The sequence below is a fragment of the Xanthomonas sp. NCPPB 3174 genome (assembly GCF_056725205.1).
The window spans coordinates 3,451,953-3,508,390 of sequence record NZ_CM161517.1; the positions used below are offsets into that span (position 1 = coordinate 3,451,953).

Annotated in this window: 51 protein-coding genes (2 of these 51 cut by a window edge); 32 read left to right on the top strand and 19 right to left on the bottom strand. The window is 70.7% G+C overall.

Translation table 11 applies throughout. From position 1 onward, the window contains the following. The 5 genes from AC1PK7_RS14945 to AC1PK7_RS14965 all read left to right on the top strand — a co-directional run. A protein-coding gene (locus AC1PK7_RS14945) for an alkaline phosphatase family protein (RefSeq protein ID WP_481098640.1) crosses the window boundary here: on the top strand, positions 1-954 show its 3' portion. Its footprint begins 753 nt before the window's first position; 954 of the gene's 1,707 nt are visible here — the last part of the coding sequence; the start codon falls outside the window, past its left edge; its stop codon occupies positions 952-954. After that, complete coding sequence (locus tag AC1PK7_RS14950) at positions 951-1,526, top strand: WG repeat-containing protein (protein ID WP_481098641.1); 576 nt, start codon at positions 951-953, stop codon at positions 1,524-1,526. Before AC1PK7_RS14945 ends, AC1PK7_RS14950 begins: the two co-directional genes overlap by 4 nt. 407 nt (positions 1,527-1,933) lie before the next feature. Beyond that, the gene (gene tilS, locus AC1PK7_RS14955; protein ID WP_481100903.1) at positions 1,934-3,277 is read left to right on the top strand and encodes a tRNA lysidine(34) synthetase TilS; all 1,344 of its coding nucleotides are present in this window, start codon (positions 1,934-1,936) and stop codon (positions 3,275-3,277) included. 31 nt (positions 3,278-3,308) lie between these two features. Further along, positions 3,309-3,572, top strand: a complete 264-nt coding sequence (locus AC1PK7_RS14960) for an exodeoxyribonuclease VII small subunit (RefSeq protein ID WP_010344458.1) — start codon at positions 3,309-3,311, stop codon at positions 3,570-3,572. Beyond that, positions 3,562-4,443 (top strand): polyprenyl synthetase family protein, encoded by an 882-nt coding sequence (locus AC1PK7_RS14965; RefSeq protein ID WP_481098642.1) that lies wholly within the window; start codon positions 3,562-3,564, stop codon positions 4,441-4,443. The genes AC1PK7_RS14960 and AC1PK7_RS14965 overlap by 11 nt, the downstream gene beginning before the upstream one ends. Positions 4,444-4,643: 200 nt before the next feature. Here the strand turns inward: AC1PK7_RS14965 and AC1PK7_RS14970 are convergent, their stop codons facing one another. Next, positions 4,644-6,200, bottom strand: coding sequence for a GH39 family glycosyl hydrolase (locus tag AC1PK7_RS14970; protein WP_481098643.1), 1,557 nt, complete (start codon positions 6,198-6,200; stop codon positions 4,644-4,646). Positions 6,201-6,457: 257 nt separating this feature from the next. On the opposite strand from AC1PK7_RS14970, the gene AC1PK7_RS14975 reads away from it, so the two are divergent. Then, the gene (locus AC1PK7_RS14975) at positions 6,458-7,552 is read left to right on the top strand and encodes a M35 family metalloendopeptidase (protein WP_209248285.1); all 1,095 of its coding nucleotides are present in this window, start codon (positions 6,458-6,460) and stop codon (positions 7,550-7,552) included. 89 nt (positions 7,553-7,641) lie between these two features. Here AC1PK7_RS14975 and AC1PK7_RS14980 read toward each other — a convergent pair whose 3' ends face one another. From AC1PK7_RS14980 to pmbA, 4 genes are all read right to left on the bottom strand, one after another. Next, positions 7,642-8,775 (bottom strand): DUF1501 domain-containing protein, encoded by a 1,134-nt coding sequence (locus tag AC1PK7_RS14980; RefSeq protein ID WP_481098644.1) that lies wholly within the window; start codon positions 8,773-8,775, stop codon positions 7,642-7,644. A gap of 37 nt (positions 8,776-8,812) precedes the next feature. Next, the gene (locus tag AC1PK7_RS14985) at positions 8,813-10,240 is read right to left on the bottom strand and encodes a DUF1800 domain-containing protein (RefSeq protein ID WP_481098645.1); all 1,428 of its coding nucleotides are present in this window, start codon (positions 10,238-10,240) and stop codon (positions 8,813-8,815) included. 169 nt (positions 10,241-10,409) lie between these two features. Further along, on the bottom strand, positions 10,410-10,787 hold the full coding sequence (locus tag AC1PK7_RS14990; protein ID WP_010344465.1) for a DUF4870 domain-containing protein: 378 nt from the start codon (positions 10,785-10,787) through the stop codon (positions 10,410-10,412). A gap of 313 nt (positions 10,788-11,100) precedes the next feature. Continuing rightward, complete coding sequence (gene pmbA / locus AC1PK7_RS14995; RefSeq protein ID WP_481098646.1) at positions 11,101-12,465, bottom strand: metalloprotease PmbA; 1,365 nt, start codon at positions 12,463-12,465, stop codon at positions 11,101-11,103. A gap of 95 nt (positions 12,466-12,560) precedes the next feature. Between pmbA and yjgA the strand changes: the two genes are divergently transcribed. Further along, the gene (gene yjgA, locus AC1PK7_RS15000; protein ID WP_481098647.1) at positions 12,561-13,157 is read left to right on the top strand and encodes a ribosome biogenesis factor YjgA; all 597 of its coding nucleotides are present in this window, start codon (positions 12,561-12,563) and stop codon (positions 13,155-13,157) included. A gap of 156 nt (positions 13,158-13,313) precedes the next feature. On the opposite strand, the gene tldD is transcribed toward yjgA, so the two are convergent. From tldD to AC1PK7_RS15020, 4 genes are all read right to left on the bottom strand, one after another. Beyond that, the gene (gene tldD, locus AC1PK7_RS15005) at positions 13,314-14,756 is read right to left on the bottom strand and encodes a metalloprotease TldD (RefSeq protein ID WP_481098648.1); all 1,443 of its coding nucleotides are present in this window, start codon (positions 14,754-14,756) and stop codon (positions 13,314-13,316) included. Positions 14,757-14,939: 183 nt separating this feature from the next. Then, the gene (locus tag AC1PK7_RS15010) at positions 14,940-18,833 is read right to left on the bottom strand and encodes a YhdP family protein (protein WP_481098649.1); all 3,894 of its coding nucleotides are present in this window, start codon (positions 18,831-18,833) and stop codon (positions 14,940-14,942) included. 124 nt (positions 18,834-18,957) lie between these two features. After that, positions 18,958-20,448: a ribonuclease G gene (gene rng, locus AC1PK7_RS15015; RefSeq protein WP_010340444.1), complete on the bottom strand. Its 1,491-nt coding sequence runs from the start codon at positions 20,446-20,448 to the stop codon at positions 18,958-18,960. Continuing rightward, positions 20,448-21,014, bottom strand: a complete 567-nt coding sequence (locus tag AC1PK7_RS15020; protein ID WP_481098650.1) for a Maf family nucleotide pyrophosphatase — start codon at positions 21,012-21,014, stop codon at positions 20,448-20,450. Before AC1PK7_RS15020 ends, rng begins: the two co-directional genes overlap by 1 nt. A 132-nt stretch (positions 21,015-21,146) precedes the next feature. Here AC1PK7_RS15020 and AC1PK7_RS15025 point away from each other — a divergent pair, with 132 nt between their 5' ends. From AC1PK7_RS15025 to AC1PK7_RS15035, 3 genes are all read left to right on the top strand, one after another. Then, positions 21,147-21,884, top strand: a complete 738-nt coding sequence (locus tag AC1PK7_RS15025; protein ID WP_481098651.1) for an SIMPL domain-containing protein — start codon at positions 21,147-21,149, stop codon at positions 21,882-21,884. Between the two features lie 237 nt (positions 21,885-22,121). Continuing rightward, positions 22,122-22,793, top strand: a complete 672-nt coding sequence (locus AC1PK7_RS15030) for an energy transducer TonB (RefSeq protein WP_481098652.1) — start codon at positions 22,122-22,124, stop codon at positions 22,791-22,793. Positions 22,794-22,954: 161 nt separating this feature from the next. Then, positions 22,955-25,717: a TonB-dependent receptor gene (locus AC1PK7_RS15035; protein WP_481098653.1), complete on the top strand. Its 2,763-nt coding sequence runs from the start codon at positions 22,955-22,957 to the stop codon at positions 25,715-25,717. Positions 25,718-25,853: 136 nt separating this feature from the next. On the opposite strand, the gene rlmH is transcribed toward AC1PK7_RS15035, so the two are convergent. From rlmH to AC1PK7_RS15075, 8 genes are all read right to left on the bottom strand, one after another. Further along, positions 25,854-26,324, bottom strand: coding sequence for a 23S rRNA (pseudouridine(1915)-N(3))-methyltransferase RlmH (gene rlmH, locus AC1PK7_RS15040; RefSeq protein ID WP_010340439.1), 471 nt, complete (start codon positions 26,322-26,324; stop codon positions 25,854-25,856). A gap of 22 nt (positions 26,325-26,346) precedes the next feature. Further along, a complete protein-coding gene (locus AC1PK7_RS15045; RefSeq protein WP_481098654.1) occupies positions 26,347-27,504 on the bottom strand; it encodes a J domain-containing protein in 1,158 nt (385 codons plus the stop codon). Beyond that, entirely contained in the window at positions 27,497-27,916 is a 420-nt protein-coding gene (rsfS, locus tag AC1PK7_RS15050; RefSeq protein WP_010340437.1) for a ribosome silencing factor, read from the bottom strand. The genes AC1PK7_RS15045 and rsfS overlap by 8 nt, the downstream gene beginning before the upstream one ends. A 56-nt stretch (positions 27,917-27,972) precedes the next feature. Then, complete coding sequence (gene nadD / locus AC1PK7_RS15055) at positions 27,973-28,743, bottom strand: nicotinate-nucleotide adenylyltransferase (protein ID WP_481098655.1); 771 nt, start codon at positions 28,741-28,743, stop codon at positions 27,973-27,975. Next, the gene (holA, locus tag AC1PK7_RS15060) at positions 28,740-29,774 is read right to left on the bottom strand and encodes a DNA polymerase III subunit delta (RefSeq protein WP_481098656.1); all 1,035 of its coding nucleotides are present in this window, start codon (positions 29,772-29,774) and stop codon (positions 28,740-28,742) included. The genes nadD and holA overlap by 4 nt, the downstream gene beginning before the upstream one ends. A 101-nt stretch (positions 29,775-29,875) precedes the next feature. Further along, positions 29,876-30,490, bottom strand: a complete 615-nt coding sequence (locus AC1PK7_RS15065) for an LPS-assembly lipoprotein LptE (RefSeq protein ID WP_209031920.1) — start codon at positions 30,488-30,490, stop codon at positions 29,876-29,878. Positions 30,491-30,617: 127 nt separating this feature from the next. Continuing rightward, positions 30,618-33,260 carry a leucine--tRNA ligase gene (gene leuS / locus AC1PK7_RS15070; protein ID WP_481098657.1) on the bottom strand — a complete coding sequence of 881 codons (2,643 nt, stop codon included), beginning with the start codon at positions 33,258-33,260 and terminating at the stop codon, positions 30,618-30,620. Between the two features lie 222 nt (positions 33,261-33,482). Then, a complete protein-coding gene (locus AC1PK7_RS15075) occupies positions 33,483-34,106 on the bottom strand; it encodes a DUF998 domain-containing protein (protein WP_371184448.1) in 624 nt (207 codons plus the stop codon). Between the two features lie 154 nt (positions 34,107-34,260). On the opposite strand from AC1PK7_RS15075, the gene trxA reads away from it, so the two are divergent. Together trxA and AC1PK7_RS15085 are read left to right on the top strand one after the other, a co-directional pair. After that, complete coding sequence (gene trxA / locus AC1PK7_RS15080) at positions 34,261-35,121, top strand: thioredoxin (RefSeq protein ID WP_481098658.1); 861 nt, start codon at positions 34,261-34,263, stop codon at positions 35,119-35,121. Between the two features lie 155 nt (positions 35,122-35,276). Further along, a complete protein-coding gene (locus AC1PK7_RS15085) occupies positions 35,277-35,726 on the top strand; it encodes a DUF4442 domain-containing protein (RefSeq protein ID WP_481098659.1) in 450 nt (149 codons plus the stop codon). Between the two features lie 33 nt (positions 35,727-35,759). On the opposite strand, the gene AC1PK7_RS15090 is transcribed toward AC1PK7_RS15085, so the two are convergent. Beyond that, positions 35,760-37,091: a hypothetical protein gene (locus tag AC1PK7_RS15090; protein ID WP_481098660.1), complete on the bottom strand. Its 1,332-nt coding sequence runs from the start codon at positions 37,089-37,091 to the stop codon at positions 35,760-35,762. A gap of 87 nt (positions 37,092-37,178) precedes the next feature. Here AC1PK7_RS15090 and AC1PK7_RS15095 point away from each other — a divergent pair, with 87 nt between their 5' ends. From AC1PK7_RS15095 to AC1PK7_RS15105, 3 genes are all read left to right on the top strand, one after another. Then, entirely contained in the window at positions 37,179-37,856 is a 678-nt protein-coding gene (locus AC1PK7_RS15095; RefSeq protein ID WP_019800973.1) for a DUF502 domain-containing protein, read from the top strand. Between the two features lie 5 nt (positions 37,857-37,861). Beyond that, positions 37,862-38,635 (top strand): queuosine precursor transporter, encoded by a 774-nt coding sequence (locus AC1PK7_RS15100; RefSeq protein WP_481098661.1) that lies wholly within the window; start codon positions 37,862-37,864, stop codon positions 38,633-38,635. 199 nt (positions 38,636-38,834) lie between these two features. Continuing rightward, entirely contained in the window at positions 38,835-40,709 is a 1,875-nt protein-coding gene (locus AC1PK7_RS15105) for a DUF885 domain-containing protein (protein WP_209248204.1), read from the top strand. Positions 40,710-41,102: 393 nt separating this feature from the next. Here the strand turns inward: AC1PK7_RS15105 and mmuM are convergent, their stop codons facing one another. Next, positions 41,103-42,041 carry a homocysteine S-methyltransferase gene (mmuM, locus tag AC1PK7_RS15110; RefSeq protein ID WP_481098662.1) on the bottom strand — a complete coding sequence of 313 codons (939 nt, stop codon included), beginning with the start codon at positions 42,039-42,041 and terminating at the stop codon, positions 41,103-41,105. A gap of 174 nt (positions 42,042-42,215) precedes the next feature. Here mmuM and gloA2 point away from each other — a divergent pair, with 174 nt between their 5' ends. The 17 genes from gloA2 to AC1PK7_RS15195 all read left to right on the top strand — a co-directional run. Further along, positions 42,216-42,617, top strand: coding sequence for an SMU1112c/YaeR family gloxylase I-like metalloprotein (gloA2, locus tag AC1PK7_RS15115; RefSeq protein ID WP_481098663.1), 402 nt, complete (start codon positions 42,216-42,218; stop codon positions 42,615-42,617). Between the two features lie 126 nt (positions 42,618-42,743). Next, entirely contained in the window at positions 42,744-43,196 is a 453-nt protein-coding gene (locus AC1PK7_RS15120; protein WP_481098664.1) for a DUF2147 domain-containing protein, read from the top strand. A gap of 215 nt (positions 43,197-43,411) precedes the next feature. After that, positions 43,412-45,472, top strand: a complete 2,061-nt coding sequence (gene metG / locus AC1PK7_RS15125; protein ID WP_481098665.1) for a methionine--tRNA ligase — start codon at positions 43,412-43,414, stop codon at positions 45,470-45,472. Positions 45,473-45,556: 84 nt separating this feature from the next. Continuing rightward, positions 45,557-46,159: an HAD family hydrolase gene (locus AC1PK7_RS15130; RefSeq protein WP_481098666.1), complete on the top strand. Its 603-nt coding sequence runs from the start codon at positions 45,557-45,559 to the stop codon at positions 46,157-46,159. Between the two features lie 4 nt (positions 46,160-46,163). Next, a complete protein-coding gene (locus AC1PK7_RS15135) occupies positions 46,164-46,754 on the top strand; it encodes a hypothetical protein (protein ID WP_481098667.1) in 591 nt (196 codons plus the stop codon). Positions 46,755-46,862: 108 nt separating this feature from the next. After that, positions 46,863-47,273 carry an Rnf electron transport complex subunit RnfB gene (gene rnfB / locus AC1PK7_RS15140; protein WP_420007507.1) on the top strand — a complete coding sequence of 137 codons (411 nt, stop codon included), beginning with the start codon at positions 46,863-46,865 and terminating at the stop codon, positions 47,271-47,273. A 90-nt stretch (positions 47,274-47,363) separates the two neighbouring features. Further along, positions 47,364-48,152, top strand: a complete 789-nt coding sequence (locus AC1PK7_RS15145) for a hypothetical protein (RefSeq protein ID WP_481098668.1) — start codon at positions 47,364-47,366, stop codon at positions 48,150-48,152. Positions 48,153-48,240: 88 nt separating this feature from the next. After that, a complete protein-coding gene (locus AC1PK7_RS15150; RefSeq protein WP_019801199.1) occupies positions 48,241-48,612 on the top strand; it encodes a hypothetical protein in 372 nt (123 codons plus the stop codon). Between the two features lie 58 nt (positions 48,613-48,670). After that, positions 48,671-49,228, top strand: a complete 558-nt coding sequence (locus tag AC1PK7_RS15155) for a sigma-70 family RNA polymerase sigma factor (protein WP_481098669.1) — start codon at positions 48,671-48,673, stop codon at positions 49,226-49,228. Next, the gene (locus AC1PK7_RS15160) at positions 49,225-50,013 is read left to right on the top strand and encodes an anti-sigma factor (protein WP_481098670.1); all 789 of its coding nucleotides are present in this window, start codon (positions 49,225-49,227) and stop codon (positions 50,011-50,013) included. Before AC1PK7_RS15155 ends, AC1PK7_RS15160 begins: the two co-directional genes overlap by 4 nt. A gap of 639 nt (positions 50,014-50,652) precedes the next feature. Continuing rightward, positions 50,653-51,630, top strand: a complete 978-nt coding sequence (locus AC1PK7_RS15165; protein ID WP_481098671.1) for an acyl-CoA desaturase — start codon at positions 50,653-50,655, stop codon at positions 51,628-51,630. After that, a complete protein-coding gene (locus AC1PK7_RS15170; protein ID WP_481098672.1) occupies positions 51,627-52,880 on the top strand; it encodes an NAD(P)/FAD-dependent oxidoreductase in 1,254 nt (417 codons plus the stop codon). The genes AC1PK7_RS15165 and AC1PK7_RS15170 overlap by 4 nt, the downstream gene beginning before the upstream one ends. Beyond that, positions 52,877-53,746: a DUF1365 domain-containing protein gene (locus AC1PK7_RS15175; RefSeq protein WP_481098673.1), complete on the top strand. Its 870-nt coding sequence runs from the start codon at positions 52,877-52,879 to the stop codon at positions 53,744-53,746. The genes AC1PK7_RS15170 and AC1PK7_RS15175 overlap by 4 nt, the downstream gene beginning before the upstream one ends. Next, complete coding sequence (locus tag AC1PK7_RS15180; protein ID WP_481098674.1) at positions 53,743-55,056, top strand: class I SAM-dependent methyltransferase; 1,314 nt, start codon at positions 53,743-53,745, stop codon at positions 55,054-55,056. The genes AC1PK7_RS15175 and AC1PK7_RS15180 overlap by 4 nt, the downstream gene beginning before the upstream one ends. After that, complete coding sequence (locus AC1PK7_RS15185) at positions 55,053-55,598, top strand: DUF2878 domain-containing protein (protein WP_481098675.1); 546 nt, start codon at positions 55,053-55,055, stop codon at positions 55,596-55,598. Before AC1PK7_RS15180 ends, AC1PK7_RS15185 begins: the two co-directional genes overlap by 4 nt. Beyond that, positions 55,595-56,377 (top strand): DUF1295 domain-containing protein, encoded by a 783-nt coding sequence (locus AC1PK7_RS15190; RefSeq protein WP_481098676.1) that lies wholly within the window; start codon positions 55,595-55,597, stop codon positions 56,375-56,377. Before AC1PK7_RS15185 ends, AC1PK7_RS15190 begins: the two co-directional genes overlap by 4 nt. Before the next feature lie 22 nt (positions 56,378-56,399). Beyond that, positions 56,400-56,438 carry the start of an SAM-dependent methyltransferase gene (locus AC1PK7_RS15195; protein WP_481098677.1) on the top strand. It continues 1,038 nt past the right edge of the window, so only the first 39 of its 1,077 coding nucleotides appear in the window; its start codon is at positions 56,400-56,402; its stop codon lies off the right edge, out of view.

The window sequence follows — 56,438 nt, forward strand, 5'->3', positions numbered from 1 at the left end:
GACCCAGAGTACGACGACAAGGTCGGCCTGCGCCTGGACGGCCGCGACCTGGTCGGCGAATGGCGCCAGCGCCACCCGCAGGGAGCCTACGTGTGGACCCGCGGGCAACTGGAAGCGGCGCAGAACGCGCCGGCGCTGCTCGGCCTGTTCGAGCCGGACCACATGCAGTTCGACCACGACCGCGACCGCAGCGCCAATGGCGACCCGAGCCTGGCCGAGATGACCAAGGCCGCGATCCGCACCCTGTCGCAGGACAAGAACGGCTACGTGCTGATGGTCGAAGGCGGCCGCATCGACCACGCGCATCACGCCGGCAACGCCTACCGCGCGCTTGACGAGACCATCGCCCTGTCGCAGGCGGTGCAGGCCGCGGCGGAGGCGACCTCGGCCGAGGACACGCTGATCATCGTCACCGCCGACCACTCGCACACGCTGAACTTCGTCGGCTACCCGCAGCGCGGCAACCCGATCCTGGGCAAGGTGCGCGGCACCAGCGGCGAGGACGCCAACACCGGCGACCTGGCGCTGGACGGCAACGGCCAGCCCTACGCCACGCTCAGCTACGCCAACGGCCCCGGCTACACCGGCGCAAGCAACCAGCAGCCGGCCGGGGTCAAGACCTTCCCGCATGCGCCGAGCAATTTCGAGCCGGCCAACGGCCGTCCCGACCTGACCCACGTCGACACCGAAAGCCCGGATTTCATGCAGGAAGCGCTGGTGCCGACCAAGGCCGAGACCCACGGCGGCGACGACGTCGGCATCTGGGCGCGCGGCCCCGGCAGCAACGCCTTCCGCGGCAGCCTGGAAGAGAACGTGATCTACCACGTCATCGTGCAGGCCACCCCGACCCTGCGCGCGCGGCTGTGCCAGGCCGGCACCTGCAACGGCGACGGGGTGCCGGTGGAACTGCCCAAGCCGGCGGCGTTCATGACCAGCGCCGCGACCGCGCAGTGAGCCGCCTCCTGCCCCGGCCGTGGCGCCGTGGCCGCGTGCGTGCGGCAGCGGCGTTGCTCGCGCTGTCGGCAGCCGTCGCTGTTGCGCCGGCGCCGGCACAGGCGCAGCCCGACGACGCCTGCCGGCTCGCCGATCCGACGACCGACCGCGACGTCGTGCCGGGCTGCAAGCTCGGCGCCGACGGACGCCTGGCGCTGACGCCGCAGGCGCTGCGGCGCCTGCACTTCGATCGCGACGGCCTGGCGCTGCTGAGCGTCGGCGCACGCTTCTACTACGTGCGCGCCGATGGCCGCAGCCTGCCGGTGATCACCTGGGACAACGGCCCGGACGGCTTCGCCGAGGGCCTGACCCGCGGCATTTTTCATGGCCGGATCGGCTTCTACGACCAACAACTGCGCGAGGTGATCGCGCCGGTCCACTACTTCGCCTGGCCGTTCGAGCACGGCGTCGCCGCGGTCTGCGATGGCTGCCGCGCCGGCACGCCCGACGCCGATGGGCACACGCCGATGCAGGGCGGCCGCTGGTACTTCATCGATCGCCACAACCGCGAAGTGCCGGCGCCCAAGCACTGAGCCGATGATCGTGTGCGGCATGGCCGCGTTGTCGCAGAAGCGCCGACATGGCTGGTCCTCTGCAACGCTCCTCTTACTGCATCTCCCGCGATGTCGCGGGAAGCGCATCCTCCGCGAAGTGAGACATCCGCGCATCGGGACTGAAGTCCCTCCCACAGGGGCCAACGCACGTTGCGCGGCTTCAAGCGCCGTCACGTGCTGGCGGCCGACATCGAGCGGGCAACGGACTGACCAAGCACCCGGGACAGCCCAGGGTACCGACACCTGCTCTTGTGGGAGGGACTTCAGTCCCGACGCATTGAACTGAAAGGTGTGGGGACTGAAGTCCCTCCCACAACGCTGCCAAGCGCAAAGACGTCGCCATGCCACGCTTCGCGCTGACCTGTGCTTGCGTCTACAGTGACGCGATGCCGCCGCATGCTTCTCCACCGCCGCTGTCCGCACTCGCCGCCGCACTGCCCGATCCGGCGCCGGCGCCGCTGCTGCTCGGCCTCAGCGGCGGGCTGGATTCGACCGTGCTGCTGCACCTGCTCGCGCAACGACCGTCCTACCGTGACGCCGGCCTGCGTGCATTGCACGTACACCACGGCCTGCATGCCGATGCCGATGCCTGGGCCGCGCATTGCGCAACTGTGTGCAACGCGCTGGCGGTGCCGCTGCAGGTGGTGCGGGTGCAGGTGCCGCGCGACAACGGCGATGGCCTGGAAGCGGCAGCGCGGCAAGCACGGCGCCACGCCTTCGCGCAGGCGCTGCAGCCCGGCGAGTGGCTGGCGCTGGCGCAACACCGCGACGACCAGGCCGAGACCTTCCTGCTGCGTGCGCTGCGCGCCTCCGGCCCGGATGGCCTGGCAGCGATGCAGGCGCTGTCCGATTTCGCCGGCAGCCGCCTGTGGCGGCCGCTGCTGGCGCAGCCGCGCAGTACGCTGCATGCCTATGCACAGCAGCACGGCCTGCAGTGGATCGACGATCCCAGCAATGCCGACCCCGGCTTCGACCGCAATTTCCTGCGCCTGCAGGTGCTGCCGCTGCTACGCCAGCGATGGCCGCATGCCGACGCCGCCCTCGCCCGCAGCGCGCGGCTATGTGCCGACGCCAGTGCGCTGCTGGAGGCGGACGACCGCACGGCGCTCGATGCGCTGCAGGACAGCCCAGGCGCCCCACTGCCGCTCGCCCCGCTGCGCGCCCTGCCCGCGGCGCGACGCGCACGCGTGCTGCGCCACTGGGTCACGCAAGCCGGGCTGCCGCCGTTGCCGGCGGCCGGCCTGGCCGCGATCGACCACGACCTGCTGCAGCCGCGCGCCGATGCCGCGGCGCAGTTCGCCTGGCATGGCGCCTGCGTGCGCAGTTGGCGCGACATGCTGTACGCCGAGCGCGACCTCGCGCCCTGGCCGGCCGACTGGCAGGCACACTGGGACGGCCGCACTCCGCTGCCATTGCCCGATGGCCGCCGCCTGCACCTGCGCGCCGAGACCGCACTGGCCTTCGACACGCCGCTGCTGGTGCGCGCGCGCCGCGGCGGCGAACGCCTGCGCCTGCCCGGACGCACGCAGTCGCAGTCGCTCAAGCACCTGCTGCAGACGCAGGCGCTGCCGCCGTGGCGGCGCATGCGTCTGCCGCTGCTGTTCGATACCACGCAACTGCTGGCCGCCGGACCGGACCTGCTGGCCGCGCCACTGCATGACTGGCTGCAGACGCACGCCGCACGCCTGGACCTGGATCCGCTGCCGGCGCCGGCACGCGCCTCGCATTGACCCTGCTGCCGCCGCCGCGCACACTTTCGCCATGCCCAAGAAGCCCCAAGACGATGCCTCCCCGGTCGCCCGCTTCGAGCAGTCGCTCGAAGAACTTGAAGTGCTGGTGGAGAAGATGGAAGCCGGCGACCTGAGCCTGGAACAGTCGCTCAGCGCCTACGAGCGCGGCGTGGGCCTGTACCGGCAATGCCAGCAGGCGCTGGAGCAGGCCGAATTGCGCGTGCGCCTGCTCAGCGATCCCGAGCAGCCCGACAGCGCCGAACCCTTCGACTCCGTGCCGCCCCATGGCGGCTGAGGCGGCGTTCGCACGCTGGCGCGAGCGGGTGGAAGCCGGGCTGCAGGCGCAGTTGCCGGCGGCCACGCTGGCGCCGCAGCGCCTGCACGCGGCGATGCGCCACGCCACCCTCGGCGGCGGCAAGCGCATGCGCCCGCTGCTGGTCTACGCCAGCGGCGCGCTGTTCGGGGCCGATGCCGCGCGCCTGGACGCGCCGGCGCTGGCGGTGGAACTGATCCACGCCTATTCGCTGGTGCACGACGACCTGCCGGCGATGGACGACGACGCCCTGCGCCGCGGCCAGCCGACCGTGCACATCGCCTTCGACGAAGCCACCGCGATCCTCGCCGGCGACGCGCTGCAGAGCCTGGCGTTCGCGCTGCTGGCCAATGCCGAGGACGCGGCGCCGACGCTGCGCGTGCAGTGGCTGCAGACCCTGGCCGAGGCCGCCGGCGCGGCCGGCATGTGTGGCGGCCAGGCGCTGGACATCGACGCCACCGGCCGCGTGCAGGCCTTGGCCGACCTGCAACGCATGCATGCGCTGAAGACCGGCGCGCTGATCCGCGCCAGCGTGCGCCTGGGCGCACTCGGCGGCGGCGCCGACACCGCCGCGCTTGCGCAGTTGGATACCTTCGCCACCGCGCTGGGCCTAGCCTTCCAGGTGCGCGACGACATCCTCGATGTCGAAGCCAGCTCCGAACAGCTCGGCAAGACCGCCGGCAAGGACGCGGCGCAGGCCAAATCCACCTACCCGGCCCTGCTGGGCATGGACGGCGCCAAGGCCAAGCTGGCCGAACTGGCGCAGGCGATGCGCGACAGCCTGCACGGCTACGGCGACGCCGCCGATGCGCTGGCGGCACTGGCGCGGCTCGCGGTCGATCGCGCGCACTAGCGCACTGCGCCCGCACGCGCGCCGGCGTGCGACACGCGTCTCGCGCAAGCCGCACGGACACACACACGACGCCAGCAGTCTGCTGTGGCGACGGAGCGCAGCGTACGCCCACGCCACGAATGCGTGGCTGCAAGCGCGACCGAGGCTGCTCCCGCGCGAATCGGCGCGAGCACCGTGCCCACGACAAGCAGGGCACGCGCTCAGCGCGGACGCAGCTCCAGCAGCACCACGTCATTGGCCCGCATCGGCACGTCGAGCTGCGCGCGGCCATCGCGGCGCACCCGCAACTGTCGCAGCGCCGGCGCATCGGCGGTCAACGCCTGCAAGCGGCCTAGCTGCGTCGTGCTCAGCGTCGTCGGCGCGCCCATGCGCAGGTAGGCGCTGTAGGCATCGTTGGCGTCGAAACCGGTGCGACGGATCGCCACGCGGTAGGCGCCCGGCGCCAGCCCGCGCAATTGCAGGCGCAGCGGCGGCACCGGCGCGGCCGGCAGCACCTGGGTGAAATAGGGGCGATTGCTCTTGTCCTGGTGCGGCGCGACGAACTCCCAGGCCAGCACTTTCAGCACGCCGTCGTCGTAGGTCGCGTAGCTCTGCGGGTCGGCATTGCGCAATTGGCGTTCGCCCAGCGCGTTGAGATACCGATAGGCGAAGTACGCCGGCTTGCGCAGGCCCTGCGGATTGAGCAGGCCGAACCCGCCCTGGAACGGCGCGGTCGGTGGCCCCGGTTCCTCGAACAGATCGCTGTAGGTCCAGTAGCTCATGCCCTGCAACTGTCCTTCCACCGCGCGCAGCTTGCTCAGGATGTAGGCCGCGCTCAGGTAGCTGTCGTGCACCGGGTCGCGCGGCGTGTAGCTGCTGCTCCATTCGGTGAAGTACAACGGCAACCCGGGCATCGCCGAGTGCTGGATCTGCGCACGCACGCGGCGCACGTCGCCGCTGATCGCATCCGGCGCAGGCGACAGTTTGGTGTCGCTCTGGCCCTGCTCGTCCAGGAAGCCGCCGTCCACGCCATAGGTGTGGGTGGTGATGAAGTCCACCGGCGTGCCCGTCGCATGCGCCTGGGCGATGAAGGCCGGCACCCACTCCGCGCCCGCGGTGGCCGGACCGCCCACCCGCAACTGCGGATCGATGCGCTTGAGCGTGCGCACAGTCGCCGCGTACAGCGCGAAATAGGCGGATTGATCGGCGCCTTCCCAGAAGCCGGCGAGATTCGGCTCATTCCAGACCTCGAAATACCAGCGGCGCACTTCGTCCTCGCCGTAGCGCTGGCGCAGGTGGTGCACGAAGGCGTCCACCAGCGTGGTCCACCGGTCCAGCCGCGGGTGCGAGGTGTTGCCCTTCCAATAGAAGATGTGTTGGTCGGAGGTCTTCATCGCCTCCGGAGTGAACCCCAGTTCGACGAACGGGCGGATGCCCATGCCGAGCAGGCGGTCGTACAGACGATCGATGCCGCTCCAGTCGTAACGCGGTTGTCCGTCGACCTCGCGGTAGGTGCCCAGCACATCATGGAAGATCGCGTGGAAGCGCACGTAGCGGAACCCCAGTTCGTCATGCGCGGTGCGCAGTTGCGCCAGGCTGTCCTCGCGCCGCAGCGTGCCCGGATAGTCCGCGCCGACCGACAGATCGTAGAAGCGATCGCGCGGCGTGGTCGGCCCCTGCACGTCCAGCACGATCGCGCGCGGCGTGACCGGCGCGGCGAAGGCCACGCACGCCCACGCTGCCACCACAACGGCCGAGAGCAGGCGCAGACATCGCATGGCGGTTCCCCTGCATGAGGTGGACGCCGACTCTAGCATCGCCGCGACGATGCGTTCATCGACGCTCAGACGACGCGTCGTCGCGATGCATCGGATGTGGCGCCGCGTGCCTCGGTGACGCCGATATTGAGACCTGGCGCGCGCTTCGCTGGACGAAATCGAAGACAAACGCGCGTCGGGCGCGCACGCGCGCGGCACCGGGCTAGTTTGCTTCGGCCCCTGTCATGGGGCGCCCACCTTCGACGGAGAGAGACTGCATGAAACACGCATCCCGGATCTCGGCAGCGATCGGCTTCAGCCTGGTCGGCATCATCTCGGCAGCCACCGCGCAATCGCAACTCACGCGCACGCCCGCACCGCTGCAGGTCGAACTGACCCCGGTCGCCGACGCCGACGGCCAGCAGCGCGGCCAGATGGCGGTGACCGTCCGCAACACCGGCGCGCAAGTCGCGCGCGTGCCCAAGTGGGAACTGCCGCTGGGCGATCTCGACAACGCGCTGTTCCAGGTCCAGCGCGACGGCAAGCCGGTGGATTACGTCGGGCGCCTGGTCAAGCGCGCCGCGCCGCGCGCCGAAGACATGGTGGTGCTGCAGCCGGGCGAAACGCGTCAGGCGCAGATCGATCTCGGCCAGGCCTACGACCTGACCCGCAGCGGCACCTACAGCATCCGCCTTGACGCGCCGCTGCAGGGCGCCGCGTTCGCCGATGGCGCGCGCATGCTGCGCGCCGACGGCGAGCCGCAGACCCTGTCCAGCGCGCCGCTGACGGTGTGGCTGGACGGCGGCCGCGGCCGCGCGGTGCGCAACGACCTGATGGTCGGCCCGCAGGCGGTGGTCAACGGCATCAACTACGCCTCGTGCAGCACCAGCCAGATCAGCACCATCGGCAGCGCGGTGAGCGCGGCGCGCACCTACTCGCAGAACGCCAAGACCTACCTCAACGGCGGCAGCACCGGCGCGCGCTACACCACCTGGTTCGGCGCCTACAACGCCAGCCGCTACAGCACCGCCACCTCCAACTTCGTCAACATCGATTCGGCGATCGACCAGAACAACGGGCAGATCACCATCAACTGCGGCTGCAGCGACAGCTCCTACGCCTACGTCTATCCGGATCAGCCGTACCAGATCTACGTGTGCAACGCGTTCTGGAGCGCGCCGGTGACCGGCACCGACTCCAAGGCCGGCACCCTGATCCACGAAATGAGCCACTTCAGCGTGGTCGCCGGCACCCAGGACTACGCCTACGGCCAGAGCGCGGCCAAGAGCCTGGCCACCAGCAACCCGGCGCGCGCGGTGAAGAACGCCGACAGCCACGAGTACTTCGCCGAGAACAATCCGTCGCAGAACTGAGTCCGCTGCGCCGGTGAGTGCCCGGGCGCCGACCCACCGTCGGCGCCCGGTGCGCGTGCGGCCCGTGCCGCACGCCTTGGTCGGGTGTTCTAGGCCACCAATCCTTCCAACCTGGGCAATCCGGCGCTACCGGGAAACACCTGGGTGTCCAGCGCGCGCTCGGACACGCCCAGATGCGCAGCGAGCACGTGCCGGAACAGGCTGCGCAGGTCGCTGGTGGCACGCAGATCGCGCCCCTCGTTCAAGGCCCGCGGCGACAGGCCGGGCCAGTCTCCGGCGATGCGCCCGCCACGCACCGCGCCGCCAGCCAGGAAGGCCACGCCGCCGGTGCCATGGTCGGTCCCGCCGGTGCCGTTGACCGCCGCGGTGCGGCCGAACTCGGTCACCACCGCGACCACGCTGCGCGACCAGCAGGCCTGCGCGCCATCGTGGAATGCGCGCAGCCCCGCATCCAGTTCGCCCAGCTTGCGCTGCAGCACCGCGGCCTGGTTTCCGTGGGTGTCCCAACCGGCGTCCTCGACGAAGCCGATCCGCGGCCCGTCGGGCTTGGCCATGAAGCTGGCCGCCGCGCTCATCGCCTGCGGCAGTTGCCCGCCCTTCACGCTGTCCACCTGCATGCCCTGCTCGCGCAGCGCGTGCGCGAAATCGCCCGCCAGCTGCGGATCGGCGGCATACAGCGGCTGCAGGCGCTGCAGCAGGATCGGATTGACCGCGCTCGGCAGCGGCGGCGACCAACTGGTGACCGCGCCCGGGCCACGCATGATCAGCGGCGTCACCGCGCTCACCGATACCGCCTCGGCGCCGTGCAGGGCAAGCGCGCAGCGGTTGAGCCAGCCGCTGGAGGCGCCGCTGGGCCGCGCGGTGCCATTCTCCAGGCAATCCTGCGCCTCGAAGTGCGAGCGCTCGCGGTACGGCGGCGCCACCGCCACCACCGGCAGCCATTGCTTGCGCGCGTACAGTTCGTGCGCGAACGCCAGCGACGGGTGCAGCGCGAAGCTGCCGTCCAGGGCCAGGGTCTGCTGCGGCGCCAGTGCGCCGCGCAGGCGGGCGTAGTCGGGATCGGCGGTCGGCACCAGCGCGTGCAGCCCGTCCAGCGCGCCGCGCAGCAGCACCACCAGCAGGCGCGTATCGGCGCCCGGCGCGGCCAGGCTGCTGCCCGACCACAGGCTCAACACGGTGGCCGCACCGCTGGCGGCAAGGAAACGGCGGCGTGTCAGTTGCATCGGGGCTTCTCCCATCGCGGATCGGACCGCGCGCCGCTCAGGCGCGCCATTGGAAGGCCGGGCTGGCCAGCAGCACCGCCACGCCTTCGCGCGGCGATTCGGCACGCCGCACCGCGGTCAGCGTGTCCGCATCCGGACCATCGCCGAACGCGGTCGCGGCCAGCGTCAGCGGATCGCCCGGAGCCATCCCGGCCAGCGCCTCGGCGGCCTGCACGCGCTTCCACAGCGCGTCGGCGCCGCTCCATTCCGCCGCGACGTCGGCATAGCCGGCCGGCGAGCGCGGGGTAAACGGCGGCTGCCCCATCCGCGCCAGCAGGGTCAGCACGGTCTTCTGCTGCGGCGGCGCCTCGGGCCAGACACCTCCGGCGCGCAGTGCCGACACCACGAAATCCTGCGGCGGCTTGAACTTGCGCGCCTGCGCGTCCCAGGCCTCTGGGCTGTCGATCAGGGCGCGGTAGACGTGGCGCAGGTCGCCATCGTTGCGCCGCCACGCGTCGGCCATGCGCTGCACCAATGTCGGCGGCGGATCGTCGCGGACGAAGTGCCGGGCCAGCTTGAACGAGACGTGCTGCGCGGTGGCCGGGTGTCGCGCCAGCGCGGTGAGGATCGCCTCGCCCTGCGCCACGCCGTCCTCGGCATAGCGCCGGCCCAGTACCAGACGGCTGCCGGCGGCATGCGCCGGCGCGCGGAACACGAAGGCGCGCTCGGGCGCGCCCTGCTCGACATCGCGTGGTGCCGGCACGCCCCAGCCGGTGATCGCACGCGCCAGTTCGGTGACGTCGGCCTGGGTATAGCCGCCGTCCACGCCGACGGTATGCAGTTCCAGGATCTCGCGCGCCAGGTTCTCGTTGAGCCCCAGGCGGCGCGCCGGGCGTTCGGGATCCATGCGCATAGCCCGGCGCTGCGCGCGTTGCGCCAGCAGCGAGTCGGGGCCGACCGAATTGGCGTTGTCCAGGTAGCGCAGCATCGCCGGGTGCCGCTCCACCGCCAGCAGGAGGTCGGCGAAGCGGCCCATGCAGTGCGGGCGGATCGCCTCGCGCTCCATCGGCGCCGCGTACAGCGCAGCCGCACGCTTGTCGACCGAGACCGCGAAATGATTGGACCAGAACTGCACCAGGCGCTCGGCGAATCCGGCCGGGGTGGACACCGCGACCCGGTAGCGCGCCGCCAGTTCCTGCGCCTGTACCTGCCGGTACAGCCCGCGCGCGGCCTGCTGCGCCTGCCGGGCGGCCTGCTGCGGATCGCCGGCCGCCTGCTGCCGCGCCTGGCGGCGTTCGCGCTGGTAATCGGCCTCGCGGCGCAGGTAGGCCAGGCTGTCGGGCAAGCCCTGCAACTCCGCCGCCAGCGGGGGCGCCTGCAGCTGCGCGGCCAGCCAGTCGCGCGGCTCGCCCATGGCCGCCAGTTCCCCCGGACGGGCGCCCAGGCCGAAGCGGTTGGCGGCGCTCAAGCTCTCGCGGCGGATCATGCGGCGCTCCGGTGATGGCGACAGACTTGCAAACGCACCGCGCGGGCCGCGGTTGACCGGCCGGCGGCGGCGCGCCCGGCCGCCCTGCGCTCTCCCGCCGGAGCGCAGGGCGGGCACAAAAAAGGCCCGGCGCAACGGCCGGGCCTTCGGAGATGCCTCGCAGGTGCGCTTACTTGATCAGGCGCAGCGCGAACGGGTAGCGGTAGGCGACGCCTTCGTTGGCCTTGATGCCGGCCAGGATGCAGAGCACCAGGTTCACCACCCACACCACCGGCGCGAGCAAGCCGCCGATGATGATCACGCTGAGCACCATGCAGATCACGTAGGCGATGGCGATGGTGATCTGGAAATTCAGCGCTTCCTTGGCCTGATCGTTGAGGAAGGACTTGGCCGGGTTGTCCTTGTTCACCAGCCAGATGATCAGCGGCACGATGAACCCGAGGAGGATCCCCGACAGATGGGTGATCAGCGCGACCGTGCGGTCTTCCTGGGGGCCTGCCGAGGCCGGCGGCGGCGGCGGGGCGGTGACGTTGTCGAATTCGCTCATCGGTATTCCGTTCCTTTGGTGGTGAGGGGACAAGACGTTTGGCGCGTCACTCTCGGCGGCCCGCGCAGCGCTGTCAAGCGAGGCCGGCACAGCGGGACGCGCGCCGCGCCGGGCGCCGCGCCGGTCCGTCGGCCCATACGGCAGCGGATCGCGCTCGCCCCATCACAGCGTCGGGGCGATCGGGCCAGCGCATCGCCATGAGTCACAGGTGCAGTGCCGCCAGCGCCTGCAGCACCAACGCATGGTGCGCGATGCCCACGCCCCGGGCGTGCGACGTTGCCGACGCCACCTTTCGCGGCGCGTGTTGCGGCCCTCAGTCGTTGCCGGCCACCGTCATCCGGCCGACCAGCACCGCCCCGATGTGCACGTGCGAGCGCACGTCGATATCGGCGCCGACCGCCTCGATGTCCTGGAACATCTGCCGCAGGTTGCCGGCGATGGTGATCTCGTCCACCGGATAGGCGATTTCGCCGTTCTCGATCCAGAACCCGCCGGCACCGCGCGAGTAATCGCCGGTCACCGGGTTGACGCCGTTGCCCATCAGGTCGGTGACCAGCAGGCCGCGCGGCAGGCCCTTGAGGATGGCCCGCAGATCCTCGGCGTTGGCCGCCACCTGCAGGTTGTGCACGCCGCCGGCATTGGCGGTGGTCTGCAGGCCCAGCTTGCGTGCCGAATAGCTGCCCAGCACGTAGCGCTGCAGCACGCCGTCGCGCACCAGCGGCGCGTCGCGGGTGGCCACGCCCTCGCCGTCGAAGGCGGCCGAGCGCAGGCCGCGGCGCAGGTGCGGCCGTTCGTCGATCGCGAACCACTCGGGGAACAGGCGGGTGCCGGCGCTGTCGAGCAGGAAGCTGGCGCGACGGTAGAGCGCACCGCCGGACACGGCGCCGAGCAGATGCCCGATCAACGAGCGCGCCATCTCCGGCGCGAACAGCACCGGCACCTCGCCGGTCGGCAGCGAGCGCGGCTGCAGCCGCGCCACGGTGCGCTCGGCGGCGCGGCGGCCGATCGCCGACGCGCGCTCTAGGTTCTCGCGCGCCAGCGCGCTGCTGTACCAGCCATCGCGCTGCATGCCGTCGCCCTGCCCGGCGATCAGCGTGCAGGCGAGCGAATGATGGGTGCTGCGCTCGCAGCCGATGAAGCCATGCGAATTGGCGTACACCGACAGGCTCTCGCTGGTGCCGGCCGAGGCGCCGTCGGAATTGCTGATGCGCGCGTCGGCGTCGCGGCCGGCGGCCTCGCAGGCCAACGCCAGATCGATCGCCTCCTCGGCCTGCAGCGGCCACGGATGCCAACGGTCGTAATCCGGCTGCTCGCGCGCCATCAGTGCCGCCTCGGCCAGGCCGGCGGCCACGTCGTCCTCTGTGTAGCGGGCGATCGCGCAGGCCTGGGCGACGGTGGCCTCCAGGCTGGACTCGTGCAGGTCGGCGGTGCTGGCGCTGCCCTTGCGCTGGCCGAAATAGACGGTGACGCCGATGCCGCGGTCGCGGGTGGATTCCACCGTCTCTACCGCGCCCAGGCGCACGTTGACGTCCAGCCCGCGGTCTTCGCTGCAGCTGACCTCGGCCTGGCTGGCGCCGAGCGCGCGGGCGCGCGCCAGCAGCCGCTCGGCGATGTCGGACAGGCGCTCCAGGCGCTGCTGGCTGTCGTCGCGGTGCAAATCGGGGGTGATCGCGTTCAATGCTTTATCCTTGTTGTGCGAATCCCTTCGCCCCTGTCCGGCCGTCCTGGCCGGATGTGTTGATTTGATTTCCAGCCCGATCGAGTAGTACGAGCATGCGCGGACGCGACGAAGACACCGGTGAATTCCGCGGCGAAAGCCGCAGCCAGCAACGCCGCGAGGCGCTGGAAGTGCTGAGCCTGGGCGAGAAGCTGGTGGCGCTGACCCCGGCGCAACTGGCCAAGCTGCCGGTGCCCGAGTCGCTGCTGCCGCACATCGCCGAGACCAAGCGCATCACCTCGCACATCGCGCACAAGCGGCAACTGGCGTTCCTGGCCAAGCAGATGCGGCGCGAGGACGAAGCGGTGCTGGAGGCGATCCGCGAAGCCATGGACGTCAACAGCGACAGCGCGCGCCGCGAAGTGGCGGCCATGCATCGGGTCGAGGACTGGCGCGAACGGCTGCTCGCCGAAGGCGACACCGCGCTGGCCGAACTGCTGGCCGAACACCCCGACGCCGACCGCCAGCGGCTGCGCCAACTGGTCCGCAACGCCAAGGACGAACGGCTGAAGAACAAGCCGCCGCATGCCTATCGCGAGTTGTTCCGCGAGCTGCGCGAGATGATCCTGGGTGCCGCGTCGGGAATGGGGAATGGAGAATCGGGAATCGAAGAAGCGGACAACGACGCGGCGTTCGACGACACGCGCGACTGAGGTGCGGCAACGTCGACTGCCGCGCACGACAGCCGACGCGCTCCCAGCCCAGCGATCGCGGCGCGCGATGAACCTACCCGCCAGGCCGGCAACGCCGCAGCACACCGCGGCTCTGGCTTTGCCGATTCCCGATTCCCGAATCCCCACTCCCGGCCCCTAAGCCGTCCCGCCCACAGTCAGCCCGTCGATCAGCAGCGACGGCTGGCCCACGCCCACCGGCACGCTCTGCCCGTCCTTGCCGCAGACGCCGACGCCTTCGTCCAGCGCCAGGTCGTGGCCGATCATGCGCACCTTCTGCATGGTCTCCGGGCCGTTGCCGATCAGGGTGGCGCCCTTCACCGGCGCGGTGACCTTGCCGTCCTCGATCAGGTAGGCCTCGGTGGCCGAGAACACGTACTTGCCGCTGGTGATGTCGACCTGGCCGCCGCCGAAGTTGACCGCGTACAGGCCCTTCTTCACCGAACGGATCATCTCCTCGGGATCGTGCTGGCCGGCGCGCATGTAGGTGTTGGTCATGCGCGGCATCGGCAGGTGCGCGAACGATTCGCGGCGGCCGTTGCCGGTCGGCGCCACGCCCATCAGCCGCGCGTTGAGCGTGTCCTGCATGTAGCCGACCAGCACGCCGTCCTCGATCAGGGTGGTGCAGTGGGTCGCGGTGCCCTCGTCGTCGACGTTGAGCGAACCGCGGCGACCGTCCAGGGTGCCGTCGTCGACGATGGTGACGCCGGGCGAGGCCACGCGCTGGCCGATGCGGCCGGCGTAGACGCTGGTGCCCTTGCGGTTGAAGTCGCCTTCCAGGCCATGGCCGACCGCCTCGTGCAGCAGCACGCCGGGCCAGCCCGGGCCCAGCACCACCTGCATCACCCCGGCCGGCGCCGGCACCGCCTCCAGGTTCACCAGCGCCTGGCGCAAGGCCTCGCGGGCGAAGGCTTCCGGACGGCCATCGGCGAACAGCGTGGTGTAGTCGTAGCGGCCACCGCCGCCGGCATAGCCGGATTCGCGGCGGCCCTGCTGTTCCACGATCACCTGCACGTTCAGCCGCACCAGCGGGCGCACGTCGGCGGCGAGCACGCCGTCGCTGCGCGCCACCAGCACCGTGTCCACGCCGCCGGACAGGCTCACCATCACCTGCTGCACGCGCGGGTCGGCGGCGCGCAGGTACTGGTCGAGCCGCCGCAGCAGCTCCACCTTGTGCGCGTTGTCCATCGCGTCCACCGGATCCAGCGCCGGATACAGCGCGCGGCCGCCGCCGCGCTGCAGCGCGTGCGCCGGCTGCGCGCCGCCGCCGCGGGAGATGGCCCGCGCCGACTGCGCCGCGGCCAGCAGCGCGTCGCGGTGGATGTCGTCGGAATAGGCGAAGCCGGTCTTCTCGCCGGAGATCGCGCGCACGCCCACGCCCTGCTCGATGGAGTGGGCGCCGTCCTTGACGATGCCGTCCTCCACGCTCCAGCTCTCGCGCCGCGAATGCTGGAAATACAGGTCGCCGAAGTCGATGCCGGGGCCGAGCAGCGTGCCGAAGGCGCGCTCCAGGCTGGTGGCATCCAGGCCGGCGGGAAGCAACAGGCGGGTTTCGGCGAGGCTCAGGGCGTGATCGTTCATGAGCTCAACATGGGGGAGGAAGGCGCGCAGCGCAAGCGGCGGGCAGCACCGAACGGGAATGGACAGCGCGCTGTGGGTCTCTGTCATCACCACGTCCCTTGCGTAGGAGCGGCTTCAGCCGCGAGGGGCCTTACCGGTAACGCCCCATCGCGGCTGAAGCCGCTCCTACGGACGGCGCGCGATCTAGGGCGTACCCGACGGCGCCGGCGGCCGCGCCGATTCGCGCTCGATCACGTCCACCTTGGGGTCCTTCCACGGCCCGGTGACCCGGTAGGTGCGCGCGCCGATGTTACCCAGCGGCTTGCCCAGCACCGCGTTGGCGGCGGCGCCGACCGCCGCGCCGACCGGTCCGCCGGCCACCGCGCCGACCACGGTCAGCAGGTTGCCGGACTTGGGATTGACGTCGATGGTCTGGTCGAACTGCTGCGCGCGCAGGTCGGCCTCGCCCCGCACCTTGATCTCCGCGGCCGGACCATCGATGACCAGGTTGTCGCTGCGCGCCATGCCGTCGCCGAAGCGGATCTGGCCGTCGATGCGGTTGAAGGCGAAGCCCTTGGAGAAGAAGTCGCGGAAATCGAACATCAGCCGCCGCGGCAACTGCGCCACGCTGAGCAGGCCGAGCACGCGCCCGGCGCCCGGGTTCAGTTCCAGCAACTGCCCATTGCGCGCGGCCACGTCGAGCTGGCCCTGCACCGTGGCCAGTTGCAGGCCGGACGGCGTGCCCGGCCAGGCGGCGCTGAGCGTCAACTGGCCTTCGCCGCCGCGCACCTGCCCGCCGAAATCCAGGTTCTGCATCAACTCGCCCAGGTCGCGGCTGTCGACGTTGGCGTTGAGCCGGGTGCGAGCGGTGGCGCCCTTGCCACGCCAGTCGCCGCTGATGTCGATCTTCTGCTTGTCCGAGCGCAGGTGCAGCTGGTCCACCTGCATGCCGTCGGCGAGCTTGCGCGTACGCAGCGAGGCCGCGCCGAGCGTCATCGCGCCGAAGCGCAGGTCGTCCACGTCCAGCGCCAGCGCCGGGATGGAGCCCGGGTCCAGGCTGTCGGCGAACGGGCCGGCCGGGACCGGGCCGGCGCTGCCGGCCACGCCGCTGTCGGCGGGCGTGGCGACCACCGCGGTCGGCGTGCCGTCCGCCGCCGGCAACGCGGCCGTGGCCGAGCGCCAGTGCACCCGCGCCAGGCGCCCGCCGAGCACGCCGCCGTCCTTGGTCGGCACGCTGAGGTCGCCGGCCAGGGCCGGGCCATCCAGGTGCACGTCGATGCTGTCGGCCTGCGGCAGCAGGCGCAGGCGGGTGCTGTCGAACACCCCGCCCAGCAACAGCAGATGGTCGGCGAGGATGTCGATGCGGCGCAGCGGCATCGGGTCTTCGCCGCCGTTGGCCGCGGCGGCGTTCGGGTCGGGGCGGCTGACCACGCCGATCCAGTCGATGGCGTTCAGCGCCGCGGTGCGCCCGCTCACCACCAGGCCGCTGGCCGGCGGTTCGTCGGCGACGTGATCGCTGCCCATCACCACGCGCACGCCAGTCTTGCCGCCCTGGCTGCGCGCGGCCAGCGCCATCAGCTTGCCGAAGGCCACCTCGATGCGGCCGCTGCCGACCGGCAGCGGCACGTTGACCGAGGTCGCCAGCGGCGTCGCCGGCGCCTTGTCCATCGGCGCCGGCATCAACAGCTCGGTGCCGACCAGGTCCGAGCGCAGTTGCAGCCGCGTCGGCGGCTGCGCGCCGCCGTCGGGCGTCTTGGGCAGGCCGACGCCGATGTTCCAGCGCGAGCGGCCCTGCACGTAGGGCTTGAGCCAGGCCATTTCCGGCACCCGGTCGAGCAACTCGTTGGCGTCCAGCGCCGCGCTCAGCGCCGCCTCGAAGGCTTGCTGCGGATCCTGCACGCCGTCGCCAGCACGCAGCGCCAGTTCGCCCTGATGGCCCTGGTAGGCCACGCTCAGCTTCTGCGCGGCGAATCCGGTATCGCTGTAATCGGCGCTGCCGCGCATGTCGTCGAAAGCCAGGTCCCAGCGCTTGTCGGCGATGTGCGCGCCGAGCAGGTCGACCGTGCCGCGCAGGTGGTGGGTGCCGACACCGGCACGCAGCGGCTGCAGCAGGTCGAAGGTGACATCCGCCGGGCCCGAGGCGCTGAGCGCATCCAGGGTGTCGCCGTAATGGGCGTGCAGCGGACTCTGCCGCAGCATCGCCAGCAGCTTGCCGGTCTCGGCGCGGGTGCTGGCCAGCACGCTGAGCTGGCCTTCCTTGTAGTCGGGCAGCGCCGCCGACAGCTGCTCCACCGGCACCCCGCCCATGCTGCCGCGGCCGTGCACCTCGAAGCCGTTGCCGATGAAGGCGACGCTGGCGTCCACGTTCTCCACCGCCGGCCAGTCGTGCTGGAAGCGCACCTTGGCGTCCTCCAGCCGCGCGGTCGCCTCGAAGCGGCCGTTGTGGTCGGCGAACGGCCAGTCGTCCAGATCGCCGGAGACCAGCGCATGGCCGTCGCGCAGGCGCCCGCCCTGCAGCGCGGCGTCGAGCCAGTCGGTGGCGGCCTTGCTCATCTTGGAATGGACCCAGAACTTCTTCGCCGCCACCACCGGCGCGTCCTGCAGGTCGGCGGCCAGGTCGATCCACGGCCGCGAGCCGTCGTCCTGGAAACGCAACCCGCCGCGCACGTCGGCGCCGTAGTCGCTGCCCTGCACGCGCAGTCCCGGGGTCGCCACGCGCAGGCCGTCGCCGTCGCGGAAGGCGACGATGCGCCCGGCCAGTTGGACCTGGTGAACCACGCCGAAGCCGCTGGGCCAGTCGACGCGGACCGGGCTGCCGGCCTCCAGCGCCAGCTCGCCGGCCTGCGCGTCGCCGTCGAAGCGGCCGCGAAGCCCGCTCACACCGGGCGCGCCGCCGGCCGGCGCGAACGCCAGCTCGGCCAGCCGGCCCTGGCCGTACAGCGGACCACCCGGAACCCCGCTCACCGCCACCTGGGTCAGTTGCAGGCGCGGCTTCGCCACCGCCAGCCAGCTGCGCAGGCTGGGCGAAAGGCGGTCGCTGAGCCCGGCCACCGCGATCAGCGGCGCCACGTCGAGATGGTCGCCGAACAGGGCAAAGCGGCGCCCGCCGGCCACGGTCAGCCCATCCAGGCGCTGCAGCGGCTGCCCGGCCTGGCCGAACTGCAGCTGCGGCGCATCCAGCCGCCAGCCGCCGTCGATCTGGCGCCAGCGCGCCGTCGCACGGAAGGTGGTGAAGGCCAGCGACGGCCGGGTGCGGCCGTCGGCCAGCGGCGCCCCGCGCAGCCGCAGATCGCGCAGCGTGGCCTGCACGGTCACCCCGGCGACACGGCGCTGCTGCAGGTCCAGCCAGCCCTGGACCTCGCCGACGCCGCCCTGCAGTTCGATCCCGGCGGCATGCAGCAGGCCCGCCCAGCCGGCCAGCTCCGCCGGGCGCACCGCCAGATAGGCCTGGCCGTCGCCGCTGCGGCGGTCCAACTCCAGCACCGCGGTCAGCGGCGCCTGTTGCAGGTCGCTCCAGCCCTGCACGCCGACCTGCAGGCGCTCGCCGTTCACGCGCATCCGCAGGTCGATCTTCGGCACCTGCGCTTCCAGGCCCAGCGACGGGGCGTGCACGCGCAGGCGGCCATCGATGACCTGCAGTTCGCCCAGCCCCTGCAGCGCATCCAGCGGATCGCCGCCCTGCCCCGAGGTCGGCAGGCCCTGCACGCTCCAGTTGCCGTCGTCGGCGCGCAGCAGGGTCAGCGCCAGGCCGCGCAGGCGCAGCTCGGTGAACGAACGCCCGGGCAGCAGCCCCGCGTACATCGACACCAGCACCTCGGCCTGGCCGATGCGCACGCCGTCGCCGGCGCCGATGCGCAGGCCGTCCAGGCGCAGCAACGGACCGCGCCGGGTCCAGGCCGTCTCCAGCCGGTCGAAACGGATCGGCCGCCCGGCGCGCTCGCTCAGCCACGCCGCCACCTGTTGCGGATGCTGCTCCACGAACGGCAGCGCCTGGCTCAGCGCCCCCACCGCCAGGGCCACGCACACCAGCCCGATCGCCACCGCATAGAACGCGAAACGGCGAGCCAGGCGCAGGCGGCGGCGCAGGGGGGGATGCATCAGGGGCCGGGATTGGGGATTGGGGATTGGGGATTCGCAACAGCCAACGCGATGCGCGCGGACGGTGACCGGTCGCGACCGAGCCGCTCAACCAATCCCCAATCCCCAATCCCGAATCCCAGCCTCACAACAACACCACGTCGAACTGCTCCTGCAGGTACTGTTCGTCGGCCTGGAAGCGGATGGTCTTGCCGAGGAATTCCTCCAGCTCGGCCACGGCGGCCGATTCCTCGTCGGTGATGCGTGCCACCACCTTGGTCGAGGCGATCACCAGCAGCCGTGCCGCGTCGAACTGGCGCACCGCGCGGGTGATCTCGCGGAAGATCTCGTAGGTCACGGTCTCGGCGGTCTTGATCGAGCCGCGCCCGCTGCATTCCGGGCACGGCTCGGACAGCTGCCGCTCCAGGCTCTCCACCGTGCGCTTGCGGGTCATCTCCACCAGGCCCAGCGGCGAGAACTCGTACACCGTGGTCTTGGCATGGTCGCGCGAGAGCGCCTTCTCCAGCGTGCGCAGCACCTGGCGGCGGTGCTCGGCATCGTCCATGTCGATGAAGTCGATGATGATGATGCCGCCGAGGTTGCGCAGCCGCAGTTGCCGCGCCACCGCCTGCGCCGCCTCCAGGTTGGTGCGGAACACCGTCTCCTCGAGGTTGCGCTGGCCCAGGAACGAGCCGGTGTTGACGTCGATGGTGGTCATCGCCTCGGTCTGGTCGATGACCAGGTAGCCGCCGGACTTCAGCGGCACCTGCTTGTCCAGCGCGCGGGCGATCTCGTCCTCGACCCCGTACAGGTCGAAGATCGGGCGGTCGCCGGTGTACAGCTCCAGGCGCTCGGCCAGCACCGGCATGTACTTGGCGACGAAGGCCTGCAGCCGTTCGAAGGTCTCGTGCGAATCGACCTTCACCTTCTCCACGTCCTTGCGGATCAGGTCGCGCACCGCGCGCAGCGGCAGGCTGAGGTCCTCGTAGATGATGCTGGCCGGGGCGCCGTCGCGGCCGCGCCGCTCGACCACGTTCCAGACCCGCGACAGGTAGGCGATGTCTTCGGCCAGCGCCTCGGCCGGTTGGCCCTCGGCATTGGTGCGGATGATGTAGCCGAAACCGCCGTGACTGGCGGCCAGGTCGGCGACCAGGGTCTTCAGGCGCTGCCGTTCGGCCTCGTCCTCGATCCGCGCCGACACCCCGATCACCCGCGACTGCGGCAGCAGCACCAGGTAGCGCGACGGGATGCTGATCTGCGTGGTCAGCCGCGCGCCCTTGCTGCCGATCGGGTCCTTGACCACCTGCACCACGATGTCCTGGCCGTCGCGCAGCAGCTCCACGATCGGCACCGCGGCCGAGACCGGCAGCGGCGTCGCTTCCTCGGTGTCGCCGTTGCCGACCGGCGCCGGCCGCACCACGTCGTTGGCGTGCAGGAACGCGGCGCGCTCCAGCCCGACCTCGACGAAGGCCGCCTGCATGCCGGGCATCACCCGCTGCACCCGGCCCTTGTAGATGTTGCCGACCACCCCGCGGCGCCAGCCGCGCTCGATGTGCAGCTCCTGCAGCATGCCGTTCTCGATGACCGCCACCCGGGTCTCGCGTGGTGTGACGTTGACCAGGATCTCTTGCGACATCACAGCACTCCGAAGGTGCGCAGCAGGTGGTGGGTCTGGTGCAGGGGCAGGCCCATCACCCCGGAATAGCTGCCGTCGAGACGGCTGACGAAGCGTTCGGCGCCGCCCTGGATCGCATACGCACCGGCCCGCCCCATCGGCTCGCCGCTGGCCACGTAATCGGCGATGTCGCGCGCGGACAGATCCGCGAAGGTCACCGCCGTCGGCACCAGCAGCACCTCCTCACGGCCGGCGGCGACCAGCGCCACCGCGGTCATCGCCTGGTGGGTGCGTCCGGACAGGGCCGCCAGCATCGCCGCGGCGTCCTCGGCGTCGGCCGGCTTGCCGAACACGCGCTCGTCCAGCACCACTTCGGTGTCGGCGCCGAGCACCACCGCGCCGGCGGCATCGGCCAGTTGCGCCCAGCCGGCGCGGGCCTTATCCAGCGCCACGCGGCGCACGTAGGCCTGCGCCGACTCGTCGGCCGCGCGCACTTCCGGCACCTCGAGATCGAGGATCCGGAACGGCACGCCGAGGCGGGTCAGCAGTTCGTTTCTGCGAGGGGAACGGGACGCGAGATACAGCATGACCGAAGGATAACCCGAGCGGACTGGCTGAACGAACGCCGATGGCGTGACGATCGCTTCAACCCCGGTGAAGATCACGACGCGTTCATCGTCGCGGCAACACCCTCGCCCCATTCTTCAAGGAGAACCCCGATGCGCGCATTGTCCGTCCGCCCGCTGCTGCTGGCCCTGTCCCTCGCCCTAGGAGGCACGATGACCGCCCACGCCCAATCCGCCGCGCCCGGCTACGCCGTGCCCGCCGACGGCACCCTGCTCAACATCGCCGCACAGGCCGAGGCCAAGCGCGCTCCGGACGTTGCCGCGATCTCGGCCGGCGTGGTCACCCAGGCCACCGACAGCGCCGCGGCGATGCGCCAGAACGCCGAGCAGATGACCAAGGTGCTGGCCGCGATCCGCGCCGCCGGCATCGCCGACAAGGACGTGCAGACCAGCGGGGTCAGCCTCAACCCGCAGTACAAGTACGCCGAGAACCAGGCGCCGCAGATCATCGGCTACCAGGCCAGCAACTCGGTCAACCTGAAGGTGCGCGACATCGCCAAGCTCGGCAAGGTGCTCGACGCGCTGGCCGCGCAGGGCGCCAACCAGATCAACGGCCCCACCTTCGAGATCGACGACCCCGAACCGCTGTACGACCAGGCCCGGGTCGATGCGCTGAAGAAGGCGCAGGCGCGCGCGCAGAGCTACGCCAAGGCGCTTGGCCTGCGCGTGCGGCGCATCGTCAGCATCTCCGAGGGCAGCAGCGGCGGGGTACGCCCGCCGATGCCGATGATGCGCGCGATGGCGATGAAGGCCGAGGCCGACACCCCGGTCGCCGCGGGCGAGAGCAGCGTCTCGGTCAACATGGACGTGGTGTTCGAACTGGGCAAGTAAGCGGCTGTCCCAGGCCACACTTCGCGACGGCGCCTGCGGGCGCCGTCGTCGTTTCCGGCTGCGGCGGCCCCTGCTCTCGTCGCGATCGCGCCCAGCGCTGGCCCCTTGCCCCTCTTGCCAAAGCCACCGCGACCGGCGCACTGTCGAAACGCGGACGGGCGTGCTGACCCCATCCGCCGCGCCCGTGCGTTTTTGCCGTACCGCAGTCCACGACACTCCTATCGCAGAGGTGGATCCATGGTTCGCACGCAACTCCCCGCCCCGTCCTTCCGCATCGACCTGTCCCGGGTCCTGGCCTACAGCACCGCGATCGCCCTGCACGTGCTGGCCGCCCTGTTGCTGCTGCTTCCGCTCTCGCACGTGACCGCGCCACCGGAACCGGCGCAGGTGCAGCCGCCCTGGCAGCAACCGGTGGTGGTCAAGGTCACGCCGCCGCCGCCGACCATTCCCACTGTCGAGAAACAGGTGCCGACGCAGCCGCGCACGCCCACTGCGGTGCCGGTGCCGACCTCGACGCCGGAGCCGGCGGTCGACAGCAGCCCGGTGGCGCTGGACAGCGCGCCCAACGTCGATCCCACGCCCAGCATCGCCGCGCCCAGCCTGCCGCCGGCGAGCGTGAGCGCGCCGGTGGACGGCATGCAGTTGCAGTACCTGCGCGCGCCAGCGCCGCCGTATCCGCGCGACGCGCTGCGCGATCGCCTGCAGGGCAGCGTGCTGCTGCGGGTGCTGGTCGGCACCGACGGGCAGCCGCTGCAGGTCAGCATTGAGAAGAGCAGCGGCCACCGGGTGCTGGACCAGGCCGCCCGCGACCAGGTGCTCAAGCGCTGGGCATTCAAGCCAGCGCTGCAGAACGGCACGCCGGTGCAGGCGTACGGGCTGGTGCCGGTCGATTTTTCGATGGACCGCTGAGCATGGCGAAGCGCGCGGCCGGGTCCGCCGGTCGCGCGCATTTCGCAAAAATTCACTATTTGTTCACGATAGATACACCTAGATGGGAACCAGCCGGCCGTCAAAAGGTCGGCACTTTCGTCAGAAAGACACAATCTGCGTTTCCAGTTAGGAGAGAAACTGTGAACATTTCGACCCCACGGCGTGCAACCCGCCGTACGCTGCTGTGTGCCTCCGTCGCTGGCGTTCTCGCCGCCCTCGCAGGCCCCGCCGCCTTCGCCCAGGAAGCGGCCACCAATCTCGACCGGATCACGGTCACCGGCTCCAACATCCCGCGCACCGACACCGAGACCCCGTCGCCGGTGCAGGTGGTGACCCGCCAGGAAATCGACCGCACCGGCAAGACCTCGCTGGCCGAGTACCTGCAGACCCTGACCGCCGACGGCGCCGGCTCGATTCCGAAGACCTTCGGCAACGGCTTCGCCGGCGGCGGCGCCGGCATTTCGCTGCGCGGCCTGGGCGCCGGCTCCACCCTGGTGCTGTTGAACGGCCGGCGCATGGCCACCTACGGCCTGGCCGACGACGGCCAGAAGGTCTTCACCGACCTGAGCACCATCCCGCTGGACGCGGTCGAGCGGGTCGAAGTGCTGAAGGACGGCGCCTCGGCGATCTACGGCTCCGACGCCATCGCCGGCGTGGTCAACATCATCCTGCGCAGCGACTTCCAGGGCGCGATCCTGCGCGGCTCCTACGGCATCTCCGGCGACGGCGACGGCGATGCGCGCAAGGCGACCCTGACCGCCGGTACCGGCGACCTCTCCAGCGATGGCTGGAACGCGTTCTTCAGCCTGGACGTGGGCAAGACCGACGCGATCAGGATCAGCGACCGCAAGGACCGCAAGTGGATCGGCACCGGCGACATCCGCCGCTGGGGCTATGCGGCACAGGACGCGCAGTTCCTCGGCGGCGCCTACCTCAGCGGCGGCACCGCCGGCGGCAGCGGCCCCAACGGCTCGGTGTTCAACACCGCCGGACAGCTGGTCGCACTCCCCGGCTGCGCCGGCCTGACCACCATCCCGGGCCAGAGCGACGCCACCGCGCAGGCGCAGGGCTGCCTGTGGGATCCGGCACAGCAGTTCCGCGATCTGACTCCCGAGGAGAAGTACGTCAACGTGTTCGGCCGCGCCAGCTTCGCCTTCGGCGAGGGCGGCGAGATCTACACCGAGATCGGCTACTCGAAGAAGAACACCGTGTTCTCCAATACCCCGTCCGGCGTATCCGGCGGCTGGGGCTACCCGGGCGGCCCGGTCAACGCCAACAGCGGCGCCGGCGCCACCGTGCTGTACGCCGGTCATCCGGACAATCCCCTGCCCTACGCTGCGCGCCTGCGCTACAGCGCCTGGGACGTGGGCCCGCGCGTCACCGACAACACCAACGAGTTCAATCGCTTCCTGGTCGGCGTGAAGGGCAACTGGGGCGAGTGGAGCTACGACACCGGCTACCTGCACTCCGGTACCAATCTGATCAACAAGCGTACCGGCTACCTGCGCTACAGCGCCGTGCGCTGCGTGCTCGGCAACCCGGCCTGCCCGGCCGGCACCTGGCGCATCGGCGACAACGCCAACCTGAACTCGCAGGCGCTGTACGACTACATCTCGCCGACCATCAGCGCGCGCGCCAAGTCCGAACTGGACATGTTCGACTTCAACGTCTCGCGCAGCCTGGTCGACCTCAAGGGCGGTCCGCTGGGCCTGGCGATGGGCGCGGAATGGCGCAAGACCAGCAACAGCCTGACTCCGCAGACCTACACCGACATCGGCGACATCATCGGCCTGGGCTACTCGGCCTACGACGGCACCCAGAACGTCTATGCCGCCCACGTCGAGCTGTCGGCGCCGGTGTTGGAGCAACTGGAACTGTCGGCGGCACTGCGCTACGACAAGTACGACGGCGGCGACGGCAAGGCCACCCCGAAGCTGGGCGTGAAGTGGACGCCGGCCAACTGGATCGCGCTGCGCGCCAGCTATGCCGAAGGCTTCCGTGCGCCGAACCCGGCCGAGAACGGCGACGGCGGCCTGGCCGCGTTCTCCAACGCCCGCGATCCGGTGCGCTGCGCGATCGATCCGGCCAACGAGTGCACCGCGCGCTCGGTGGCGATCATCACCCGTCCGAACCCGGCGCTGAAGCCCGAGGAATCCAAGAGCTACTCGGTGGGCTTCGTGCTGCAGCCGACCTCGACGACCTCGTTGACCGTGGACGGCTGGGAGATCAAGCGCACCAACGAGATCGCCCAGGGCAGCACCGCCGACGCGATCGCCGCCGGCAACGTGCTGCGCGACAGCAACAACATCGGCGGCGTCGCCAACAGCGGCACCATCCTGGCGGTCAACACCGGCTACGTGAACGCGAACTCGTCGCGGGTGCGCGGCATCGACACCGACATCCGCCAGACCTTCGAGATCGGTCCCGGCCAGTTGGAGCTGGATGCGCAGTGGAGCCACCTGCTCAAGTTCGAGCGCACCGAAGGCGACACCACCGTCGACTACGTGGGCACGCACGGCAACTGCGACGTGACCAACTGCATCGGCACCCCGCAGGACCGCATCAACTTCGGCACCACCTGGAAGCAGGGCAGCTGGAGCGTGAGCGGCGTGGTCAACTACATCGACAGCATCGAGAACAAGGATCGCCGCGGTGGCGACTACCAGGCCTTCTACGCCGACGGTACGCCGGTCAAGAAGATCGCCTCGTTCACCACCTTCGACCTGTCGGGCCGCTGGAACATCACCGAGGCGTTCGAACTGAACGCGTCGGTGCAGAACGTGTTCGACCGGATCGCCCCGCTGGATCCGACCACCTACGGTGCGGTCAACTACAACCCGCTGCACTTCAGCGGCGCGGTCGGCCGCTACTTCACGGTGGGCGCGAAGTACACGTTCAACTGATCGCGAGCGTCGCACAGCGATAAGGAAAAGCCCGGGCGCAAGCCCGGGCTTTTTTGTTGCCTGGGCGGCGCGCAAGCTTCGGCATCACGCACGCCTTGCCGCCGCGCACACGCGCTCAGCGATCAGCGATCAGCGATCAGGCGCGATGGTAGGGATGATTGGCCAGCATCGCCGCCGCACGGTACAACTGCTCGGCCACCACCAGCCGCACCAGCATGTGCGGCAGCGTCAGCGGCCCCAGCGACCAGGATTCGCTGGCCACCGCCAGCACCTCCGGCGAGTGGCCCTCGGGACCGCCGATCAGGAACGCCAGATCGCGTCCCTGTCCGCGCCAGTGCTCCATGCGCTGCGCCAGTTGCTCGGAACTGTGCTGCTTGCCGGGCACGTCCAGCGCCACCACCAGCGCGTTCTTCGGCAGCGCCGCCAGGACACGGCGGCCTTCGTCCTCGATCGCGCGCTGCGCATCGCGGCCCTTGCCGCGCAGGCCGGGTTCGATCTCGACCAGGTCCAGCGGCAGCCAGTGCGAGAGCCGCTTGCGGTACTCGGCGAAGCCCTGCGCCACCCAGGCCGGGGCGCGCTCGCCGGTGGCGATGAGGCGCGCCTTCATGGCTGCGCGCGGCAGGCGCGCATCACCAACGCTCGCCCAGCAGCAGGGCGTCGTACATCGCGCCGTCCAGTTCCTGCTCGGCCAGCCGGGCACGCTCCCGCTTCAACCATTGCTTCAGCGTGTCGGCCTGCCGCGCCGCAGCGCGATCGTCGGCACAGGAGCGGATCTCCTCCTGCACCTGCCGCTTGATCTGCGCCAACAGCGCATCCAGGCGCTGCGGCTGCGGCGCGCGCTCGTCTTGAAGACCGTAACGCCCCATGAAGTCATCGACCAGTCCGGCCAATGTCTGCTCGACCTGCCGCAGTTGCGCGGCGAACAGGTCGTTGTAGTCACGGATGCGCTCCTCGGCCATCGCCGCGATGCCGGCCTGATCCAACTGGCCGATTTCCAGTTGCAGTTCCAGCAGTGCCAGCAGGTCGTCGTTCTGATACGCCTGGTTGAGCCGCTGCATCAAGGCGGTCTTGCGCTCGCGCTGCTGCGGATCGGGTTCGCGGTCCGGATGCAATGCGGCGACCAGGTTGCGGTACAGCGCGCGACGCGTCTGTTGCGGATCGGCGGCGACCTGCGCGGCCTTGCCGGCACCGGCACGGCGGCGCTTGTCGCGCTGCTGGGCGCGCCCGGCCGCATGCGCCTGCTGTGCGTGCTGCCGCTCCTGGATCTGCGCATACAGCGCTTCGGGGGAGTGGATATGCGCCATTTCCTCTTCGGTCAGGCCGAATTCCTCACCGATGACCGACGTCAGCAATGCCTCGGATTCGGCCAGATCCTGGTCGAATCCGAGGGGGCTATGCCGGTCGTAGATGGCCTTCAGGCCATCGTTGTCGCCGTCCCGGATCAACAGCGCAGCCAACTCGCAAATGAGCTCGGACAGATCGGCGCGATCGCGCTTGCTCAACTTGTAGGTGGCATGCGCTGCGTCCAGTTCCCGCAACAACTGTATCTGCGCCGCATCGCGCTCCTGCAGCAAGGGATCGACCTGCTCGTGGAAACGCTGCTCCCAGCGCAGCAGCGCGTCCTGCCACGCATGCAACTGCGCACGGGCGCGCTCCAGACGCTTGACCAGGGAGTCGAAGCGCTTGCGTGCCGGCGTCGCGGGTGTCGATTCGGTCGCGCCGACACGCTTGCTGACCGGCAACGCCTCGCTGCCGAAGCTGCGCGCGGGATTGCGCCGCTTAGGCATCGCGTGCCGAGTCGTCGCCGTCGTCGTCGCCCGGCGGCTGGTCACCGACCGTCCACAGCCGCTCCAGTGCATAGAACTCGCGCACCCGCGGCAGCATCACGTGCACCACCACGTCGCCGAGATCGACCAGCACCCACTCGGCCTCGCGCTCGCCTTCCACGCCCAGCGGCATCACGTCCAGGCGCTTGGCGTACTTGATGACTTCGTCGGCGATCGACTTGACGTGACGGGTGGAGGTGCCGGAGACGATGACCAGGTAGTCGGTGACGCTGGACTTGCCGCGCACGTCGATTTCCGCCACGTCCTTGGCCTTGAGTTCCTCGACTGCCTCGCGGACGTGGGCGAGCAGGACCGGCAGCGGCGGCGGCGGATTGGGGACTTGGGTCTTGATGACGTGGGCTTGACTGGACAAAGCGGCGAACTCGATGGAATGGGGCGAATTATAGGCGACCCCGGCAGGACGCGTATTCAGCCAGCGGGACCGGTGGCCGACGCATACAGGCCGTGGTCGCGGATATAGGCCGCCACCGGCGCCGGCAGCAGTGCCGCCCAGTCCTCGCCGGCGGCGATGCGCGCACGCACCAGGCTGGCCGATTCGCTGCGCAGCGGCTGCCGCAGGCACCACAGCCGGCCGCCCGGCGCGCGGGTCAGCGCCTGCGGCGTGTCGGCCCAGCGCCCGGCCACCGCCTGCGCCAGTTCCGCCGGCACCGCCCGCTCCCAGCCGCTGCCGGCGCGGTCGGCGACGATCAGGTGCGCCGCCTCGACCAGCGCCCGCCACTCGCGCCAGCCGTTGAAGCCGACGAAGCTGTCGCTGCCGATCAGCAGCGCCAGCGGCGCGTCGGCGCCGAGCTCGGCCCGCATCTCGCGCACCGTGTCGATGCTGTACGACGCCACGCCCAGCCGGGCCTGCGCACGGCGCACTTCGTGCAGGTCCAGCACCAGCCCCGGCGTGTCGGCGATCGCCAGCGCCAGCATCGCGCAGCGCTGCTGCGCATCGGCGCCGGGCGCCGGCCGATGCGGCGGATCGGCCGCCGGCATCAGCCGTACCGGCACCCCGACCGCATCCCGCGCCGCCCGCGCGATCGCCAGGTGACCGTTGTGGATGGGATCGAAGGTGCCGCCGTAGATGAGGGTGAGAGGCCGGGATTCGAGATTGGGGATTCGGGATGCATCAGCCGCCTGCGCAGGATCGCCGCTGTTGCCAATCCCCAATCCCGACTCCCCAATCCCGGCGCTCATACCACCAACAACCGCACCGCCCGCGCCTCGGCGATCGCCAGCAGCAGGCGCTCCAGGGCGATCCAGGCGTCGCCGTCGGCGCGGCCCTTGGCGATGCGGTCGATGCGGCCGGCCTCGGCGGCGAAGCGCTCCCAGCGGCGCGGTTCGGCGTGGCGCTGCAGGGCGCGCTTGAACGGGGCCTGCCGCGACTCCCAGATGCCCTGCCCCTTCATCTCCGCGGCCAGGTTGCCGCCGGCGGCCTGCACCTTGGCCAGCGCGGCCGTGCGCAGCAGTTCCTTGATCAGGATCGGCAGCAGCGCGGCCACCGCCTCGCCCTCGGCACGCAGGCCGGCGAGCATGCGCCGCACCGCCGGCGCCTGCCCGGCGAGGGTCGCCTCGGCCAGGCGGAACACGTCGTAGCGGGCAGCGTCGGAGACCAGCGACTCCATCGCCGCCACGTCCAGCCCCTGGCCGTCGGCCAGCAGGGCCAGCTTGTCGATCTCCTGCGCCGCCGCCAGCAGGTTGCCCTCCACCCGCTCGGCCAGGCGCTGCACCGCGCCGGCGTCGGCGCGCAGGCCCTTGCTGCGCAGGCGCCGCTCGATCCAGTCGCCCAGTTCGTGCGGCTTGATCGCCCAGGCCACGGCGATGGTGCCGATACGGCCGACCGCGTCGGCCCACTTGCCCTGGTGCGCCTTGCTCCACTCGTTGCAGGTGATCAGCAGCACCACGTCCGGCGGCGGATCGGCGCAGAACGCGCTGATGACCTCGCCGCCCTCCTTGCCGGGCTTGCCGCTGGGCAGGCGCAGCTCGATCAGCCGTTGCGCGCTGAACAGGCTGGGCGCGTTGAAGCTGGAATACAGCTGACCCCAGTCGAAGTCGCGGCCGTCGGCGTCGAACACCTCGCGCTCGCCGATGCCGGCAGCGCGCGCGCGGGCGCGGACCGCGTCGGCGGCCTCAAGCACGCGCAGGGTTTCCGGACCGGCGATCAGGTAGACCGGCTGCAGCGGCTGCGACGCCGGCTGGGTGGCGAGTTGTTCGGGACGCAGTTCCATGGCGACAGCCTACGCTGCTGCAGGCGGATGCGGCCAACGCCGCGCGCCTGCGGCGAACGGCGCGGCCGCCGCGTGCGGCGGCGAAGGCAGCAGGGCGAGGCTCAAGGCTGCGGCGTGGTCGCCGGCTTGTCCGCGGCCGGCGTGCCGTCGGCCGGCTTGCCCTCCACCGGCGTGCCGTCGGTCGACGGCGGCGCGGCGTTGACGTCCTTGCCGTCGCGCACCTGCGCGCGCACCACGCTGTCGATCCGGCGCAGCATAGACGCCGACATCTCGCGGCGCAGTTCGTCGGCCAGGATCTCGCGCTCGGTCGAGGTACCGGTGGCGTCGGTCGGCGGCGACACGTAGTCGCGCGACAGTTCGATCACCTGCTGCGGCACCAGCACGCTGCCGTCGGCGCGACGGAACACGAAGATCGCGGCGTAGCGCAGGCTGTACTCCTGGGCACGGCCTTCGGCGTCGAGCGCGATCGGCAGGTCGCCCCAGCGCTCGGACAGCACTTCCAGGCGGGCCACGCCGGTGTTGACGTCCTTGGGCGCGATCTGCGCGCCGGCCGCGCGCAGGCCGCGCTCGAGCAGCTTGGCCAGCTCGCTGTACGGCGCGGAGGACACCACCTTCACCGACGGCGTATCGGCCGGCAGGGTCAGCTTGTTGCGCAGGTGGAAACCGCAGGCGGTCAGGGACGCCGCGAAGACGAGAGCGAGCAGGAGTCGGGTCATGGACACAGTCTGGAGGAGCCGGCTGGGCGCGGCAACAGGCCGCTAGCCTGCCGTACGCCGCGTGAACGCGGGTTGAGACCTGATGCCGCACCGCGCGGCCGCGATGCGGCCGCCGCGGCGCGCCGGCTCACGCCGCCACCAGGTTCACGATCTTGCCGGGGACGATGATGATCTTGCGGATGCTCAGCCCTTCCAGGAACTTGGCCGCATTCGGCTCGGCCTGGGCCAGCGCCTCGATCTGCTCGCGCGGGGTGTCGGCGCCGACGTCGATGGTGCCGCGCAGCTTGCCGTTGACCTGCACCGCCAGGGTCACCGCGTCGCGCACCAGCGCGGCCGGGTCCGGCTGCGGGAACGGCACGTCTTCCAGCAGCGTCGGCGGATGGCCCAGCGCCTGCCACAGCGCGTGGCTGGCGTGCGGGGTGATCGGGTTGAGCAGCAGCACCGCCGCTTCCAGCGCTTCCTGGCGCACCGCGCGGCCCTGATCGCCGGTGTCGTCGAACTTGGCCAGCGCGTTGGTCAGCTCCATCACCGCGGCGATGGCGGTGTTGAAGCTGTGGCGGCGGCCGTAGTCGTCGGCGACCTTGCCGATGGTCTCGTGGGTCTTGCGCCGCAGCGCCTTGTGTTCGGCATTCAGCGCGGCCGGATCCAGCGCCGGCGCGGCGCCGTCGGCGACGTGCTTGTGCACCTGCGCCCACAGCCGGCGCAGGAAACGCGCCATGCCGTCCACGCCGGCCTCGTTCCACTCCAGCGACTGCTCCGGCGGCGCGGCGAACATCGAGAACAGGCGCACCGTGTCGGCGCCGTACTTGCCGACCATCGCCTGCGGATCCACGCCGTTGTTCTTGGACTTGGACATCTTCTCGGTGCCGCCGATCAGCACCGGCTGGCCGTCGCCGCGGTGCACCGCGCCGATCACCCGCGCCTTGTCGTCGCGCTGCACGTCCACGTCGGCCGGGTTGATCCAGTCCTTGGAGCCGTCCGGGTTCTGCCGGTAGAAGGTCTCGGCGATCACCATGCCCTGGGTCAGCAGGTTGGTCGCCGGCTCGTCGCTGTCCACCAGACGCGCGTCGCGCAGCAGCTTGTGGAAGAAGCGGAAATACATCAGGTGCAGGATCGCGTGCTCGATGCCGCCGATGTACTGGTCCACCGGCAGCCAGTAGTTGCCGCGCTTGTCGACCATGTCCTTGGCGCCGGGCGAGGTGTAGCGCGCGTAGTACCAGCTCGACTCCATGAAGGTGTCGAAGGTGTCGGTCTCGCGCTCTGCCGCCGCGCCGCACTGCGGGCAGGTGGTCTTGCGCCATTCCGGGTCGGTCTTCAGCGGCGAGCCGGTGCCGCTCAGGGCCACGTTCTCCGGCAGCAGCACCGGCAACTGGTCTTCCGGCACCGGCACCGCGCCGCAGCTCTGGCAGTAGATCACCGGGATCGGGCAGCCCCAGTAGCGCTGGCGGCTGACGCCCCAGTCGCGCAGGCGGTAGTTGACCCGGCGCTGGCCCTGGCCCTTGCGTTCGAAGCGCTCGGCCAGCGCCTCGAACGCGCCCTGGAAGTCCAGCCCGTCGAACTCGGCGGAATTGACCAGTTCCAGCTCGCGGGTCTTGTCGCCGTACCAGTCCTGCCAGCGGCTCGGATCGTAGCGGCGCTCGTCGTCGTTCTTCGGCGCCTTCAGCGCGATCACCTGGCGGATCGGCAGGGCGTACTTGCTGGCGAATTCGAAATCGCGCTGGTCGTGGCCGGGCACCGCCATCACCGCGCCGGTGCCGTAGCCCATCAGCACGAAGTTGGCGACCCACACCGGCACCTGCTCGCCGCTGATCGGGTGCACCGCGGTCAGGCCGGTGTCCATGCCGCGCTTTTCCTGCGTCTCCAGTTCCGCCTCGGAGACGCCGCCCTGCTTCAGCTCGGCCAGCAACGCGGCCAGCTGCGGATTGGACTTGGCCGCATGCAGCGCCAGCGGATGCTCGCTGGCGATGGACACGAAGGTCACGCCCATCAGCGTGTCCGGGCGCGTGGTGAACACGCGCAGCGGATCCAGCGCACTGCCGTCGGCGTCGCGCACGTCGAACTGGATCTCCAGGCCCTCGGAACGGCCGATCCAGTTGCGCTGCATGGTCTTGACCGATTCCGGCCAGCCCGGCAGCTGATCCAGGCCGTCCAGCAATTCCTGCGCGTAGTCGGTGATGCGCAGGAACCACTGCGGGATCTCGCGCTTTTCCACCAGCGCGCCGGAACGCCAGCCGCGGCCGTCGATGACCTGCTCGTTGGCCAGCACGGTCTGGTCGATCGGGTCCCAGTTCACCACCGCGTTGCGGCGGTAGGCCAGGCCCTTGCGCATCAGCCGGGTGAACATGCGCTGCTCGTGTACGTAGTACTCGGGCCGGCAGGTGGCGAACTCGCGCGACCAGTCGATGGCGTAGCCCAGCGACTTGAGCTGGCTGCGCATGTGGTCGATGTTGGCGTAGGTCCACTTCGCCGGCGCGGTCTTGTTCTTGATCGCCGCGTTCTCGGCCGGCAGGCCGAACGCGTCCCAGCCCATCGGCTGCAGCACGTTCTTGCCGATCATGCGCTGGTAGCGGCTGATCACGTCGCCGATGGTGTAGTTGCGCACGTGGCCCATGTGCAGCGCCCCGGACGGGTACGGCAGCATCGACAGGCAGTAGAACTTGGGCTTGTCGGAGGTCTCGTCGACCTCGAAGGCGCGGGTGGCGTCCCAGAACTGCTGGGCGGAGGATTCGACCTGCTGCGGGTCGTAGGCGGTGGGCTCGACGGCGGACATGGAAACGGGCAAGGGCCAGGCGGCAACAAAGCGGCCAAGGGTACCGTAGCGCGGCAAGCCGCTCCAATCCCGGCGACGGACGGCAGTGGCGCGCAATGGCCGCGCGCGCGCCGGAAGGAGCAGGAACCGCCGCTGCAGCGGCGTCGGCGCCGCGGGCGAGCGCGGCGGACCCCGGCCACGGCAGCGCCCGCCGCGCCGGCCAACTGCGCAAGCCCGACAGGGTCAGCCGCGGCGCGCGACCGCCCGGGGGCCGGGCCAGCACGCCAGCAGTGCCAGCCAGCCCCACCACAGCAGGAACACCAGCCGCTGCGCCAGCGCCGGCGACAGCAGCCGGTCCAGCGCGAACGCGCCCAGCGCCACCAGCAACGCCAGCGCCAGCGCCAGCGCGGCCCAGCCGCGCGCGGCGGGATCGCGGCGCGCGCCCAGCCCCAGCAGGGCCGCGGCCGCGACCAGCGCCACCACCCACAGCAGCCAGGCGCTGGCATGCAACTGGGTCGCGCGCGCCTCCAGGTCGGTCGGGTCCAGCGGCAGCAGGCCCATGCCGGCGAAGGCCAGGCCGGCCAACAGCAGCAATTGCCCGCCGACCCGCAGCGACCAGGGCGCCTGGCGACCCGCGCGGCGCAGCAGCCGCAGCGCCAGTCCCATCGCCAGGCACCCGGGCAACACGAATGCCAGCAGGTTGAACGCCCAGGCATGCGGGATGCCGCGCGCACCAAGCAGGGCCAGCGGATGCGACCACGGCAGATAGCCGGGCAGCACCGCGCCGAAGCCCAGCATCGCCGCCACCGCGGCCACCGCCAGCAGCGGCCCGATCCAGCGCAGCACCCGTTCGCTCATCTCGCCCATCCGTTCCCGTCCTTTCGCGCCGGCATGGCGCCCGAAACCCGGCATTGTCGCCGCTGCGGCCGCGGCCGGCATCCGTGGCACGACGCCGCCGCCCTTGCATCGGCGCCGCCGCGCCTCCATACAGAGCGTCTTCTCGACTGCGATGACGCCGCCCATGTCCGACACGCCCCACGTTTTCGACGCCAAGACCGAGACCTTCGAAGCCGATGTACTGCAGCGCTCGCTGCAGACGCCGGTGCTGGTGGACTTCTGGGCGCCCTGGTGCGGCCCGTGCAAGACCCTGAGCCCGATCCTGGAAAAACTGGCGGCCGAGTACAACGGCGGCTTCGTCCTGGCCAAGGTCGACGTGGACCAGGAGCAGCAGATCGCGGCGGCGTTCCAGATCCGCTCGGTGCCGACGGTGTTCCTGGTCAAAGGCGGACAGTTGGTCGACGGCTTCCCCGGCGCCCTGCCCGAAGGCCAGTTGCGCGAGTTCCTGACCCAGCACGGGATCGTGCCGCTGGCCGCGCAGGAACCGGCCGAGGCCGTGCCGGCCGCGCCGCTGGATCCGCACGCCGAGGTGCAGCGCCTGCGCGAGGCGGTGGCGGCCGAGCCGGACAAGGACGAGCTGAAGCTGGATCTGGCCCTGGCCCTGGTCAAGGTCGGCGCCGCCGCCGAGGCCGAGACCCTGATCGATGCGCTGCCGGCCAACCTGGCCACCGACGAGCGTGCGGTGCGGGCGCGGGCGCGGCTGGGCTTCGTCGGCGCGCTGCAGGCCGCGCCGCCGCTGGAGACCCTGCAGGCGACACTGGCGCAGGATCCGGCGGACCTCAAGGCGCGCTACCTGCTGGGCGTGCGCTACCTGGTCGGCGGCGACGACGCGGCCGCGCTGGAGCAGTTCCTGGAGATGCTGCGCCAGGACCGGACGTTCGAGGACGGCCTGCCCAAGAAGGCGCTGATCGACGCGTTCCGGGTGATCGAGGACGAGGACCTGGTGGGGCAGTACCGCCGCAAGATGTCCGCGCTGCTGTTCTGAGGCGGCCGCGGCACTGGCGTCGGCGGGCCGCGTGCGCCGCCGACGCCGTCGCGGCGGCCGGCCAAGCGCGCCAGCGCGAAACAGGCGCCCCGCCGATGCACCATACGCAGGCGTCTGGTAGGCTCGTATTCTCTGTTTCCGCCCCCTCCCGCACGATGAAGCCATCGCTGTTCCGCCTGGGCCTGAACCTGTGGCCGCCGTTCCTGTTCGCGGGCATCCACGTGACCGCGCTGAGTGCCGACTACCGCCATGCGCGGGTCGAACTGCGCATGCGTCCGTGGAACCGCAACTACGTCGGCACCCATTTCGGCGGCAGCCTGTTCGCCATGACCGACCCGTTCTGGATGCTGCTGACCATGCAGAACCTGGGGCGCGACTACTACGTCTGGGACAAGGCCGGCAGCATCGAGTTCGTGCGCCCGGGCCGCGGCACGGTCAGCGCGCAATTCCACCTGGACCAGGCCCTGTTGGACGAACTGCGTGCCGCCACCGCCGGCGGCGACAAGTATCTGCACTGGTTCGAGACCGACGTGGTCGACGCCCAGGGCGAGGTGGTGGCAAGGACGCGCAAGCAGCTGTACGTCAAGCGCAAGCCGGCGCGATAGCCGGTCGACGCGGGTGGCAAAGGTATCGGCGCCTCAGGTTCGCCGCCGGCTGCCAGGTAACGGCAAACGCAGCGTATCGCCGTCGCTGTCCGCATACAGCGCCACCTGCAGCCCCTGCCCGTCCGCTGTGGCCTGCAGTGGCCGATGCACCCCGCGCAGATCGGCCGGCAGCGCTGCCAGGCGCTGCGGCAACGGCTGCGTAGCGGGATGCGCGCTCAACCACAGCAGGGCCGAGGCCAGCCGCATCGTCGCCGCGGCATCCTGCAACGACGCCTGGTAGCTGACGAACGACGGCTGCGGCTCCCGCGTCATCGCGCAGCCCAGGGCGTTGGCGACGCAGCCCATCGAGAGTTCCGCCACCGGTGCCGAAACCTGCGCCGCGGTCGGCGGCAGATCCGCTACCAGGGTGGCGCGCGCATCGTCGGCACAGGCGCGGGTAAACCCTGGCGCCAGCCTGGCCTTGCTGCGCTCGGCGTTCAACGCCAACGGAATCAGCGCCGATTCGTACCAGCGCCGCTGTACGACGTGGCGGTCGCTGGCGAGTTCGTCGAACGCCGCGAATGCCCAATGCGCTTCGCCGCGCAGCGACTTGCACAGGCTCACGTCGTCGATCTGCAGCGGCGCGAATGCCTGCGTGCACTGCGCAGGCAGCGCCTGCGGCGGCGACTCAGCGAGCATGTCGGCAAACAGGCGGGCGTTGCCGCGCAGCATCGACGCGCCGATGATCGCAGTGATCAGGTTGTCGCCGCTGCCCAGCAGGGCGCGGGCCATCCCGGCATCGCTGCAGACGCCCTGCAGCGCCGAGTCGCGCCGGCCCTCCACGAAATCCAGCGCATGCTGTGTCAACGGGATCTGCAGCAGCGCAAAGGCCGGCAACTGGAGATCGGTGCTGTCGGTGAAGGGGCTGCGGTACTCCGATGCGGCGGACGCGGCCGGCATCGCTGCCAGTAACGGCGCCTGGGTCGCCAGTGCTGCGGCATACGCTTGACGTGCTGCGCGCACCTTGGCGATGCAATCGTCGCCGCGCCAACTGCAGCGGGGCGGACCAGCGGTCGGCCACTCCGGGACGCGCGGATAGCGACTGGCGGCGCTCTGGAAGGCCACACCGACAGGCCATTGCCTGAAGCGCCGCACATCTTCGTCGAGCAGCGCCTGGCGCTGGGCCGAGGGCACGCTGTAGGGCAACAGCCAAAGGTCAACGAACAAGTTCGGCCCCCGCAGCGGCGGCAGCGGTTGCCGCAACTGCGCCAGCGCGGTGCGCTGCGCCGCCGGCACCGGCCACCACCGCGACGCCAGATACAGCGCCACGGCGAGCAGCAGCACCACGCCGGATACATACGCCAGCCACCTGCCGATCTTCGCCACAGCGCTCCCCCAATCGCACCTGCACAGAGTGCGCCATCTTAGCCGCCGGGCGCAGCGGCAGACGCAAGGCGCCGCTACACTACGCGGATGTCGCCCGATCTCGCCGCCCCCGCTCCCCGCCCGTCCCTGCAACGGCTGTTCTTCACCGGCCTGCTGACCCTGTTGCCGATCTGGCTGACCTGGGTCGTGGTCAAGTTCGTGTTCGTGCTGCTCTCGGGCATCAGCAGCCCCTGGGTGGTGCCGCTGTCGGTGCGCATCGCCGCCTCGTTCCCGCGCGAGCTGGGCTGGGCCACTGCGCAGTGGGTGCAGAACACCATCGCCCTGATCGCCACCCTGGCGGTGATCCTGCTGGTCGGCTTCCTGAGCCGGCGCATGATCGGCCAGCGCCTGCTGCGCTGGTTCGAGGCGGTGATGCGCCGCATCCCGCTGGCCAGCGTGGTCTACGACAGCGTGCGCAAGCTGGTGGACATCCTGCAGACCCAGCCAGGCAGCACCCAGCGCGTGGTGCTGATCGACTTCCCGCACCGGGACATGAAGTCGGTGGGCCTGGTCACGCGGGTCATCAAGGAACACGGCACCGGCCGCGAGCTGGCCGCGGTGTACGTGCCGACCACGCCCAACCCGACCTCCGGCTACCTGGAGATCGTGCCGGTGGAACTGCTCACGCCCACCGACTGGAGCGTGGACCAGGCCATGAGCTTCATCATCTCCGGCGGCGCGGTGGCGCCGGAGAGCGTGCCGTTCACCCGGACCGTGGACCGCTGACGCCGATGCGCCGCGGCACGCTCGACGATCGCGCGGTCCGGCTGTTCATCGCCCTGGCGGCGTTCTTCTGCGTCAACGCCGCGCTGGCCGAGTTCATCGGGGTCAAGATCTTCGCCCTGGAAGACACCCTGGGCATTGCCCCGCTGAACTGGAACCTGTTCGGGCAGACCGGCTCGATGAACTTCACCGCCGGCACCCTGCTGTGGCCGCTGGTGTTCATCCTCACCGACACCATCAACGAGTTCTTCGGCCGCCGCGGCGTGCGCTTCATCTCCTGGTTGGCGGTAGGGCTGATCGGCTACGGCTTCCTGTTCGCCTTCGCCGCGATCGCGCTGGCCCCGGCCGGGTTCTGGGTCACCGCCGCGCAGAACCAGGGCGTGCCCGACTATCAGGCCGCGTTCGCCGCGGTGTTCGGCCAGGGCATGTGGACCATCGCCGGCTCGCTGGTCGCGTTCATGGCCGGCCAGCTGATCGACGTGGCGGTGTTCCACCGCATCCGCAGCGTGACCGGCGAGAAGCACGTATGGCTGCGCGCCACCGGCTCCACCGCGGTCTCGCAGCTGATCGACAGCTTCGTGGTGATCTACATCGCCTTCGTGCTCGGCCCGCAGCACTGGTCGATGCAGTTGTTCCTGGCGGTGAGCACGCTGAACTACATCTGCAAGATGCTGCTGGCGGTGCTGCTGATCCCGCTGCTGTACCTGATGCGGCGGCTGATCACCGACTATCTGACCCCCGAGCGCGCCGAGCAACTGCGCGAGGAAGCCGCCGCCGACTGAACGCCGGCACACGCGCGAGCGCCCCGCACGCTCTCGCGCGCGGCCATCGTGCAGCGCCGCAGAGGCCGCTGCCGCCTGGCCCGTCGCGCCACTGCGCCCGCCCGCCACAGGGCGGTGGGCGCCTGCGGGCAGCGGCCATGGGTGGCCTCGGAGGTGCGGATCGGGCAAGCTCCCCGCTCGCTTGTCGTTGGAGCCCGCAATGCCGCCCCGCTTTTCCCGCCTGCTGTCCCTGGCCATCGCCACCGCCCTGAGCCTGTCGCTGGCGGCCCCGGCGGACGCGGCCAAGAAGAAGACCACCAAGCAGACCACCGCGCAGACCCGCGCCAAGGCCAGCAAGGCCCGCAAGGCGCGGCCGGCGCCGGCCCCGGTGGTGCTGACCAAGGCACAGCAGTTGAACAAGCTGTACGACGATTACTGGGAAGCCTCGCTCAAGCTCAACCCGCTGCAGGCCACCTTCCAGGGCGACAGCCGCTACAACGACCAGTTGCCGAACTTCCTCTCGGCCGCGTTCCGCCAGCAGTCGCACGACTTCACCGTGGAGTGGCTGGGCAAGGCCGAGGCGATCGGCAAGGACGGCCTGACCGGGCAGGACCTGCTCAGCTACGAAATCTTCGTCGGCGACGCGCGCAACGCGCTGGAGGCGGAGAAGTACCCGAGCTGGATGCAGCCGGTGAACCAGTTCTACAACGTCGGCAGCATCATGGTGATGCTCGGCTCCGGCACCGGCGCGCAGCCGTTCCACACGGTCAAGGACTACGACAACTGGTCGCGGCGCGCGCTCGGCATCCCGGCGCTGTTCGACCAGGCCATCGCCAACATGCGCGAGGGCATGAAGGCCGGCGTGGTGCAGCCGCGCGCGCTGATGGAGAAGGTGCTGCCGCAGCTCGATGCGATCATCAAGCCCACCGCCGAGGAGAGCCTGTTCTGGGGCCCGGTGCGCAACCTGCCGGCGGACATCCCCGAGGCCGAGAAGCAACGCATCACCGCCGAATACAAGCGCATGATCGAGTACCGGATCATGCCCGCCTACCGCTCGCTGCGCGGCTTCATCGCGACCGAGTACCTGCCGGCCACGCGCAGCACCGCCGGCGTCGGCGCCCTGCCCGGCGGCGATGCCTGGTACGCATGGAACGTGCGCCAGAGCACCACCACCGACCTGACCCCCGCCCAGATCCACCAGATCGGCCTGGACGAGGTGGCGCGCATCCAGGGCCAGATCCAGGCGGTGATGAAGCAGGTACGCTTCCGCGGCTCGATGCAGAAGTTCTTCAAGTTCATGCAGACCGACAAGCGCTTCAGCTTCAGGAGCGAGGACGAACTGCTGAGCTACTACCGCGGCCTGGAGGGCCGGGTCGACGCGGCGGTGCCGCGCATGTTCTCGCTCAAGCCCAAGGCCGCGTTCGAGATCCGCCCGGTGGAACCGTACCGCGCGCAGTCGGCGGCCAGCGGCTCGTACATGCGCCCCAGCGAGGACGGCCGGCCCGGCATCTTCTACGTCAACACCTACGACCTGCCCAGCCGCAAGACCTGGGATGCGGAAGACCTGTACCTGCACGAGGCCATTCCCGGCCACCACTTCCAGCTCGGCCTGCAGCAGGAGCTGACCAACCTGCCCAAGTTCCGCCGCTTCGGCGGCGAGACCGCCTTCATCGAAGGCTGGGGCCTGTACGCCGAATCGCTGGGCAAGGACCTGGGCCTGTACCAGGACCCGTACAACTATTTCGGCTACCTGCAGAACGAGCTGTGGCGCGCGATCCGCCTGGTGGTGGACACCGGCCTGCACAGCAAGGGCTGGACCCGCGAGCAGGTGATCGACTACATGCTGCAGAACTCGGCCACCAGCCGCACCGATGCCGAAGCCGAGGCCGAGCGCTACATGGCCATCCCCGGCCAGGCGCTGTCCTACAAGATCGGCGAGATGAAGATCCTGCAGCTGCGCGACTACGCCCGCACGCAACTGGGCGACAAGTTCGACATCCGCGAATTCCATGCCGAAGTGCTGAAGGACGGCTCGGTACCGCTGAACGTGCTGCAGGAAAAGATCGAGCGTTGGGTGGCGAGCAAGAAGGGCTGAGCGGGGCGCCGCTTCGCTCGCGGGGAACGCGGGCTGAGGCGTCGCGGGATTTTGTAGGAGCGGCTTCAGCCGCGACGGGGCATTCCTGGTGAAGCCCGGTCGCGGCTGATCCCCGAAAAGGGGACAAGAGCCGCCCCTACGAAAGGTCGCATCGGCGGCGGCGCCTTCGCCCTCCCGCTGCGCCCATCCCACTCGGTGCGGATAGCGCGCCGGTTCCATCAAGGCGTCGGACGCACACGAACCCCTTGTGGGAGGGACTTCAGTCCCGACGCCCTTCACTGCAACGCGTCGGGACTGAAGTCCCTCCCACAACAGCAGGAGGCCGCCGACATCAGCTGCGCCCCCACCGGCTAAAGCAGCGTGCGGTCGCGTGCGAGGCGACCCGCCTCCTCGCTACGACGATGCCAGACGCTGCGCCAGCTGCGCGATGTCCTGCGGCGTGGTGCGGCAGCAACCGCCGATCAGGCGCGCACCGGCGGCATGCCAGGCGAGGAGATGGTCGGCCAGAACCCCAGCGTCGGCGCTGCCGGCCTGCCAGCATTTGCGGTCGGCGTCGTAGCGCTCGCCAGCATTGGGATACACCACAAGCGGCACGCGGGTCAGTGTCGCCAAGTGGCGCAACGCCGCGGTGGCCAGCGACGGGGCGACACAGTTGACGCCGAGCGCCACCACCTGCGGATGGCCGTCGAGCAACGCCACCACCTCACGCAACGGCGTGCCGTCGCTGAGATGCGTCGCATCGCGCAGCGTGCAGGTGAACCAGGCGACGATCTGCGGGAATGCCTCCAGCACCTCCAGCAAGGCCACCATTTCCGCCAATGACGGCTGCGTTTCGCAGGCCAGCAGATCCACGCTCGCCTCCACCAGCGCGGCGATGCGCGGGCGGTGGAAGTCCCGCAATGCCGCCTGCGGCAACGCGTAGTCGCCACGGTACTCGGACCCGTCGGCCAGGAAGGCGCCATACGGCCCCACCGAGCCAGCAACCAGCAACGGCCCCGCCTGCGGATGCCGCGCGAGATGTGCCTGCCGCGCCTGCTGCGCCAGTTCGACGCTGCACGCGATCAAGCGCTGCGCTTGCACGAGGTCGATCCCGCGTGCGGCAAACCCCTGCGGCGTGGCCTGGTAGCTGGCGGTGATCGCACACTGCGCACCGGCGGCGAAATAGTCGCGGTGCACCTGGCGGATCAGGTCCGGTTGGTCCAGCAGGATCTTCGCCGACCACAGCGGATCGCGCAGATCGCAGCCGCGCCGTTCCAGCTCGGTGGCCAACGCGCCATCGAGCACCAGGCAACGGTGCTCGGCCAGCAGCGCGGCAAGCGGGTTGTACGGCATGGCGCGGCCTCGCAGCAACGGAACGCGCAGTGTCGCAGACGGCGGCGGCACGGTCGCGACGCTGCGCTATGCTGCCGCCATGCCATCGACCCTATTGCCGACTGCGCACGACACCACCGCCGCGCCACCTGCGAGCACTGCCGCCGCCCACGCCCGCTGCGCGAGCTCGCCGCGATGACGTCGCCACTCACCCTCGACGGCCTGCACCACGTGGCGATCATCGCCTCCGACTACGCGCGCTCCAAGGACTTCTATTGCCGCCTCCTGGGCCTGCCGGTGATCGCCGAGGTCTACCGCGATGCGCGCGACTCCTGGAAGCTGGACCTGGCCCTGCCCGACGGCAGCCAGCTCGAACTGTTCTCGTTCCCGACCCCGCCGCCGCGGCCGAGCCGCCCGGAAGCCTGCGGCCTGCGCCACCTGGCGCTGCGCGTGCGCGACCTGGACGCCGCCGTCGCGCACCTGCAGGCGCACGGCGTGGCGGTCGAACCCATCCGCGTCGACGACTACACCGGCCGCCGTTTCACCTTCTTCGCCGATCCCGACGACCTGCCGCTGGAACTGTACGAAACCGGCTGAACGCACAGCGCCGGCCACGCTGAACCGCATGACGCAGTGCGGATTCCCAGCACCATACGCTTGGGTATACAGTCGGATCAGGCCGGCATCGCGCCGGCCGCACCGGACATCCCTCGGGAGGGGAACATGCGCACGAGCTTCAAGACCCTGATGCTGGCCCTGCCGCTGAGCGCGGCGGCATTCATGGCGCACGCCGCCGACACCTCGCCGGTCGGCCGCTGGCAGACCATCGACGACGAAACCGGCAAGCCCAAGTCGATCGTGCAGATCGAACAGGCCAACAACGGCACGCTGAGCGGCAAGGTGGTGGAGATCCTGCAATCCAACCACGGCCCCAATCCGATGTGCGACAAGTGCGACGGCGAGCGCAAGGGCAAGCCGATCAAGGGCATGACCATCCTGTGGGGCCTCAAGCCCGACGGCACCGCGGTGTGGGACGGCGGCTCGGTGCTGGACCCGGCCAAGGGCAAGACCTACAAGGCCAAGATCACCCTCACCGACGGCGGCAAGAAGCTGCAGATGCGCGGCTACATCGGCATCGAGGCGTTGGGGCGGACACAGACCTGGATCAGGGAGTGACGGGATTCGGGAATCGGGATTGGGGATTCGCAAAAGCGGTGTCGCTGCCTGATTTCCGTTCTGCAAGCCACTCTGTTGAAGGCGCCTGCAAGGGCGCCTTTTTAATGGGCGCGCGGATTTGCAGACGCCGACCACGTGCTTGACCAATCCCGACTCCCCAATCCCGAATCCCGGCTCCATGCAATAATCCCCGGCCCCCAGAAACGCCGGCCGCCATGACCACCGCCCTCGTCACCACCGCCCTGCCCTATGCCAACGGACCGCTGCATCTGGGGCATCTGGTCGGCTACATCCAGGCCGACATCTGGGTGCGCGCGCGGCGGTTGCGCGGCGACCGCACCTGGTTCGTGTGCGCCGACGACACCCATGGCACGCCGATCATGCTGGCCGCGGAGAAGGCCGGGGTCACCCCGGAAGACTTCATCGCCGCCATCCAGGCCAGCCACGAGCGCGATTTCGCCGCGTTCGGCGTGGCCTTCGACCATTACGACTCGACCAACTCGGACGCCAATCGCGCCCTGACCGAGGCGTTCTACGCCAAGCTCGACGCCGGCGGCCACATCGCGCGTCGCTCGGTGGCGCAGTTCTACGACCCGGCCAAGGGCATGTTCCTGCCCGACCGCTACATCAAGGGCATCTGCCCGAACTGCGGCAGCGCCGACCAGTACGGCGACAACTGCGAGGTCTGCGGCGCCACCTATTCCCCGACCGAGCTGAAGGAGCCGAAGTCGGTGATCTCCGGCGCCACGCCGGAACTGCGCGATTCGGAACACTTCTTCTTCGAGGTCGGCCGCTTCGACGGCTTCCTGCGCGATTGGCTGGCCGGCGACGTGGCCCTGCCCGGGGTCAAGGCCAAGCTGATGGAGTGGCTGGACAGCGAAGGCGGCCTCCGCGCCTGGGACATTTCCCGCGACGCGCCCTACTTCGGCTTCCAGATCCCCGGCCAGCCGGGCAAGTACTTCTACGTGTGGCTGGACGCGCCGATCGGCTACCTGAGCAGCTTCCAGACCCTGTGCGCGAGCCTGGGCGAAGCGTTCGAGCCGCACCTGGCCGCCGGCACCGCCACCGAACTGCACCACTTCATCGGCAAGGACATCGTCAACTTCCACGGCCTGTTCTGGCCGGCGGTGCTGCACGGCACCGGCCACCGCGCGCCGACCCGGCTGCACGTCAACGGCTACCTGACCGTCGACGGCGCCAAGATGTCCAAGTCGCGCGGTACCTTCGTCATGGCCCGCACCTACCTGGACGTGGGCTTGGAGCCGGAAGCGCTGCGCTACTACTTCGCGGCCAAGTCCTCCGGCGGCGTCGACGATCTCGACCTGAACCTGGGCGACTTCGTGGCGCGGGTCAACGCGGACCTGGTCGGCAAGTTCGTCAACCTGGCCAGCCGCTGCGCCGGCTTCATCGACAAGCGCTTCGGCGGCACGCTCGCCGACGCGCTGCCGGATGCGGCGCAGTACACGCGCTTCGTCGCCGCGCTGGCGCCGATCCGCGAGGCGTACGAGCGCAACGATCCGGCCAGCGCGATCCGCCAGACCATGGCTCTGGCCGACGAGGCCAACAAGTACATCGACGAGCACAAGCCCTGGGTGCTGGCCAAGCAGGACGGCGCCGAAGCGCAACTGCAGGCGGTGTGCACGCAGGGCCTGAACCTGTTCCGCGTGCTTGCCGCCGCGCTCAAACCGGTGCTGCCGCGCACCTGCGCCGAGGCCGAGGCCTTCCTGTCGGCCCCGCTCACCGCCTGGGACGACCTCAACGCCCCGCTGCTGGCGCACGCCATCCAGCCCTACGCCCCTCTGTTCACCCGTCTCGACCCAAAGCTGCTCGACGCCATGACCGACGCCTCCAAGGACACCCTCGCCCCCCCTCCAACTGCCGCGGCCCCCGCCAAGCAGGAAGCGAAGGCCGCCACCAATCCCCAACCCCCAATCCCCAATCCCGGCCACATCGGCATCGACGACTTCGCCAAGCTCGATCTGCGCATCGGCAAGGTGCTGGCCTGCGAATTCGTCGAAGGATCGGACAAGCTGCTGCGCTTCGAACTGGACGCCGGCGAGCTGGGCAAGCGGCAGATCTTCTCCGGCATCCGCGGCAGCTACGGCGAACCGGAAAAGCTGGTCGGCCGCAACGTGGTGTTCATCGCCAACCTCGCCCCGCGCAAGATGCGCTTCGGCCTCAGCGAGGGCATGATCCTGTCGGCCGGCTTCGACGGCGGCGCCCTGGCCCTGCTCGACGCCGACAGCGGCGCGCAGCCGGGCATGCCGGTGCGTTGAGAGCCGGGATTGGGGAGTCGGGATTGGGGATTGGTTGAGCCACTCCCGGCGCCGATGGGTCCATGACGCGGTGACGAATCCCCAATGCCGAATCCCCAATCCCTCGCTCTATTCGACTTCGACCACACGGTCACCACCGCCGATACCTATTCGGGGTTCCTGCGGCGGGTGGCCACGCCGGCGCAACAGGCGCAGGCACGCTGGACGGTCGGGCCCTGGCTGGCCGGCTATCGGCTGGGGCTGGTGTCGGCGGCGGCGTTGCGCACCCGGGTCACCCGCCTGGTGTTCGCCGGACGCGACGCAGACGAGATCGCCCGCGAAGCCGAGCGCTATGCGCACGAGGCGCTGCCGCCGCTACTGCGGCCGGACATGATGCAGCGGATCGCCTGGCATCAGGCGCAGGGGCACAGGGTGGCGCTGGTGTCCGGTTCGCTGGACCTGTATCTGCAACCCTGGTGCAAGCAGCATGGGCTGCACCTGATCTGCAATCGCCTGGAAGTGCAGGACGGGCGCCTGACCGGACGCTATCGCCACGGCGACTGCGGGCCGCGCAAGGCCGCCCTGATCCGCATGCAGTACGACCTGAAGGCCTATCCGCGCATCTACGCGTACGGCGACAGCCGCGAGGACCGGCCGATGCTAGCGCTGGCGCACGAGCGCTGGTACCGCGGGCGCCGGATCGCCTGAGCCGATGACGCCGCGCCAGACACCGCCACCCCTGCCGTCCGCTGCGCAGCGCGCGGCCGCCTCCGCGGCACGCAGCGACGCCGCGGCGACGCCACCGCGCGACCGCAGCGCGGTCGTCGCCTTGTCGATCGTGGCGCTGGCGGTCCTGCTCGGCATCGCATTCGCCGTCAGCGTGTGGGGGTGGCGCATGTACCCCGCGGCGCGCAGCGACGACGCCTGGGTGGCGCCGCCGGCGTCGCGCGGCGGTGGCGCCAGGCCCGGCGCGCCGGCCGCCGTCTCCACGCATGCGTCCCCGGACGACGCGACCGTGGTGATCGCCCGGTTCCGCGAGGACGTGCTGCCGACGATCCGGGTCGGCCAGACCGCGCAGGTGCACCTGGCCGGCGATGCGGAGATCGCCTGGGTCGGCCACGTCCAGGCGATCGGCGCCGACACGGACGCGGCGCTCGACAGCGCCGCGCAGGCCGGCAACCATGTCCGGCGCGTGCAGCGGCAGCCGGTGCGGATCGTGCTGGACCGTGCCCAGGACGCGCCCGCCACGCCGGCGCCGGGCACCGCGGTCCAGGTCGTGATCGACACCTACAGCGCGCGCTAGGCTCGGGCCGCAGCGGACGCCGCGCTACACTGTGCCGGCTCGCCACGCCGGCGTTTCCGCTTTTTCGCCTCTGCTCCACGCCGTGCGCCGCTGCGCGCCGCCTCCGCCATGACGCCCACCCACGACGCCCTGCTCGAACGTCTCGATCGCCTGCTGCCGCAGACCCAATGCGGCCAGTGCGGGTTCGACGGCTGTCGCCCCTATGCCGAGGCGATGGCCGCCGGCACGGCGCAGGTGGACCGCTGCCCGCCCGGCGGCGACGCCGGCGCGCGCGCCCTGGCGCGGGTGCTCGGGGTCCCCGCCCTGCCCTACGACCGCAGCCGCGGCACGCACACGCCGCCGCAGGTGGCGTGGGTGATCGAGGCCGACTGCATCGGCTGCACCAAGTGCATCCAGGCCTGCCCGGTGGACGCCATCGTCGGCGGCGCCAAGCACATGCACACGGTGCTGGCACCCTTGTGCACCGGCTGCGCACTGTGCCTGCCGGCCTGCCCGGTGGACTGCATCGTGCTGCGCTGAGACGCCCGCGCAACGCGGCCGCCACCGCGGGCGCATCCGGATCGGCGCCGGCCGCGTATGTCCTGGTGTCATCCCACCGGAGCGCCGTGCATGCCGACGTCGACCGCCGCCTTAACGTTCACCCGACCGCACCTGCCGCTGGCCCTGGCCCTGGGTACCGCTGCGCTCGTCGCCGCGGCGCCGGCCAGGGCGATGCTGCACTACGAGGGCATCGCCTATGCCGCCGACGGCAAGCAGGTGCTGTACCGCGAAAGCCATTGGGTCCGCGACGATGGCGCGCGCGTGGTGCTGTACCAGTGCGCCGATGGCAGCGCGTTCGCACGCAAGCGCGTGGACGACGGCAGTGCCGCGCCGGGCTTCGAACTGGTCGATGCGCGCAGCGGCTACCGCGAGGGCGTGCGCCGCAGCGGCGGTGGGCGCGAGATGTTCAGCCAGGCCAAGGGCCAGGCCGAACGCCGTGCGCCACTGCCCAAGAGCGAGCAGGCGCAGGTGATCGACGCCGGTTTCGACGCCTACCTGCGCCAGCGTTGGGACAGCTTGGGCAGCGGCGCGCCGCAGCGCATCGCCTTCGTGCTGCCCAGCGAACTGCGCACGCTCGAGTTCCGCATCACGCCCGGCCCGGCCGATGCCGAGGTGCAACGCTACACCCTGAGCCTGGCCGCCTGGTACGGCACGTTGCTGCCCGACCTCAGCGTCGCCTATGCACGCCAGGACCGGCGCCTGCTCGAGTTCCGCGGCGTCGGCAACATCCGCGACGCGCGCGGCCGCTACCCGACCGTGCGCATCGAATTCCCCGAACGCTTGCGCGGCCAGGCCGATGCCGGCGCCTGGGAGCAGGCGCTGCAGCAACCGTTGGTCGCGCAATGCAGCGCGCGCTGAGCCGCGCCGCCAGCGCATTCACGCCGGCCATCGCCGCACCCGCTACAACCATGCCTGCGCATCGCCCGCGCATCGACGAGGACACCTCATGGCCAAGGCCTACCTGTGGTTCAACGCCGCGCTCTACGCGCTCCTGGCCGTCTGGTGCACGCTGCTGCCGGCGCAGACCGCCGCGGCGGTGGGCTATGTCGGCCTGGACCGCTCCGGCCAGTCCGAATACCTGGTCATCTACGGCGGCCTGCAACTGGGCATGGCCTTCCTGTTCGGCTACTTCGCCCGCACCGGGCAGTTGCGCACCGGCCTGCTCCTGGCGCTGGCGTTCTACGTGCCCATCGTGCTCTACCGCAGCGCCAGCCTGCTGCGGCTGTGGCCGGTGGGTCCGACCACGACCGGCCTGGCTGCGTTCGAGATCGTCCTGCTGCTCGCCGCGCTCATCCTGTGGCGGCGCCAGCGCGCCTGAGCGACGGCCGCGGCGAAAGCCTGTAGCATCGCGCCGACCTTCGCCACCGTCTCCCGGCATGACCGAGTCGCCCGATCACGACGAAGCAGGACAATTGCTGGTCGCCACCGCCACCGGCGACAGCGCCGCGTTCGAACGCCTGTACCGCACCACCTCGTCACGCCTGTTCGGCGTGTGCCTGCGCATCGTGCCGCAGCGCGGCGAAGCCGAGGACGTGCTGCAGGAAGTGTTTTCCTCGGTCTGGCGCAAGGCCGCGCAGTTCGACCCGCAACGCGCGCGCGGCCTGACCTGGCTGACCATGATCGCCCGCAACAAGGCCATCGACCATCTGCGCGCACGCGCCCCGGCGCGGCAGTCGGTGGCGCTGGACGACGCCGGTGAACTGCAGGACGAAGGCCGCGATCCGCTCGCCGATACCGAGTGGCGGGTGGCGGGACGGCGCCTGGACGTGTGCATGGGCGAACTGGAGCCGCCGCGCGGCGAGTTGATCCGCACCGCGTTCTTCGAGGGCATCACCTACGAGGAACTGGCCCACCGCAGCGGCACGCCGCTGGGCACGGTCAAGAGCTGGATCCGCCGCGGCCTGGCCAAACTGAAAGCGTGCCTGGAACGATGAACGCCTCCGTGCCCGATCCGCAGGAAACCCCGCCGCCGCGCGACGTGCTGGCCGGCGAATACGTGCTCGGCGTGCTCGACGCGCAGGAGCGCCGCGCTGCCGAAGCGCGCATCGACAGCGACCGCGAATTCGCCGAGGCGGTGCTGCAGTGGCAGCAGCACCTGATGCCGCTGGCCGACGAGATCGCCCCGGTGGCGGTGCCCGAACGCGTGTGGGTGCGCATCCGCGCCTCGCTGGGCCTGGATGCGCCGGCGCCGCGCGCGCGGCCCGCTGCGCCTGGGTTCTGGGACAGCGTACGGATCTGGCGCTGGCTCAGCGCCGGCGGCTTCGCCACCGCCACCGCCTGCCTGCTGGCGCTGCTGCTGGCGCGTGCGCCGGTGCCGCCGCCGGCCACGCAGCCGCCACCGGTCGTCACCACCACGCCCAAGCCCAGCGGCATCGCGATGACCTCCACGCTGATGCAGGACGACGGCAAGCCCGGCTATGTGGCGCTGATGGACGCCGACAAGCGCAGCATCACCCTCACCCCGCTGGGCGGCACCCACGACAGTGCGCGCGTGCCCGAGCTGTGGCTGATCCCGGCCGACGGCAAGGCGCGCTCGATGGGCGTGTTCGATGCGGCCAAGGCGCGCGTGGCGCGCATCCCCGATGCGCTGATGCCCATGCTCAGCGACGGCGCGGTGCTGGCGGTGACCATGGAACCGCCCGGCGGCGCGCCCGGCGGCGTCGCCACCGGCCCGGTCGTGGCCAAGGGCGGCATCAGCACGCTGCAGCTGGCGCCGTAGACAACCCCTTCTCCCATCGGGAGAAGGTGCCCCGAAGGGGCGGATGAGGGTACGGGCGAAGCCTCGTAGAGCGTCCGGTAGCGCAAGTTGGATGCGCGAGGCGCTTCGCGCCGTACCCTCACCCCAACCCCTCTCCCGATGGGAGAGGGGCAATACGCCTTGGCACGCTGCAACTCGCACCGTAGACAACCCTTCTCCCACCGGGACCATGGATTCCCTTCTCCCGCCGGGAGAAGGTGCCCCGAAGGGGCGGATGAGGGTACGGGCGAAGCCTCGTAGAGCGTCCGGTGGCGCAAGTTGGATGCGCGAGGGCTTCCCGCCGTACCCTCACCCCAACCCCTCTCCCGGTGGGAGAGGGGCAGTTCCAGGCGCCTTGCACGCGCCGCAGGCAGTCCGTGCCGCGCTCAACTGCAAGAACCCGGCGCGCATTCACCCGCCCACCACTCGCGCGCAGGCAACATCGCCGCCGCCGTCGCGCATCCGCGCGACAGCCAGATCTTCCGATCGCGCGACGCCTGCGCTGCGCCGTCGTGGCCCGCGATGCCACGCCCGCAGCCGTGCAGGGGAAATGCGACTTGGGTGCATCCGTCTTCCGGTTTCGCCCGTATCGCTCCCCAAGTCCCCCAATGAGACGCGCTTGTGCCGAGTCCCGTTCCGGAACCCCGCCCTTCCACATCGCCGCCTGCGCCGCGTGGCCGCATCCTGCGCACCCTGCGCCGCTGGTTCGACACCAGCGCCGAGATCGAACTGGATCCGGCGCGTGCCGACCGCATCGACTGGCTGCGCGCCGCGCCCTACATCGGCCTGCACCTGGCCTGCCTGGGCGTGTTCTGGGTTGGCGTGTCCTGGTTCGCCGTGGGCATGGCGGTGGCGATGTATGCGGTGCGCATGTTCGCGCTCACCGGCTTCTACCACCGCTATTTCGCCCACCGCGCGTTCAAGACCTCGCGCCCCGTGCAGTTCCTGTTCGCCGCGATCGGCGCCACCTGCGTGCAGCGGGGGCCGCTGTGGTGGGCCGCGCACCACCGCAACCATCATCGCCACACCGACACCCCGGCCGATCCGCATTCGCCGCGCCAGCACGGCTTCTGGTGGAGCCATAGCGGCTGGTTCCTGACTCCGCGCGGCTTCCGCACCGACTGGGAGGCGATCCCGGACCTGCGCCGCTTCCCCGAACTGCGCTTCCTCGACCGCTTCGACCTGCTGCTGCCGGTACTGCTGGCGCTGGCGCTGTTCCTGCTCGGCGGGTGGCTGCAGCGACACGTGCCGCAGCTCGGCACCGATGGCCCGCAGTTGCTGGTGTGGGGCTTCTTCGTCTCCACCGTGGCGCTGTTCCATGCCACCTTCACCATCAACTCGCTGGCGCACCGCTTCGGCAGCCGCCGCTTCGACACCCGCGACGACAGCCGCAACAACCTGTGGCTGGCGCTGCTGACCTTCGGCGAAGGCTGGCACAACAACCACCATTTCTTCCCCGGCGCCGCGCGCCAGGGCTTCCGCTGGTGGGAGCTGGACCTGACCTGGTACGGACTGAAGGCGCTGTCGTGGACGCGCGTGATCCGCGAGCTCAAGCCGGTGCCGGCCGGCCTGCTGCGCGCCCAGGCGCGTGCCCGATGAGCCGGATCGCGGTGGTGGGCTCGGGGATCGCCGGCCTCGGCGCGGCGTGGCTGTTGTCGCAGCGCCACGAGGTGACGCTGTACGAGGCGGCCGACTATCTCGGCGGCCATACCCATACCCATGCGATCGAACTGGACGGCGCGGAATACGCGGTGGACAGCGGCTTCATCGTGTTCAATCCGGAGCACTACCCGCTGCTGAGCGCGTTGTTCGCGCGGCTGGGAGTCGAGTCGCAGCCGACCACGATGAGCTTCTCGGTGCACGAGGAGCGCACCGGACTGGAGTACAACGCCGGCACGCTCGACGGGCTGTTCTGCCAGCGCCGCAACCTGCTGTCGCCGCGTTTCTGGCGCATGCTGCGCGACCTGCGGCGGTTCTACCGCGAGGCGCCGCAGGTGCTGCACGACGTCTCCCTGGCGCAGCTCACCCTCGGCGACTTCCTGCAGCGCCACGGCTACTCCCAGGTGTTCCGCGACGCGCACCTGGTGCCGATGGCCTCGGCGCTGTGGTCCTCGCCGTCGCGGCAGATCCTCGATTTCCCGATGCGTCAGCTGATCGGCTTCATGGCCAATCACCACATGCTGCAGATCAGCGGCCGCCCGCAGTGGCGGGTGGTGCGCGGCGGCTCCAACAGCTACGTGCGCGCGCTGCGCAGCCGCTGGCGGGTACGCGAGCGGCTCGGCACGCCGGTGCGCGCGATACAGCGCACCGCGCACGGCAGCGTCGCCATCGCCTGCGATGCGGACACGCAGCAATACGACCATGCGGTGCTGGCCTGCCATGCCGACGACGCGCTGCGCCTGCTCACCGATCCCAGCGACGCCGAAACCACGATCCTCGGCGCGATCGGCTACCAGGACAACGAGACCGTGCTGCACACCGACGCGCGCGTGCTGCCGCGCGACCGCCGCGCCTGGGCCGCCTGGAACGCGCACGTACCGGCCGATCCGGACGCACCGTGCACGGTCAGCTACTGGATGAACGCACTGCAGTCGCTGCAGGCGCCGCAGCCGTTCATCGTCAGCCTCAACCGCAGCGATGCGATCGATCCGGCCAAGGTGTTGCGGCGCATGCGTTACCGGCATCCGCTGCAGACCCAGGCGTCAGTGGCGGCGCAGGCGCGCAAGGGCGAGATCCAGGGCCAGCGCAACACCTGGTTCGCCGGCGCCGGCTGGGGCTTCGGCTTCCACGAGGACGGCCTGCGCAGCGCGGTCGACGTGGCTGCCGCGCTGGGGGTACCCTGGTCATGACCCTGATGCGCCGTGCTGCCGTGTCCGCCCCGCCGGCTGGCGCCGTCTCGACAACGTCGGCGGCGGCGGGCACGACCTTGCACGGCCTGCACAGCGCGGTGTACACCGGCTGGGTGCGGCATCGCCGTTACGCGCCCAAGGCGCTGGCGTTCCGCTATCCGCTGTTCCTGCTGTACCTGGACCTGGACGAACTGGAGCAGATATTCGCGCGGCGCTGGCTGTGGTCGGTGAACCGGCGCAACCTGGCCGAGTTCCGCCGCAGCGATTACCTCGGCGACCCCGCACAGCCACTGGACGAAGCGGTACGCGACCGCGTGCAGCAGCACACCGGCGAACGCCCGCTCGGCCCGGTGCGCATGCTCACCCACCTGCGCTACTTCGGCCATTGCTTCAATCCGGTCACGTTCTACTACTGCCACGACGCGCAGCAGCGCCTGCACAGCATCGTCGCTGAGATCACCAACACGCCGTGGCGGCAGCGCCACGCCTACGTGCTGCCGATGGCCGAGGCGCGCAGCCATGGCGCCACCCACGCCTGGCGCTTCGCCAAGCGCTTCCATGTGTCGCCGTTCATGGCGATGGCGCACACCTACGCCTGGCGCTTCAGCGAACCCGGTGCGCAACTGCGCGTGCACATGGACGTGCTCGATCCTGCGCCCGCAACCGTGCGGCGGCGCTTCGACGCCACCCTCGTCCTGCAGCGCCGCGTCGTCGACGGCGCCAGCCTGGCCCTGGCGCTGCTGCGCTATCCGGCGATGACCCTGCAGGTCATGGCCAAGATCCACTGGCAGGCCCTGCGGCTGTGGCTGCGCGGCAACCCGGTGCACGACCACCCCGACCACTCCCTTCCGCGAGAACGCCGATGAACGCTCCGCACGCGCCCTCTTCCGCCGCCGCGCTGACCCCGGCCGCACCGCCGTTGCGCGGGCTCGACCGCCTGCTGCGCAAGCGCCTGCTCGCCACGCTCGATGGCCTGCACGACGGCCAGCTGCGCATCGAGGAAGCCGGCACGCTGACCACGCTGGGCGATGCCGGCGCCGGCGCCGGCGCGTTGCAGGCGCATCTGCGCATCCGCGACCCGCGTTTCTACCGCCAGGCCGCGCTCAACGGCAGCGTCGGCGTCGGCGAGGCGTACATGGACGGGCTGTGGGACTGCGACGACCTGGTCGCGCTGGTGCGCCTGCTGGTGCGCAACCGCGACCGCCTGGACGCGATGGAGACCGGCCTGGCCCGGCTCGGCGGCCTGGCGATGCGCGGCCTGCATGCGTTCGCGCGCAACACCCGCGCCGGCAGCCGCCGCAACATCGCCGCGCACTACGACCTGGGCAACCAGTTGTTCGAGCTGTTCCTGGATCGCAACCTGATGTACTCCTCGGCGATCTTCCGCGATGCCGACGCCGCCCTGGGCGAGGCCGCGCTGGAGCGCGCCGCCGAGCGCAAGCTGCAGCGCATCTGCGCCAAGCTCGATCTGCAGCCGCATCATCATCTGGTCGAGATCGGCACCGGCTGGGGCGGCTTTGCGCTGCACGCCGCCAAGCACCACGGCTGCCGCGTCACCACCACCACCATCTCGCGCGAGCAATACGAACTGGCCCGGCAGCGCATCGCCGTCGCCGGGCTGTCGGATAGGGTCGAGGTGTTGCTGCGCGACTACCGCGATCTGGATGGCCGCTACGACCGCCTGGTCTCGATCGAGATGATCGAGGCGATCGGCCACCAATACCTGGACACCTACTTCGGCAAGGTCGGCAGCCTGCTCAAGGACGACGGCCAGGCGCTGATCCAGGCCATCACCATCGAGGATCACCGCTACGCGCAGGCGCTCAAGTCGGTGGACTTCATCAAGCGCCACATCTTCCCGGGCAGCTTCATTCCCTCGGTGGCGGCGATGACCGGGGCCATCGCCCGCGCCAGCGACCTGCGCCTGTTCAACCTGGAAGACATCGGCCCCAGCTACGCGCTGACCCTGCGCGCCTGGCGCGAGCGCTTCATGGCCAAACTGCCGCAGGTGCGCGCGCTCGGCTACGACGAACGCTTCATCCGCATGTGGGAGTTCTATCTGGCCTACTGCGAAGGCGGCTTCCTGGAGCGCTCGATCGGCGACGTGCACCTGTGGCTGAGCAAGCCGCGCGCGCGGCCGGCGCAGTTCGCTCCCGCGCTGGCGGGCGACGCATGAGCAACCTGATCAACTACCTGGCCCTGCAGGGGCTGTGGCTGGCCGCGGTGGTCGGCGCCGCGCACGGGCTGGCCTGGGCCGGCCCGGCGGCGCTGGCGCTGTTCGCGCTTTATCAGTTGCGACCGCGCCGTCGCGCCCGCGGCGACGCCACGCTGATCGCCCTGGCGCTGCCGCTGGGCGCCGGTGTCGATGCCGCCATGCGCGCCGGCGACTGGGTGCGCTATGCCGCCGCGCCGCCTGCGCCGTGGCCGCCGCTGTGGATCCTGGCGCTGTGGGCCGGCTTCGCATTGACCTTCCAGCATTCGCTGGCATGGGTGATGCGCCATCCCTGGCGCGCGGCGCTGTTCGGCGCCACCGCCGGTCCGCTCGGCTACGTGCTGGCCGCGCGCGGCTGGCAGGCGGTGACGCTGGTAGCGCCGTTGCCGCAGGCACTGCTGGCGTTGGCCGTCGGCTGGGCCGCGGCGCTGACCTTGCTGAGCCTGGCGATGCTTCGCCTGATGTCCCCAACGCCAGCGATGCCGGCAACCGGAGCGGCGCGATGAACGCCTGGCCGCTGCTGCATGTGGGCATCTTCACGGTGCTGGTCATGCTCGCCGGCTGGGCCTGGCAGCGGCAGATCCGCAACGCCGGCGTGGTCGACGTGCTGTGGTCGGCGTGCATGGCGCTGACTGCGGTGTACTGCGCCTGGCGCGCCGACGGTGCGCTGCTGCCGCGCGTGCTGACCGCGGTCCTGGGCGGGCTGTGGGGCGCGCGCCTGGCCTGGCACCTGGGCGTGCGCGTGTTCGGCGATGCGCACGAGGACGGCCGCTATCGCGCCCTGCGCGAGCACTGGCACGGCGACCAGCGCAAGTTCCTGGCGTTCTTCCTCGGTCAGGCGCTGGTGGTGCTGGCGTTCGCGGTGCCGCTGTCAGTGGCCGCGCACAATCCGCAGCCGCAGTGGAGCGTGTGGACCACCCTGGCGGTGGCGACCTGGCTGGTCGCGGTCGGCGGGGAAAGCCTGGCCGACCGGCAACTGGCCGCTTTCCGCGCCGACCCGGCGAACAAGGGCAAGACCTGCCGCCAAGGCCTGTGGCGCTACTCGCGGCATCCGAACTACTTCTTCGAATTCGTGCACTGGTTCGCCTACGTGTTCTTGGCGGTGGGCAGCGGCGCGCTGTGGGTCGGCGTGGCCGCGCTGGGGCCGTTGCTGATGTTCGCCTTCCTGTACCGCGTCACTGGCATTCCCTACACCGAACAGCAGGCCCTGCGCTCGCGCGGCCGCGACTACGCCGACTACCAGCGCAGCACCAGCGCCTTCTTCCCCATGCCGCCGCGGCATTGAACCCGCGCCAGGAGATCCGCCGATGTCCAGCACCTTCGCCACCTCTTCCCCGCCCGCCGCA

What these genes read in the sequence shown, in the direction of transcription:
- metG (WP_481098665.1), top strand. Translation starts at nt 43,412, where the DNA reads ATGACCACCGCCCTCGTCACCACCGCCCTGCCCTATGCCAACGGACCG.
- AC1PK7_RS15135 (WP_481098667.1), top strand. Translation starts at nt 46,164, where the DNA reads ATGACGCCGCGCCAGACACCGCCACCCCTGCCGTCCGCTGCGCAGCGC.
- AC1PK7_RS14965 (WP_481098642.1), top strand. Translation starts at nt 3,562, where the DNA reads ATGGCGGCTGAGGCGGCGTTCGCACGCTGGCGCGAGCGGGTGGAAGCC.
- rng (WP_010340444.1), bottom strand. Translation starts at nt 20,448, where the DNA reads ATGTCGCAAGAGATCCTGGTCAACGTCACACCACGCGAGACCCGGGTG.
- AC1PK7_RS15020 (WP_481098650.1), bottom strand. Translation starts at nt 21,014, where the DNA reads ATGCTGTATCTCGCGTCCCGTTCCCCTCGCAGAAACGAACTGCTGACC.
- holA (WP_481098656.1), bottom strand. Translation starts at nt 29,774, where the DNA reads ATGGAACTGCGTCCCGAACAACTCGCCACCCAGCCGGCGTCGCAGCCG.
- rlmH (WP_010340439.1), bottom strand. Translation starts at nt 26,324, where the DNA reads ATGAAGGCGCGCCTCATCGCCACCGGCGAGCGCGCCCCGGCCTGGGTG.
- yjgA (WP_481098647.1), top strand. Translation starts at nt 12,561, where the DNA reads ATGCGCGGACGCGACGAAGACACCGGTGAATTCCGCGGCGAAAGCCGC.
- AC1PK7_RS15085 (WP_481098659.1), top strand. Translation starts at nt 35,277, where the DNA reads ATGAAGCCATCGCTGTTCCGCCTGGGCCTGAACCTGTGGCCGCCGTTC.
- leuS (WP_481098657.1), bottom strand. Translation starts at nt 33,260, where the DNA reads ATGTCCGCCGTCGAGCCCACCGCCTACGACCCGCAGCAGGTCGAATCC.
- gloA2 (WP_481098663.1), top strand. Translation starts at nt 42,216, where the DNA reads ATGACGTCGCCACTCACCCTCGACGGCCTGCACCACGTGGCGATCATC.
- AC1PK7_RS14980 (WP_481098644.1), bottom strand. Translation starts at nt 8,775, where the DNA reads ATGCAACTGACACGCCGCCGTTTCCTTGCCGCCAGCGGTGCGGCCACC.
- AC1PK7_RS15170 (WP_481098672.1), top strand. Translation starts at nt 51,627, where the DNA reads ATGAGCCGGATCGCGGTGGTGGGCTCGGGGATCGCCGGCCTCGGCGCG.
- AC1PK7_RS15175 (WP_481098673.1), top strand. Translation starts at nt 52,877, where the DNA reads ATGACCCTGATGCGCCGTGCTGCCGTGTCCGCCCCGCCGGCTGGCGCC.
- AC1PK7_RS15075 (WP_371184448.1), bottom strand. Translation starts at nt 34,106, where the DNA reads ATGGGCGAGATGAGCGAACGGGTGCTGCGCTGGATCGGGCCGCTGCTG.
- AC1PK7_RS15185 (WP_481098675.1), top strand. Translation starts at nt 55,053, where the DNA reads ATGAGCAACCTGATCAACTACCTGGCCCTGCAGGGGCTGTGGCTGGCC.
- AC1PK7_RS14985 (WP_481098645.1), bottom strand. Translation starts at nt 10,240, where the DNA reads ATGATCCGCCGCGAGAGCTTGAGCGCCGCCAACCGCTTCGGCCTGGGC.
- AC1PK7_RS15025 (WP_481098651.1), top strand. Translation starts at nt 21,147, where the DNA reads ATGCGCGCATTGTCCGTCCGCCCGCTGCTGCTGGCCCTGTCCCTCGCC.
- AC1PK7_RS15100 (WP_481098661.1), top strand. Translation starts at nt 37,862, where the DNA reads ATGCGCCGCGGCACGCTCGACGATCGCGCGGTCCGGCTGTTCATCGCC.
- AC1PK7_RS15065 (WP_209031920.1), bottom strand. Translation starts at nt 30,490, where the DNA reads ATGACCCGACTCCTGCTCGCTCTCGTCTTCGCGGCGTCCCTGACCGCC.
- AC1PK7_RS15010 (WP_481098649.1), bottom strand. Translation starts at nt 18,833, where the DNA reads ATGCATCCCCCCCTGCGCCGCCGCCTGCGCCTGGCTCGCCGTTTCGCG.
- tilS (WP_481100903.1), top strand. Translation starts at nt 1,934, where the DNA reads ATGCCGCCGCATGCTTCTCCACCGCCGCTGTCCGCACTCGCCGCCGCA.
- AC1PK7_RS15155 (WP_481098669.1), top strand. Translation starts at nt 48,671, where the DNA reads ATGACCGAGTCGCCCGATCACGACGAAGCAGGACAATTGCTGGTCGCC.
- AC1PK7_RS15180 (WP_481098674.1), top strand. Translation starts at nt 53,743, where the DNA reads ATGAACGCTCCGCACGCGCCCTCTTCCGCCGCCGCGCTGACCCCGGCC.
- AC1PK7_RS15145 (WP_481098668.1), top strand. Translation starts at nt 47,364, where the DNA reads ATGCCGACGTCGACCGCCGCCTTAACGTTCACCCGACCGCACCTGCCG.
- AC1PK7_RS14975 (WP_209248285.1), top strand. Translation starts at nt 6,458, where the DNA reads ATGAAACACGCATCCCGGATCTCGGCAGCGATCGGCTTCAGCCTGGTC.
- AC1PK7_RS15105 (WP_209248204.1), top strand. Translation starts at nt 38,835, where the DNA reads ATGCCGCCCCGCTTTTCCCGCCTGCTGTCCCTGGCCATCGCCACCGCC.
- AC1PK7_RS15095 (WP_019800973.1), top strand. Translation starts at nt 37,179, where the DNA reads ATGTCGCCCGATCTCGCCGCCCCCGCTCCCCGCCCGTCCCTGCAACGG.
- trxA (WP_481098658.1), top strand. Translation starts at nt 34,261, where the DNA reads ATGTCCGACACGCCCCACGTTTTCGACGCCAAGACCGAGACCTTCGAA.
- AC1PK7_RS15030 (WP_481098652.1), top strand. Translation starts at nt 22,122, where the DNA reads ATGGTTCGCACGCAACTCCCCGCCCCGTCCTTCCGCATCGACCTGTCC.
- mmuM (WP_481098662.1), bottom strand. Translation starts at nt 42,041, where the DNA reads ATGCCGTACAACCCGCTTGCCGCGCTGCTGGCCGAGCACCGTTGCCTG.
- AC1PK7_RS14990 (WP_010344465.1), bottom strand. Translation starts at nt 10,787, where the DNA reads ATGAGCGAATTCGACAACGTCACCGCCCCGCCGCCGCCGCCGGCCTCG.
- AC1PK7_RS15130 (WP_481098666.1), top strand. Translation starts at nt 45,557, where the DNA reads ATGCCGAATCCCCAATCCCTCGCTCTATTCGACTTCGACCACACGGTC.
- AC1PK7_RS15045 (WP_481098654.1), bottom strand. Translation starts at nt 27,504, where the DNA reads ATGCCTAAGCGGCGCAATCCCGCGCGCAGCTTCGGCAGCGAGGCGTTG.
- rnfB (WP_420007507.1), top strand. Translation starts at nt 46,863, where the DNA reads ATGACGCCCACCCACGACGCCCTGCTCGAACGTCTCGATCGCCTGCTG.
- AC1PK7_RS14960 (WP_010344458.1), top strand. Translation starts at nt 3,309, where the DNA reads ATGCCCAAGAAGCCCCAAGACGATGCCTCCCCGGTCGCCCGCTTCGAG.
- AC1PK7_RS15150 (WP_019801199.1), top strand. Translation starts at nt 48,241, where the DNA reads ATGGCCAAGGCCTACCTGTGGTTCAACGCCGCGCTCTACGCGCTCCTG.
- nadD (WP_481098655.1), bottom strand. Translation starts at nt 28,743, where the DNA reads ATGAGCGCCGGGATTGGGGAGTCGGGATTGGGGATTGGCAACAGCGGC.
- AC1PK7_RS15120 (WP_481098664.1), top strand. Translation starts at nt 42,744, where the DNA reads ATGCGCACGAGCTTCAAGACCCTGATGCTGGCCCTGCCGCTGAGCGCG.
- AC1PK7_RS15160 (WP_481098670.1), top strand. Translation starts at nt 49,225, where the DNA reads ATGAACGCCTCCGTGCCCGATCCGCAGGAAACCCCGCCGCCGCGCGAC.
- AC1PK7_RS15190 (WP_481098676.1), top strand. Translation starts at nt 55,595, where the DNA reads ATGAACGCCTGGCCGCTGCTGCATGTGGGCATCTTCACGGTGCTGGTC.
- AC1PK7_RS14970 (WP_481098643.1), bottom strand. Translation starts at nt 6,200, where the DNA reads ATGCGATGTCTGCGCCTGCTCTCGGCCGTTGTGGTGGCAGCGTGGGCG.
- tldD (WP_481098648.1), bottom strand. Translation starts at nt 14,756, where the DNA reads ATGAACGATCACGCCCTGAGCCTCGCCGAAACCCGCCTGTTGCTTCCC.